This window comes from Inquilinus limosus, from assembly GCF_051487185.1.
GTDB lineage: Bacteria > Pseudomonadota > Alphaproteobacteria > DSM-16000 > Inquilinaceae > Inquilinus > Inquilinus limosus_F.
Map to the genome: position 1 here is coordinate 1 of NZ_JAHVDK010000040.1, position 57,671 is coordinate 57,671.

Consider the following 57,671-nt stretch of genomic DNA (forward strand, 5'->3'; position numbering starts at 1 on the left):
CCCCATTTCCGCGAACAGGGCCACGGCGTCCTCATCAACAACGCGTCGATGGTCGCCTATGCGGGACAGTCCTATACCAGCGCCTATGTGCTGAGCAAGTTCGCCATTCGAGGGCTTGGCGAATGCTTGCGGCAGGAGCTGTTCGACGCGCCCGGCATCCACGTCTGCACCCTGCTTCCCGCCTCGATCGACACGCCGATCTTCCAGCATGCGGCCAACTATACCGGCCGCGCGATCCGGCCGATCCCCCCGGTCTACAGCGCCGCCCGAGTGGCCGCCGCCATCGCTGGCCTGGCCCGACATCCGCAACGGGAGATCTTCGTCGGCAATTCCGGCCGTCTGATCGCGTTCGAAAAGACGGTCGCGCCCGGGCTCACCGAGCGGATGCTGGCCTCAATGGTGGAAAGAAGCCATCTCGGGGATCGTCCCACCGAAGCTACCCCGGGCAACCTGTTCGAACCGATGCATGACGGACGCTCCGTGAGCGGCGGCTGGCGGACGGCCTCGACCACGGCGTCCTGGCGGCCCCTGCTCGCCGCCGGATTGGGATTGGTCGCCATTCCGGTCGGCATGGCCGTCTCGCGTCGATGGCGATCCTAGACATCTGCGGAGCCACGGGCTTCGGTGCGGCGGCATGCGCTCCGCGGCCGGATCGATGCACAGCCGCCGGCGCTCGATGCGCACGGCGGTCGCGCTCGGAACGATGAAGCTCTACGGCATCGCCAACTTCGATTCCGCGAGCGCCATGCTGCGCGCCACGGCGCGGTTTCTCGGGCGCAAGGACTTTCCGGCGCTCGGCCAGCCCCGGTTTCTGGAGGCCATCGTGCCCCTGTCCGAACGGCTGCCGCGGAATCTGCGCACCAGCGTGTTCGCCGCCAGCGCCGGCGGTGAAGGCATCGCCCGACGCTTGATCGGACGGGTGAGCACGGCGGCGATCGCCCAGTGGACGACCAGGCTCTACCCGCCGCGCCCGTACCCGGCCGTGATGATCGGGTCTTCCAGCGGCGCGCTCGTGCATCTCTGTGCAGCTCTTGGCGTACCCTGGCTGCCGCAGACCTTCATGACACCAGTGCGCCAGAGCGAGGCCGATCCGGACGATCCGCGGCATGGGTTGGAGACGGCACGGGAGGCGGCGCTGCGGCTGCTGGCGGGGAACCCGGACGTGCAGCTGCACCAGATGCACGATCCCAACCAGGACCGACTGCCGCTTCGGTTCATCACCTATTTCCGATGGAAGTACCGCCGGCTGCCGCCGGCCTATCGCGATTTCCTGGAGCGCCGGTTGGAACCGGGCGGGACGATCTTCGTCGTCGAGTGCCAGAGACGCTGGCCGACGACGCGGGTCGACGATCGCTATGTCATTCAATTCGGGGCGCTCGGCGGGGCCACGCCGGAGGATTACTTCCAGGGGAGCGAGCGGACAGAGGATTACCTCCGCCGATATGGCTCGCCGCTCCGGCGCTGGGATCCGCCATCGCCTGACGGCGAGAGCCCTGAGGCGGAATGGGGCTTCGAGCCCGCGCTGCGCGAGGAGATCGAACAGCTGGCGCATCGGCACCGACTCCGCGTCGTCCGCGTCCTCTTTGAGGAACCGGAACACCTGAGCCCGCTGGTGTCCGACCTCTACCGCTGGTGGTACCGTCGGCGTGGCCTCCCGGCCAATCGGCTGCTGGGGGAGTCCTTCATCCTGCTGGAGCCGCACTGGGCCCTGCGCACGGGCTCGGTGCCGTTCTGGATGAAGTTCAACATGGAGCCGTCGGCGGACTGGCTGCGACGCTATCTCGACCATTCGGAAAAATTCGACCACCTGCATCTGATGCTGTTCTCGCATGGGCTCGAGAGCATCGGCCTGGTGCCGATCGAAGGGTGGCGAGAGATCCTGCGGCAGGCCCGGCGAAGCGCCTCCTTCATCGGCACCAATGAGGCCCTGTTCCCGAGCGATTTCGGTACCCTGACGCGCTACAATAGGGAGATGCGATCGATCCCGTCGCGCTACCCACTGCCCGGCCCGCTCACGCTCAAGCAGTTCCAGGACATTCTCGGGGAGATCGGAACCGAGCACCTCGTGCGCTTCACCGAGTTGGCGGCGTGAGGCGATGGCGTGCGGACCTCCGTCCAGCCGGCAGTTTCCCCATCAGCGATCGTGCGAGGCGCCCCCTGCAATAGGTCTCAGCGCCCGCGCGAGGCGGTCGGCCACCAGTCCGAGTGTCGCCCCCCACACGACATGTGCCGCGATCATGAGCGCGTTCCGGCGGGCCGGATGCTTCGTGGCGGGCCGCAGCCATCCCAGCGCCGGCACCCAACCGAGATAGCTCGCCGTCCAAACGAAGAGGCCGTAGGCAGTGCCGCCGACCATGGGCAGCGGATGTGCTCGGAGGAGGAACCAGCCATAGAGCGCGCCGACGGCGGCTCCGAATCCGAAATGGCTCGCGAGTGTCGCCGCCTGCAGGTTCGGCTCGTCCAGACGATCCCGGACACCGGCCATGGCGGCGACCTGCTCGGTCAGCTCTCGCGGCGGCAACGGGTAGCGCTCCGCCTCCGGCAATCGCCGAAACAAGGCGTCCGCAGCCAGCGTCATGGCCGTCGTGGCGACCACGCCGGCGATCGCGCCGATGAGCGCCTCGGCCGGATCTGATTGACTCCGGCCCCGTATCGACGATTGGCCAGAGTATTGGAGCCGCGGATCGACAGGTTCTCCCAATGGTGCTCCTCCGTTCTGCACGGGGCGGCTGGTTGCATCCTCTCGGCCGGAAGGTCTCCGGGATCGAACGGCTAGTGTTCCTCGGTCACGCCGATCCGGTGGCGATAGGAGAGTTCCCCACCCGCCCAACCGGTGACGCCGAGGGTCGCGGCCACGACGGCGGAGAGGACAAGACCCCAGGGCAGGACGGCGGCCGCCGCATCGCCGAGCCGGAACAGCCAGCTCACCAATGAGAGCCCGAGGGCGGCCACATTGCCGAGGAAGTGAAGCCAGCCCAGCGCATGCTGTCGAGCCCGGGCGATGGTGAGGAAGTCGGTCAGGCCGAAGACGGCGGCGGCCAGGCCCGTCACCATGCCGGCCCCCACCAGCCACAACGAGGCCCGCGCCCAAAACAGATCACCTGTGCCCCAGAAGGCGAGGTCGGTGGCGAGTGCGCTGACCAGAAGAGCAAGGGGAAAGGGAATCAGCATGGGATGGATCGGATGTCCGAACACCGCGGCCGTGCTTGGCGCCGCGTCGGCATGCGGTCTTCCGCTCGGTGTCTCTCTCGCCATCTGACACGTCCCGTGCCTGGGCTCCGGGCCCTCGTAGAACAATATGACGCCGGCCGTATAGTTCCCGGCCCTGGCTCAGCCCGAGTGCTTGTGCGGCACATCAATCAGGCGCGTCCTGCCTTTTGCTGGAAACGATCCTCGGTCCAGCCATGTTCTCCACATGAGGCGACGGCATTGGCTGCGCCTGCGCCAGCAGGCAAAGTGGGGAAAGCGAGTGAGGCGACCGATGCGCACGCGAACCGCCTTGACGCTCGTTTCGGCGGCATCGCTCGCCCTCTGTGGGCTTGCCCTCCTGAAGGCTCGGGGACCGCGAGTCGGAACCGAAAGGCGCCAACACCCGGCGCTTCGAGACGAGCGCTTCGGGCCAGACCCGGCCATTCCCGCCGGCACCACCGACCAGCGGCCCGCCGGCCCGGAATCCATGCGCGACCCGCCGGCCGGATGGGACAAGGTGGACGAGGCGTCCGACGAGTCCTTCCCGGCGAGCGACCCTCCCGGATTCTACTCCATCCGTTCATGAGGCTTAGCCGAGCCGTCGAAGGGACCTGATGATCATCGGATGATTGGGTCTCGGCGCCGTTTCCTGCCGCGCGAGGTGATCAGACCCGTCATCGCCCCTGATGCTCAGCGGCTGGAGAATATCGTCTCGCACGGATCACCGGCAGGAGTACGCCAATGCCGGCAAAGGCGACGAGACTTGAGTCTCCTAACAATTATCGTTCAACGCCGGCTCGGAACATCTACTCTGGCGGGATCGGGTCTTTGCCAATTCCTCGTACGATTGTTCTTCCGTGAAGTTTTTGCGCTGCACTCCGTTTGTTCCTCTTGTGAGCTACTCTGCAAGCTGAGATGCTTTTCGTAGGGGGAGGACGAAATCATCACCTCTGGGGGTGAGGAGATCGCGCGTGAACGGCATCACCCGTATCGAACCTGCCATAGCATTTCGACGCATCGATGGTGGTACAGCGGTGCTGGAAAGTGCCGACGCGCTCGCTGATTGGCTCGACCACATTTACGATGCCATCCTGGATCCCAGGCGTGGAGAAGGAGCGGTGACACAGGAACAACGCTCCATACAGTTGCTTGAGATCGAACGGCTTTTACTCGCATTGGCCGAGGAATCAAGCGACGATGCGGACAGCATCAGCTATGAGCTGCGATCGGCTTGCCTTGCAGTGATTGCTCGGTATCGGGATCTGATTCCGAGCTGGATGTGCCGGGCGATGCACGCCTGATCGGCTCATTCCGTTCATGGAGTCCGCACAGGGCGAGCGTGGACCACGACGCCGGACGACACTCGGCATGGCACGGGCCGTTCTCAGCTTAGCCATTCAGGATTGAGCCGCAGTAGCTGGGAAGAGGTTGCACGGCCTGGCGCAGCAGAACATTGGTCTGATTTACATCCTCGCGGTCGAGGAGGGCAAGTAATGAGAGCGCGGTATTTGGTTTCTGCTTCCCCTGCGGACGCGCGATCGCAGTCGAGTCGCGGGCGAGAGGCGACTGAGATCGGATTTACATTACGAATCGGTGGACCGGCATGAACCGGCGTCTGACGACCGAAACTCGGGTGCTCAACGCGTATTTGCGAAGCCGGAATGGCCGTGCCGACGAGTGGAGCGCTTGCGATGCCGCGTTGCAGGAGTTTCGGCGTCTGCACCCCGATGCTTCGGTCGAGCTCGCAAATACGTCGATTTCGGAGATTCTATCGGCAATCCGCCCAAGCGCGTCCGAGTGGGACAGACTCGCAGTCGGAAGCGGAACGGGGACTTAGGCGTTCAGAAGTTCACGGGGAGCTCCTGAACAAGGCCAACTTCCGGCTGGGCGATCGTATTGCTGCGCACCTGGATGTGGACGAGAACGCGCGCCGTAACAGAAGCGGCGGGCGGCCTGGCGCAGGTTCAGTTCCGGCACGGCTGCCGACGGTAGCAGGATCGCGGGAGGTACAGCTCGATGGCGCCAGCGACCGCTTGGTCCCTTGTTCCTTCAGAGGTCTGTGCGGCACTGTCCGGATCAGGTCCGTTTGACGGACCGTGACCCGAACAACCGCTGTTGCCTCTCAGCGACCTGCATTTTGGTCGTGGCGGGCAGCCGAATTGGACGGGAAGCAGTTGCTTGCGTTCGACGAGTGGACGTCCGGACCCTCGGGACAAGCGGACATACTGGAAAACATCTAGGAGCGGGCGAACCGCCGGACCCCTGCCTCAATTGCAGGGAATCACTCAGCCGGTACCGAGCATTGGACGAACTTGCCTACGTGCCTGGCCGGACCGCGGGTCTGTCGGTCCCGCGATCCGGCCATCACTGATGCCCTCGCCGTCAGAAGTGATAGGCGGCCCGGGCGCTGGCGGACTGGCTCAGGAACGAGCCGCCGATATCGGCGGTGTACTCGCCCTTCAGCTCGAAGCCGCCGGCCCGGAACAGCTGCAGCCCGACATCGATCCGGCCCAGCACCTCCGGCGAGTCGATGTGGTCGCTGAAGGTGCCGTTCGCCGAGGACGCCCCGACGAAGCTGGAATGGATCGTCCGGGTGTTGTCCGGCAGGTAGCTCATGCCGAACGCGGCATAGGCCCGCAGGGTCGACTGCGCATCCAGGTCCAGCCGGCCGCCGAACTCCACCATCGGCGACAGCGCCACGCCGGCCTTGCTGCTGCCGCGCACATCCAGCGCATAGAGGTCATCCCCCTTCTCCGTGAAGCCGGGCAGGTCGGTGTAGACCACGTCGAGATCGCCATAGGGCCGGATGTACCAGTCATCGAAGGCGAACTCATAGGCGGCGCGCAGCCGGCCGCCGGCCAGGAAGATGCCGGGGTCGCTCTTCAGCGTCTCGCTGGCGATGCCGGGGATGTCGACCCGCCGGTTGGCCTCGAACGAGCCACCGGCGAAGGCGACCGACCCGGCGAACTGCCACGGCCCCATGACGCGTTTCACTGTGACCGAGCCGTCATAGGTGTCGCCGTCGCCGGAGGAGCCGCCCTCCATGGTCGCCCAGCTCTGGCCGAAGCCGAAGGAGGCGCCGAGATACCAGTCGGGGGCGATCTCGTGCTGGGCGCCGATCCGGTAGGTCGTGCCCGAGACGTAGTAGCCCTGGGTGTCGCGGGTGGAGGACTGGTCGGTCCAGCGCCCGGTCACCTTGGCCCAGACGCAGTTGTCCTCGCCCAGCAGCACGGTGTCGTCGACGAAGACCGGGCAGCTCATCGCCGCGCCCAGGATGGTGCCGGCCGAATTGGCCAGCGCGATCGACTGGGCATGCGTCGCCTTGCTCGACCAGGCGTCGAGCGCCGCCTTGTAGTCGCTGCCGTCACTGATCCGCGACAGCTCGGCGAAGCGGGTGGCGAAGGCCTTGTCCGCGTTGTCCCAGGCCCGGCCGTAATAGCCGGCCAGCGAGGCCTGGCTGTCGTTCAGGGCCACGCCGCCGGGCTTGAAGTTCGAGCGCGGCGCGATCGACAGGGTGTTGCCGGACTGCGCCGTGTCCCAGTGGAACAGCAGCGGATTCGCCCCATCGGCCGTGGAGACGAGATGTCCCGCGGTGACCACCGGCAGCGCACCGGGCAAGAGCGTCAGCGCCGTCGGCACGATCTTGCCGTCGAGCGTCGCGTTGCCATCGACCTGCAGGTGGCCGGCGGTCTTGTTGAGCGAGTCGACGGTCACGCCCAGCCGGCCTTCCCCGGTCTGGACGAAATTCCCCGTCACCCTGGTGGCCCGCAGCTCTCCCGGCATACCGAGATTGAAGGTGCCGCTGGTGACGACGTTCGCGGCCTCCATCATCGGACCGGCATTGAAGGTGCCGTTGCCGTCGACCTGACCGCCATTGGTGTAGATGGAGCCGGTAATGGTGCCGTTCATGGTGGTGCCGTCGATGGTGCCGGAATTGTTGGCGACGGCGATCTGTCCGCCGCCGGTCACCGTGATCGCCGTGCCGCTGGTTCCGTCGGCTGTGGTGATCGTCGCCCAATCGTTGGTGACATAGGCCACCGGACCGTTCGCCGGAGTGTCGATCCAGACACCCGCGCTGCCTGATCCCGTACCGCCAGATATGGTGGTGCCCTGATTGTCGTAGTTGTTGATCAGCACATCCACCTGCCCGGTCGGAGTTCCGTAGCCCGCTGTCTGGGCAAAGATCCCGATCCCGTTTTGGCCCGTGGCCGAGACCGAATCGTTCACCGTCACCGAGACGGGGCCACCCTTGGCTGAACCACTGACCTGACCGGCCAGCGGCGCGCCCGCAAAGCTTCCGGTGCCGTTGGCGATCAGCCCGCCGCCGCCGCCGACGCTCTGCGCGAAAATCCCGATCGAGCCCGAGCCGGAGACGGAGATGGAAGCGCCCTGGTTGATCGTGACATTCACGTCGCCGCCATTGCCGGTAGAGGGGTTGAACTGTGGTGTGTGGCTCTGGTCGTTGATGTAACGTGTCGCCAGCACCTGGGCACCGCTCGGATCACCGAGAACCCGGAGGGCGCCGCCGCCGCCGCCCACCGATTGGGCGAAGATGCCGTAAGCGCCGGTGCCAGAGGTGTTGATCTGGCTGCCGTTGCCGAGGGTTATATTGACCGCGCCGCCGTCGCCGGTGCCCAGTCCGCCAACCTCAGTGTACTGGGTTGGGGTGCTGGAATTCTGGGTTGAGTTGGTGGAATTGGCGCTGACGAGGCCACCGCCGCCGCCGATGCTCTGCGCCAGGACGCCGAAGCTGTTGTAGCCCGACGTGGAGATCGAGACGGGGCCGTTGCTGGAATCGAAGGTGACCGTGCCGCCGCTGCCGTTGGCTTTGCCGCCGCCGCCGGCATTGAGCTTCAGCGGAGATCCGCCTGGCAGCTGCGGCCGGTTGTTCTGCGACCAGAACGAAGAGCCGGCGCCGCCGATGCCGCCGCCGCCGCCGATCGACTGCAGCACCACGCCATCCGCGGCATCGCCGCTGGTGCTGATCCAGGCGACGCTGGCATTCGAGCTGTCGAACGTCGCGGTGCCGCCGCTGCCGCTGCCGCCGGCGCTGTCGTTGTTGCTGCTGCCCTGGACGGCGCCGCCCACCGTGATGGTGCCGGTGGCGACGTCGCTTCCGTCGCCGCCGATGCCGCCGCCAGCGCCGATGCTTTGGACGATCACGCCCGTTGCGCCGAAACCCTGTGTGCCGATCGAGGGATTGCCCGGCCCCGGAGTGACAGTTGCCGCACCTCCCTCTCCACCTGTGCCTCCCCCGCCGCCCAGGGCAATATCGAGATTGATCGTCACCTCGGGAACGCCGCCCGTGCCGGTCGCGACCGACGTGCCGCCTTTGCCGCCGCCGCCGCCAATCGACTGGACGATCACGCCGTTCGCCCAGTCCCCGCTTCTCGTGATGGTGGAAGCGATATTCGCCGTTGCTTGGCCGCCAACATTGCCGGAGCCACCGGTGCCGCCGATGGAAAGGGCGAGCGTGGGGTCGATGGTGGTCGAGCCGTTACCGAGATAGTCGTGGATGTTGTTGAACAGGCTTTCCTGCCCGTTGAGAGCGGCAATGATCGGGTTGTCCGCCGAGGCGTCGGCCCCCGCCGAGCCGCCAAGCCCGCCGCCGCCGCCGATCGATTGCACCAGCACACCGGTCGCGTCACCGCCATGGGTCGTGATGGGCGCACCGACATCGACAGTCACAGTGCCGCCGCCGCCGCCGTTGGCGGGTGTGCTTCCCAAGGTGCCGAGATTGATTTTCATCCCCGGCTTGTAGGTCGTGCCCTGGATTTCCTTGCCCCCGGTCACATTGATGGAACCGCCCTGAGATGCACCGCCGCCCCCGCCAATCGATTGCGCGACGATACCGATGGATCCCGAACCGTAGGTCGTGATGCCGTTTCCGGGATAGAGGCCGACCGTGACAGCGCCGCCGGTCGCGCCAGTCCCGCCGGAGGAGCCCATGGTCAAGCTGAGCGAGGCTGTATTTCCGGTGCCGAAATCCTGCGTGTTGCCGCTGCCGAATCCCGCGTCGCCGCCACCTCCGCCGATGGATTGCGCCTTAATGCCGTCGGCGAAGTCATTGTACGTCGTGATGGAGGTCGGCGCGCTGCCGGACGGGTCGGCGGTGAACGTCGCGGGGTTGCCGTTGCCGTTGGACGTGATCGTCCCGCCGATCGCGACGTTCACATTGCCGCCCGCGCTGCCTGAGCCGCCATTGCCGCCCTGCGAGTAACTTATCTCCACGCCCGTCGACGAGGCGCCCGCGGGCACCGAGTCGGTGCCATATCCGAGGACCGTGGACGTCGCGCTGGAATCGCCTCCCGCGCCGCCGCCCCCGCCGATGCTCTGGACCAGCACGGCAGTGGAACCCTGGCCGCTCGTCTTGATCTTGCCGCCATTCGACAGGGAGAAGTCCGCTTCCCCGCCCAGCCCGCCACTGCCACCTTTGCCGCCGAGCCCCACAGACACCGCCATGCCGAACTGAGTGCCTGCCTCTGTGACCGGAACGGCAATGGCGACAGACTGCGCCAGCGCCGACCCGCCCAACCCACCGCCCCCGCCGATGCTCTGGACCACGGCACCATAAGCGTCGATCGGGAACTGGTTGCAGGTAAACGACGCCCCAGTTGAGGTTGTGCACAAGCCCCCGCTCATGGTGCCACCGTTGACCAGAAATGGATTCTGCCCTGTCGCGATCAGGCCACCCACCACCGTGGCTTGCGCCACACCGCCGTTTGAGCCGGAGCCGCCGGAGCCGCCGACCGTGGTCGTGGAGGAAAATCCGGCGCCGACCGAGCCGGCGAGGGCCGCACCACCGGTGCCGCCGCCGCCGCCGATCGACTGGGCCACGAGGCCGAGCGCCTTCGAGCCGGTGGTCGTGATCGTCGCCCCGGTCGAGTTGATGGTGACGTCGCCGCCATTGCTGCCGCTGCCACCACTCCCGCCAATCGAGAGCTCGAGGAAGAGCCCCACGCCTCCGGCATTGCCGGCGTTGCCGCCGCCGCCGCCGATCGACTGCATGACCACGCCCGCGGCGTTATCGCCGAGTGTCGTCACCGAGAGGGAATTCAAGTTGGCGGTGACCTCGCCGCCGCTTCCGCCAGCACCGCCGGATCCGCCGATGGCAACTTCCAAACCCGCCGCGACGCCGCCATCGCCGCCGCCTCCCCCGATCGACTGCCCCAGCACTCCGGTTGCGGAAACGCCGGCGGTCGAAATGCTGGCCGCGGTGTCGCCACCACCCCCCGTGAACGTCACCGCGTTGCCGTCAGCCGCAAAGCCGCCGCTGCCGCCAACCTGCCAAATCGAGTCACCCGCGATGCCACCGACGCCGCCGCCGCCGCCGACGGATTGAAGCAGAATGCCGAACGCATTCGCTCCACCGGTCGCGACCGACCCGGTTTCGGTAACGGCGACGGCGCCGGATGTTCCGCCCGCGGCCCCCGAGCCGCCGCCGCTGTGGAACAGGGAGAAGGAAGCCCCGCCGGCCCCACCGCCTCCAGCCAGCGACTGCACGACGATACCATGGGCGGACTGGCCGGCGGTGCTGACCGTGCCGCCGTTCGTCACCGTCACCGTGCTCGAATCGCCGCCCGTGCCGCCCCTGCCGCCGCTGCTGCCCGCTCCGGCTGCGCCAGCGCTGCCGCCGAGACTCTGCGCCAGGATGCCGACGGAATTGTCTCCCGCGGTCTGGATCGTCGAGCTCGCATCGACGGTTACGCCGACCGTGCCGGCTGCGCCACCGTTCCCGCCGTCGCCGCCCGCTACGTGAGCGCCGCCACCGGTTCCGTTTCCTCCACCGCCGCCCTCGGACTGGGCGACGATTCCGGGAGCGGACGTGCCCTGCGTGCTGATGGACGCGGAGGCCAGCGAGACTGAAACGGAAAACGGGTTCCCGCCCGACGGGTCGCCCAGCGCCGCGCCGCCGGCGCCGCCAGAGCCACCGATGCCCTGCCCAAGAGCGCCGTCGTTCACCATGCCGCCGTCGTTGCCCTGGCCGCCGAGGCCGATGGCATAGACACCGGGCGAGCCGTCACCCGTTGTGGTCACAGTGGTGGAATTTACAGACGTTCCGATGAGAATGATGCTGACGTTGCCAATGAGCCCACCGCCCCAACCGCCCCAACCGGCGTTGCCTCCAAAATCGCCGTCGACATCTGCGCCAAAGCCCCCGTCCCCCCCTTGCGCCAAGGCCATGAGACCGGGCATGTTGGCCCGGATACAACACTGACAGTCGCGTCCGTGATCGAGATCGTCGCCGCGCCGGCTGTTCCTCCTCCGCCGCCCTCTTGGCCGCCCCCGCCCCAGACTCCTCCCCCGCCCTGGCCGCCGATGACAGTCGCAACGACGCCGCCAGTCGAACCAAGGGAGCTCGGCGGCGTGCCGCTGACCTGGAGGGCGACGTCGCTGCCTTGGGTGAGGGTGACCGATGCAGGTCCGGCGGCACCACCGTCGCCCTTGTTAACGTAGTTATAGCCGTCCCCGCCCGCCGACTGTGCGAGGATGCCGGCAAAGCCGGAATAGGTGCTCACATCGGCGGTGATCGCGCCGCTGTTCGTGATCGACACACCGGAGGATGGCCCGCCCGCCCCTCCGTTTTGGCCATTTCCGCTTCCTCCGGCATCAGACCCCCAGACGGCCGCGCCTCCACCGACCGATATGTCGGACAGGTTGAGGTCGATCGTTCCGGAGTTGTTGATGGTCACGCCCGCAGGCACGCTACCGTTCGCGCCAATGCTCGAGCCGCCGCCACTGCCGCCATCCCCGGCGGCCTGCGTCGCCTGCAAGCCGGCGACGTCATCACCCGTCGATGACCCGGCGTTGAGCGTGATGGATCCAGAATTGGTCAACAGAAGCCCCTGGACGTTACCGCCGGTTTGGAAATCGGAGAGGGTCTGTCCGTAGGAACCGAAATTCAGCCCGTTCCCCTGATTGGTCATCACGTCCATCGTGATGTTGCCGGTCGATGCCACCGACATCGGCGGTGCATCCGGAGAGCCGGTCTGAAAGCCCCATGTGGATGAGCTGCCGGAATAGGTGCAGGTGTTGACGCCCCCCGCCATGACCATGTTGCAGGCTTGTGCGGCGACCGGGTCCGGCATGGCGAGCCAGGCCGTGCTGCCGAGCAGCCCGGCGATCAGGCCGGCCCGGGTCGGCCGGGCGGGCATCGCGATCCGGGAACGGATGTCGGAAATCAGCCCTGCGGTCATCACGGCCCCCCAATGGCTTGCTCAAAAACGCGCCCCGCTGTTCGGCCGCCGCAGACAGGCCCCACGTCGAGGCGCCGGCGAACATTTCGGATAAGCAATAGATCCTACGGGCATACCCGACTATTCCCATAGGTCCAGATGGGATCGATCGATGAGTCCAGATTCCGTCAAGGCGAGAGAAGACGGTGAACAGCCGCGCCGGCCGGCGTTGCCCCGATCGCAGTCGGCGAGGCAGAGCGGTACTCCGTCAGCAGCCGGTCGGCGGTGTTACGAAAGTCAGGCGTGGGCGCCCGGAATCCATGAAAAGAGTGAGACCGAGGTGAGCCCGGCAAAGGGCCGTCTGGCGGCCGGACCGCAATCTGCCCGTCAACCCACGCTGGCAATGGCTTTCCGGACAGGTAGTTTGTTGGACCGGTTCTCGGACAGAGGCCGCTGCGGGATGCCGAAGATCGCCTACGCGCTGGTTCCGCGTCGGTTCTCACGAACCGGACAATCTGATCACTTTCGCGGCGTGGCCCCAACAAGGACGTGGTCTACGACCTGCAACTCAAGGCCGCCGCCGAGACGCTCCAAAACGCCGCCGCCGGTCCCAGCATTTGGGGGCGCGCATCGGCCTGATTGCGGTGCTGCACGGCTGGGGCTCCGCACTCACCATCCCCATGTCGACTGCATCGTCCCCACGGCGGGCTTCCGCCCGACGGCGAACGCTGATCGCCTGCCGGCCCGGCTATTTCCTGCCGGTCCGGGTGACCAAACCGGCAACTGCCGCACCCACCGACCGGCCGGGCCTAGCGGGGGCGTGCAAACTGTACACGGTGCTTGCATCTCGATTTCGGTCACTCTCGGCGAATGGCGTAAGGGGACCGTGTCAGCACGATGAACTTTTCCCGCTTCGATGCGCACCGCATGTTGCGAGCATGAGGAAAAAGGTGGAATCCTTCGTCCTTGGGGGTGAGGAGATGCCGCCATGCACGTCATCACCCATATCGAGCCACCCATCGCGTTCCAGCGCCGGAACGGCCGCACGGTTGTCTTGCGCGATGCTGACGCGCTCGCCGACTGGCTGGATCGGATCTACGATGCGATTCTCGATCCGCAGCGCCCCGAGGGCGAGGCAGATTCGGCCGCACGATCCCTGCAACTGCATGAGATTGAGCAGGTTCTGTTCAGCTTGGCCGAGGAGACTGGCAGCGACGCGCTCGCGATCAGTTCCGAGCTCCGAGCCACGTGCCTAGCATTGATCGCACGATATCGTGAACTCATCCCGGTGAAGGCCAAGTCTTGAAAAAGAGGACCAGAAGAGAGACGGCGACCGGGGCGCGCCATTCAGTAGGCTCACGGTTGACGGCCGCCCCTCGATCTTGCTCGCAAGCTCCGCCGAACCGGGCGATCGGCGTCTCGGCCCAGACGGGTCACCAATCGCGCACGGCTCGATCGCGCCATAACCGGACGTTCCGGCGAGCCCTCCGAACCGGACATCGCCTACCGGCCACGATCATCTCGCAGCCGGTTTATGGTATGTTTCTCGGCGCCCGCCGTAACATGAACCCAGGCGACCCCCTTCTGCTAGGGCGGCACGGCTCGGGTGCGCCAGGAACGGACCAAGCGCAACTCACGGTCGGAAAGGGCGCGCGGCCTCAACGACTGTTGGCACTGCTATCGGCACCAAGCGCGACCTGTAAGGCCTTGGACAAGAGCTAGGCGCGTCTCACGGTTACCAAGTGCAACGGGATCTGAGCAAATGGCCGCGGATCTGCTTGGATCGCTGACCGGATCGCGGCTTCCAGCGTATCTATGGTCGACTGGCGCTCCGAAGTCGAATTGAATGGCTCCAGGCTATATAGCAGTGACGGCAGAAAGGTCGCCTGGACGAACCCGAGATACGCCTCCGCCAATGCGGCCAAGTCGCCGTCCTGCCGATAACGCTCCCATGCCAAATCGGGGAAGTCGGGCCAATCCTCCTGTTCCTCCAGTGTCAGTCCGGCCCACGCGCCTTCGGCAAACGGTGCCCGGAGCTCCGTACCCAGACGGGGCAATGTCGGGATGAATGCGCGCTTGCAGGCGGCCTCGGAGAGCCGCCCGTCAGCCACAAGCTGTCGCAGTGTCGTGGCGAGCGTCCGCATCAATGGCCCGGTGCTCGCACGTCCCTGTTCCGCCGGCCCAGCTGCAAGCACGACAAGGCGGCCGCCGGGGTGCAGTTCACTCGCCCGAGCCGCGAGGAAGCGCCGCCAATCTGCGGCCCCCTGCGCCCGCAGGCGGGAGAGCACGTCCGGGGGCGCCAGCGCGGCGGACACATGGCCCAAGGCCTCCGGTGGCGTGCTGGTCAGCCACATGACGGCGAACGAACTCCATCCCAGCGTGACGCTGGCCGGCGGCAGCACAGGCTCGAAGAACGAGCGGCCGACCGCCGCCGCATACGTCGCGGAGTGGATCTGCAGATAGCTGTCCGGACTGCTGTTCAATAGCGTGAAAAGGGACGAGAAGTCGTTCCCGGGCTGATCGACATGGATCACTGTGATGGGCACATTCATTGCACGGGCACGAACCCCTTCGATTGCTATCTGCATCGGACGAAGCGAATTGCGCCCCTGCGATGATCCGTAGTCGACTATTGTTATCGGTGAGTTGATGGGAACCGCAGCGGCTGCCCGCGCGAGCGCCGGAAGGGCTGCCGTGATTCCCGCCGCTTGCATCCAGCCGTGGCGATTGTAGAACCCGCCACCCTGCATGAGACCGGCCGCCGATGTGACCGATTGCGACGGCTCTGGCATTGGCGCCTCCATTCCCGAGCGCGGCAGTGCGAGCAAGGCGGCAACACGTCTCGAGATGCGATGCTCGGATCACCTAATCCTAAGCTCGAACCAATCTCACCGCGAGTCTGGGTTGGGTCGGCTTCCCTTCATTTATCGGCGTCGCCCTGCCGGCCGAAGCGCGCCAAAAGCGGACGGTTCGTCGGCATCTCGAAAGCGGTCATTCGCCAGCTGCCCACACTCCTTCGGGTGCCTCATGGTTGCCTGGCCTCCATCGTGATTTGGGCTCACGTGGACGGGATCAGCGGCCCCGGCGGTGGTTTGGCCCTGCGGCCTTCCGTGACTAGCCAGCGGGCCAACCGGTCGGCCGCCGGGTGGCTCACGAGCGATGGTCGCAGGCAGGTGAAGCGCGTGGCGAGGGGGAGGAATCCCCAGGGCGCGATCAGCCGCCCGGCCTCGATGTCGGACTGCGCGAAGGCCCAGGCGGTGACTGCGATGCCCAGACCAGCGGCCGCAGCCTCCAGCATGTAGGAATTGTGCTCGAACGACCGCTCCGCCGATGGCCGAGGAAGGTCGACGCCGGCATCCGCTGCCCATCGGGCCCAGCTTTCGGCAAAGGTCTCGCTATGCAGGCGTGGCAGAAGGAGGGCCTGCGCCGCCGCACGGCCCGCCCTGTCGAATAGGCCGGGGGAGAGCACCGGGCCGAAGGAATGGGTCAGAAAGGGCGTCGTCGTCATGCCGGGCGGCACCGCGCCGCGATGCAGCCGGATCGCGGCCTGGACGCCGCCGCGGCCGAACTCCACCGCGCCACCATCCTCGATGATCCGGACCTGGATGCCGGGGTTAGCCTCGATGAAGCCGGCGAGACGGGGGATCAGCCACTTCATGGCGAAGGTACCCGGTGACGAGACGACCAGCTCCTCGCCGGCCTCGGCCCCGGGCAGCCCTGCCGCAATCTGGTCGAAGGCCGTCGCGAGGCAGGCGGCCAATTCCTGTCCCGCGGGGGTGAAGGTCAGGCCGTGCCGCGGGCCGGTCAGCAGCTTCGCGCCGAGCTGCCGTTCCAGCGCCTTGATCTGGCGGCTGACGGCCCCATGGGTGACGCAGAGCTCGTCGGCCGCGCGCACCATCGAGCCCACGCGGGCAAAGGCCTCGAAGGCCTGCAAACTCTTCAGCGATGGCAGCCGCCGCCTGACCATGTGATCCCAGCTCACATCCCAGATCGGCTTAATCGATTGCCGCGGAAAGGCCAATGCCCGATTACATCCGGGTCATCCCCAGCAGGAGCCGCACCGATGGCGAGTTTCGCTGAGCGTTTCGCCGACCTCTCGATGCACCGATCGCCGCTCTGCCTCGGCCTCGACCCGTCGCAGGAGCTGCTTCGGCACTGGGGACTCATTGATGATCTGGACGGGCTGCGCACTTTCTGCGGACGGGTGCTGGAGGCGGCGGACGGGCTTGTTGCCGTCATCAAGCCGCAGTCCGGCTTCTTCGAACGCTTCGGTCCGTCGGGCATGGTCGAATTGGCCGACGTGAACGCCCAGATCCGGAGCCAGGAGGCGCTGTGCCTGATCGACGCCAAGCGCGGCGACCTCGCCGGAGCCATGGCGGGCTATGCGGCCGCCATGCTTGGGGCCAGCAGCGGCTTCGGCGGCGATGCCGTGACCGTCAGCGCCTATCTTGGCTTCGACGCACTGCGGCCCGTCTTCGACCGCGCCGCGGCGACCGGGACCGGCGTGTTCGTCGTGGTCCAGTCGTCGAACCCAGAAGGCCACGCGCTTCAGGCGGCTCGCCATCCCGACGGCCGCACGGTGTCCGAGACCCTGGCCGACGAGATCAGCGCCTGGAACGCGGCCCGGGGACAGGGCATCGGCCCGCTTGGGGCTGTGGTTGGCGCTACGATCGATCCGGCCGGAACCGCCCTCATCAACCGCCTGCCGCAGTCCCTCATCCTGGCGCCCGGCATCGGCCCGCAAGGCGCGGGGATGGGCGATGTGGCAGCGAAGTTCCGGTCCTCGCGCGGACGGGTCCTGCCGATCGTCTCGCGCGCCGTTCTCCGTAAGGGGCCGAGCCCCGTGGCCCTGCGCGACGCGATCAAGCGTTACCAGGAGGCCGCATGGTCTCTATAGGAGTAGCGGTCTGTCAAAGTGGCCGAAGCGTCTCCAACGCAGCTGCGGTCTGGCCGCACAGGCCGATCGGCTATTGGGTTCTGTGCATATATTGCAAACGCGAACACAGTGTCCTCTACTGCCCTCCCCGGTCACCTGGCTCTGGCCGCGGCGCGCCATTTGCGGCCACCACACTGCCGCCCCGACACCGGACGTAGCCCAAACCGAACGGATCCGGCCACTTACGGTTAGCCGGCGCAGGCTTGGCTGCGCCAGAAAGTGGCCATCGAAGCGGTATCCCCATTGCGGACACAGCGGCTCTCGGCCAGGAGCATCCTCGCCCGCCATCACTGATGGCGACCGGGATCTTCGTTGATGGCTTTGCTCCTGATCCCGTCAATCGTCTCGGCCACTTGATCCTCGATCGCGGCCCCAAGCATCGGCATCCGAGCGCTCAGGCTCTCCTTCGGAAGGAACGGAAACCGAGGCATGTCGACGACATCGCCCCGAGCGGAGAACGGCGCGCGAAGCGACCTGACCACACTGGCCCGGGTCATGCCCTTTCTGTGGCAGGGCGAAGGCTGGGGGCCCCGGCTGCGCATCGTGGCCTGCCTCGGGCTGACATTCCTGTCCTCCTTCGCCGTGGCGTTCGTGCCCCTTCTGTTTTCGCTGGCGATCGATACCTATGCCGGCCATGGCAACCCCTGGACGATCGGAGCGCTGGGCATCATCTCGGCCTATGCCGCCGCCTCCTGGGCCGCACGCCTGCTGAGCATGCTGCAGATGCGGTTGTACGTGCCGATCGAACATCGGCTGGAGAGGAGGCTGAGCCGCACCTTCTTCAGGCATCTGCACGGGCTGTCGCTGCGGTTTCACCTCACCCGCCATACCGGTGCGATCAGCGACGACCTGGCACGCGGCCTGACCGGCACCCGCGAGCTGATCTACAGCGCCGCCTTCAGCATCCTGCCCCTGGCATTCGAGATTGCCGTCACCTGCATCATCCTGTTGGCGCATCTGCCGCCCTTCTACGCCCTGGTCACCGCCGCCACCCTAGCCGCCTTCGTGTGGGCGATGAGAATAGGCGCCGAAAGCCTGCGCACCGCCCTGAAGGCAATGCAACAGGAGCGCCGCGGCGCCCAAGCGGTCGCCATCGACAGCCTGCTCAACTACGAGACGGTGAAGTATTTCGGCGCCGAACAGGCGATCGGCCGCCGCCACGACCAGCGGCTGGAGGCGGCGGAGCGGCTGGCGGCGCGCAGCCTGGCGCTGTATAGCCTGAACGCCGCCGTCCAGGGGACGGTGCTGAGCCTGGGCCTCGCCATCCTGCTGATCCTCGGCGGCCGGGAGGTCGAAGCCGGCACCATGACGGTCGGCGACCTGGTGCTGCTGAACACCTACTTCCTCCGCCTGGCCCGACCTCTGGAGCAGCTGAGTCGGCTGTACCGGACGATCCGCAACTCACTCACTTCGGTCGAGCAGATGCTGGCCATGCTCGACGAAAGACCGGACGTCACCGATGCGCCGAACGCGGTGCCGCTGCCGCCGGGAAGCGGCGACCTGATGTTCGAGCATGTCTCCTTCGCCTATGACCCGCGCCGGCCGATCCTGCGCGACGTTTCGTTCACCTTGCCGGCCGGGCGGACGGTGGCGGTGGTCGGCGCGTCCGGCGCCGGCAAGTCGACCATCGCCCGGCTGCTGTTCCGCTTCTACGATCCGGCCGCCGGCCGGATCCTGATCGACGGCCACGACCTGCGCGACGTCACCCAGGCCTCCCTGCGCGCCGCCATCGCCGTGGTGCCGCAGGACACAGTGCTGCTGAACGAGACGCTGTTCGACAACCTGGTCTTCGGCCGGCCCGACGCAACGCGCGAGGAGGTCGAGGCGGCGGCGCGGATCGCCCAGCTGGACCGCTTCGTCGCCGGGCTGCCGGACGGCTGGGACACGCGGGTCGGCGAGCGCGGGCTGAAGCTGTCGGGCGGCGAGAAGCAGCGCGTCGCCATCGCCCGCGCCGTGCTGAAGCGGCCGCGGCTGTTCATCTTCGACGAGGCGACATCATCGCTGGACAGCGCCACCGAACAGGCGATCCAGGGCCGCCTGGCCGAGGCCTCGCGCGGCACCTCGACCCTGATCATCGCCCACCGGCTGTCGACCGTGGTCAATGCCGACGAGATCCTGGTGCTGGACCACGGCCGGGTGGCCGAGCGCGGCAGCCATGCCACGTTGCTAGCCCGCGACGGGCTCTACGCCGCCCTGTGGCAGCGCCAGCACAGAGCGGCCGAGCCGGCAGCAGAGTAGCTTCGCTGGGCCTCCGGATCGATCCTGGCCCACTGAGCGCCGGCCCGTCGGCGCCATATCCGGCCATGACCAGAGCACCTCTAAACCGGACGCAGGCAAAGCTGGCCGGGATCGGTCCTTTCTCGCCAACTTGGCGCCCTAGAAGGGCCCTGGAACCGGACACCGGTCGGCCTGTTCGGACCGGACGTGACCGACCACGGCTCTCGCGGACGATCGCCAGCCCTCCTGCCTTCTCTGAAGCGGACACTCCCGATGATCCACCCTTGAAGGCCGAAACCACCACAGCGGCGACTGTTTTCCGCAGATCAGTCTCCATATCTAACCGGAAGGCAGCAGCGCAAAGTCCTTTCGGCGTGCCCCAAAAACCAGTTCAAGGATCAAGGCATGATCCGCCTGGCAGATTCACGGGTTGATCTTGTAAGCAGGTCGCTATGCAAAACACGGCCAAATCGCGGGCCGGAGGCGGACAGGGGGAGCGGCCCGATTCGATGATCGCCGCCTCTGCCTCGAAGCTCTCCACCTCCGACCTCAACAGCCTTATGCGGGCGCTTGAGATCGATGTTATTGCGCTCACCGAGATGCTGATCCCATCTGGCCATCGCGCCGAGATGGGAACGATCGACGCGCCGGCGATCCATTACACAGTCAGCGGCAGGGGACGGATCTCGATCGGCAATGGGCCTCCAATGCCGCTCGAGCCCCACCTGCTCATCATCAAGCCTCCGAACACCCCGTTCGCGATCGAAGTCGACGGAGCCGACGGCCCGAAGAGGCTTATCTCCCGTGATTGCTGGAAGCGGCATGACGGCGTATTGCGCATCGCGATGCCGGCCGAGCCGCCCGAGGTCATCCAGATCTGCGGCTTCTTCAACGCATCTTTCGGGCAATCCATCGGGTTGTTTCGCGAATTGCGGGAGCCCGTGGTCGAGAAATTCGAGCCGACGGACAAGATCGACCTGAAGCTTCGCGAAGCGGTCGAGGAGCTTTGCGCGCAGGAAATCGGCATGGGTGCCATGACGGCTTCCCTGCTGAAGCAGGTCATCGTCGCCCTGGTGAGGCGGTCGATGAAGTCTTCTCGCGGCTGGACGGATCGGTTCTCGATCCTCGCGGACCGGCAGATCACGCGTGCCTTCGCCGACATGGTGGCACGTCCGGGGGCCGCCCATACGGTGCGGAGCCTGGCGCAGAGCGCGGGCCTGAGCCGGTCGGCATTCATGGCGCGGTTCTCGGAGATCTTCGGCCGTTCGCCGATGGCCGTCCTTCGGGACCTCAGGATGCGGCAGGCGGCGCGCGACCTCACGACGACGGCGGCCCCGGTCGACGTCGTGGCCTACAACGCCGGCTACGAAAGCCGCTCAAGCTTCGTGCGGGCATTCCGCAAAGCCTACAATGTCGATCCCAGCGAGTACCGGCAGAGCGCGAAGAACGATGAGGCTGACAAGGACGCTTGAGCCAAGCGCCGCGCTGCGACCAACCGAGTTCCTTCCCGTCCTTGAGCAGGGTTCGCGCACGCCTGGCGCACTGATCCTCGGCGCTTGCCAGCTCCGGATTCCAGAATATGTGTCCGCTCGTCCAGGGACGCCGGACGCGGGTTTCATCGCGCCAGAACCGGTGGCAGCGTGGCTTCGGGAGTCGGAAGACGACGTACTACCGCACACAGGCAGGTGGACGATGAAGGCAATCGTTGTGACGGACCAGGCGGCGGGAACAGTCGGGATGACGCTGGCCGAGCGGCCCGAGCCGCAGGCAGCGATCAACGACGTCGTCGTTGAGGTTCACGCGTCGGGCTTCGTCCCGACCGAGCTGGCCTGGCCCTCGACCTGGACCGACCGCCTCGACCGTGACCGGACACCGTCGATCCCCGGGCACGAGCTGGCCGGAGTGGTCACGGCTCTCGGCTACGGCACGACGGGACTGTCGGTGGGACAGCGGGTGTTCGGCCTCGCCGACTGGTATCGCGACGGCACCCTGGCGGAGTATGCAGCGATCGAGGCACGCAACCTCGCTGCGCTGCCGGGCGACGTCGACTTCACGGTGGGCGCGAGCCTGCCGATCTCGGGCCTGACCGCGTGGCAGGGGCTGTTCGACCATGGCCGCCTCCGGGCGGGGCAGAGCGTCCTCGTGCACGGCTCGGCCGGCGCGGTCGGTTCGATGGTGACCCAGCTCGCAAAAGAGGCCGGCGCGCACGTCATCGGCACCGGACGCGCCGCCGACCGTCGGACGGCGCTCGACTTCGGCGCGCAGGAGTTTGTCGACCTCGGCAACGACGTCCTGGAAGACGTCGGCGCGATCGACCTGGTGTTCGATGGTATCGGCGGCGACATCGGGAAGCGGTCCGCAGGCCTGATCCGAACAGGGGGAACACTGGTGTCCATCGTCGGGCCAGCCGAGGCACGGCCCACCGACGGCCGGGCGGTCGATTTCGTTGTCGAGGCCGATCGCGCCCAGCTGAGTGAAATCGTCCAGCGGGTGCGGGACGGGCGACTGCGAACGCATATCGGCACCGTCTCGACCCTCGACGATGCCGTCGCCGCCTTCAACCCGACCGAGCGACGCCCGGGGAAGACGATCATCCGCGTTCGTCCCTAAGCAACACGCGCCTTAAGCGACACGCGTCTATCGATGCATGCGGCCGGCCGACGCTGCCGGAACGGCCGGCTGCGCCCTATCGGACGCGCCCAGGGCAACCTGGGTCTCTGCCCACGGCTCCTGGGATGAGATGTCGAACAGACTCCATCCCAGCAGAGAGAGCGAAACCGCTCTTGTACGTCAACCTGCCCCTTCAACCTGGAAATCACCAAGACCAACGGGATCGCCATGACCAACGCCGTCATCGACTGTATTTTGAGTCGCAGCGCCGCCAAGTACTACGACCCCTCCGCCACCTTGAGCGACGACCAGATCCGCGAGCTGGTGCGGATCGGCACCACCGCGCCGACATCCTTCCACCTGCAGAACTGGCGCTTCATCGCCGTGCGCACGCCCGAAGCGAAGGCCCGGCTGAAGCCGATCGCCTGGAATCAGCCGCCCATCACCGAAGCGGCCGTGACCTTCATCATCTGCGGCCAGCTGGCCGATTCCAGCGTGATACCAGAGCGCCTGGCACCGCTGGTGGAAGCGGGAATCATGCCGGCAACGATGGTGCCGGACTGGGAAATCCCTGCACGCGGTCTGTACTTGAACTACCCGCAACGCCAGCGGGACGAGGCCGTACGCTCCGGCGCCATCGGCGCGACGGCGATAATCTATGCGGCCCGCTCGCTGGGGCTGGGTTCGACGCCGATGATCGGTTTCGATGCCGAAGCGGTGGCCCGCGAGTTCGGACTGGCCGAGGACGAGGTGCCGGTCATGCTGCTGTCCGTCGGGGCGGAGCGTCTGGGAAACTGGCCGCAGAAGCCGCGCCGTCCGGTGGACGAAGTGCTGGATCTCGTATAATTTCCTGTAAAATCAGCAACTTGCGGAGAATATGATGGCAAGAGCCGCGGCTCTCAAGCCGGAACAGGTGCCGGCCGATTCGAAGCCGACTCTCGATGCGTTCACCAGGAACATCGGTTTCACCCCGAATATGATAGCGACCTTTGCGCAGAGCCCGATCGCGTTCAATTCATGGGCCAACCTGCTCGGCTCCTTGAGCAAGGCGCTCGACGTGAAGACGCGTGACAGCATCGGCCTCGCTGTCTCCGAGGTGAATGGCTGCAACTACTGCCTGACGGTTCACAGCTTCACGGCCGAGCATATGGCCAAGCTGTCGGCCGATGACATCATCCTCGCCCGGAAGGGCCATGCCCGCGACCTGAAGCGGAACGCCGCCGTCCAGTTTGCGCGCAAGGTCATCGAGACTCGAGGCCATGTCGGTGACGCCGATCTGAAAGCCATCCGCGATGCCGGCCACACGGATGCGAATGTCATGGAGATCGTCGCGCTGGTTGCCATGTACTCCCTGACGAACTTCTTCAATAACGTGTTCGATCCCGAGAAGGACTTTCCCGCCGTTACGCCGGCTGGCTCGGTCTGATCTCCATCCGGTCGCATCGACCATCTCCGAGGAGCCTCGGAGGCTTCATGTGAAGCGAGTGCGACGCCAAAGCCCAGATGCACCCGGGAGAGCTTCCTGGGAGAGCGTCCGGGCTTTTCGCGTGTGCGACGCGCGACATCCCCTCCGGCGCGCGATATCCGTCACATATCTGGCGTCGGCACCGCGACCGAAACGCCCGCTTTCCTTGGAAGCGGCCATCCGGCAGCCTCGGTCGCGACTTCCGCTTCTCACCCTTCCCTGCCGCCCTGGCACGGCCTGGATGCGCCAATACCGATGATAGCGTCGGCATCTCCAGACTGGACATCCACCGGATCGGCGGCACCCGGCGTGTCCAGCAACCGGGCGTTCTGTTTCATCGGCAGCCGGCTCGACACCCAATCACGCTAGCGAACTGCGCTTCGCCTATAGCGGCTCGGACACGGTGATCGCCCGCGCCGTCGACGGCGTGTTCGACGTCCATATATTGCCCGCCGGGCACGTCGCGCTGGTGGCCGGGGAGTTCGTGCTGTAGCCAGCCCACTTGGCCGCCGGTCGACGCTGACCGGCGGGCCAGGTGCAAATATCCTCTTCAGCGAGATGCCATCCGCGTGTCGGTCGCGATCCAGTTCTCTTCCCAGGTCCTGCCGCCGTCTGCGGAGAAGGACTGTACGAAGCGGTAGACATCGCGCGTCACGGGCAGGATCTCGAACCGGACTAACACGGTGCGGCCGTCGTCGAGGGAATCCTGGCCGTAGAACATGCCGCGGCCATTCGTGAACCGGCCATACACCGGCGGCGTCAGTGTGCCAACCCGCGCGTTGGAGAAATGAAGGCTCCATTGCCGCGATTTCGGGTTGTACAGGCGCAGGCTCAGGCCTTCGATGTGGTGCCCGGTGGGACTGTCGGCCTCCAGCTCCAGCAGATTCGCACGACCGTCCCAGACTTTGCGGACCGTCGAGGTGCCGTCGAATTCGAGCCACTCGTTAGGAGACTCGCTGAGGGGCTCCGCGAGCACTTTCATCTGTGTCTTCCAGGTGCCGATCTCGAAGTCGAAATCGTGCTGGCCATCGGCTGACGCAGTGTCGGGCGCTGCGGCCGCATTCTGCGCCGACGCCACCGGTGGGAGCAGAAGCGCGCCGGCCAGCAGCCCGGCCGGCAGCAGGAGGTGAAGGCCCGTGAACCGCGGATGGGACATCGCCGGCATGAAGCTCTCCCGGATCTGAATGGTGAGCCACGCTAGGCAGGGAGTGGTAATCTGGAAATCACCACTTTGCCCACAAATGCCATGACCACCCTGCACTTGCCCCTCGACCGGTCCGGCGGACTGCCGCTGCACCGGCAGATCTATGACGGCATCCGCGCGGCGATCCTCGCGGGCGCGTTGCGGCCGGGCCAGCGCATCCCGTCCACACGCGGCCTGGCCGCCGAGCTGGGCGTCTCGCGCCTGCCGGTGCTGGCCGCCTACGAACAGCTGCTGCACGAGTGCTATCTCGAGGGGCGGACGGGGTCGGGCACTTATGTCAGCCAGGCGCTGCCGGACGAGCTCCTGGAATCGCAGCCGGCGTCCGATGTGGCGCGATCCGCGCCCCGGGTCCCGCCGGAACGCGACTATGGTGGGCTCGCCCCGTTCCGCACCAGCCTGCCGGCGCTGGACCGGTTTCCGCACGCGGCCTGGGCGCGGCTGGTGGCGCGGCATGCGCAGCGGCTGCCGCTGGCGCATATGGCCTATGGCGATCCGGCAGGGTTGCCGGTGTTGCGCGCGGCGATCGCCGACCATCTGCGCGCCGCGCGCGGGGTCGGCTGCAGCGCCGGGCAGGTCCTGGTCGTGTCCGGCTCGCAGGCGGCGCTGCGCATCGCCGCCGCGATGCTCCTCGCGCCCGGCGACGGCGTGGCGATGGAGGAGCCGGGCTACTCGGGGGCGCGGGCCGCGCTGGCGGCCGGCGGGGCGCTGCTGCTGCCGGTCCCGGTGGACGAGGCGGGCATCGACATCGACGCACTGCGGCGTGCTGACCGGGTGCGCGCCGCCTATGTCACGCCCTCGCATCAGTATCCGCTCGGCATGTCGATGACAGCGGCGCGGCGGCTGGCGCTGCTGGACTGGGCCCGGCGCGAGGACGCCTGGGTGCTGGAAGACGACTACGACAGCGAATACCGCTACGTCAGCCGTCCGCTCGGCGCGCTGCAGGGCATGGATGCGCATGGGCGGGTGATCTATATCGGCACCTTCAGCAAGGTGCTGTTTCCGGCTCTGCGTATCGGATACCTGGTGGTGCCGCCATCGCTGGTGCAGGACGCCGTGAGGGCGCGGCTGGCCTTCGACCTGTTCCCGCCCACGCTGTACCAGTCCGCGCTTGCCGAGTTCCTGGCCGAGGGGCATTTCGCGCGGCATCTGCGCCGCATGCGCGGCGTGTACCAGGCGCGGCGCGCGGCCCTGCTGGATGGTTTGGTGCGGTATTGCGGCGACCGTCTGGTCGTTCACAACGCCGACGCCGGGCTGCATGTCGCGGTGCTGCTGCCAGACGGGCTCGATGACACCGACCTAGTCCAGCGCATGGGCGAGCGTGGCCTGACGGCGACGGCGCTGTCCACCTGCTACGCGGGCGCGGTGCGCCGCTCCGGCCTGCTGCTCGGCTTCGGCGGCTCGGACGAGCGCCGGCTGCTGGAGGCGACGCGGGTGTTGGGCGAGGTCCTGCGCGCGGCCGATTAGGCCGTGCGCGGGAGAGGGGCGGGTGACCAAGCGGATGCCGAGCGCGATCGGCACCACGCCGAGCAGGTCGAGCGGCGGCATATGCTCGCCCAGCACCGCCCAGTCGAGCCGGCTGAGGCGCGCCATATGCGGTCATCGACGCGGCTTCGCTAATCCGGACACGAACCGAGTTGGCTGCGAACGGCCCTTTCTTGCCGGCCTATCGCCCTGGACGGCGCCCGAAACCGGTCATTGAATTGGACTCCCCGAAGCAAGACGTGACCGCCTTCGGCTCTCTGCGGCCTCTTCTCGACAAGACCCTAGATTGTCCGCTCCATAGCCCTGAGCGGCCACCGAACAACAGCAGCCGTGGGCCTGTGACGGTATCGGTTCAGTGCTTGCTGGTGATTTCTCTTACCTGCATTTGCTCAGAATCTCGTCGACGACGCGCGGGATCGGTGCGGTGGCGTCAATAATGACGCCACTCTTCGGGACGTCTTCCTTCGTGGCATGCAATCGCGCAACAAGGTCCCGTTCGATCGGGCGTCCGCCCCACTCGTCTTCCGGTCTCGAGGCAAGCCGCCGGTTCAACGTATCGATATCGACCTCGAGCACAAAGACCCCGTCGAACAGATGGATAAAACGGGGAAAATTTCTGGACCCGCCACAGAAGAAGGACATCGCATTGGTCTCGTCGGCAACCAAGGCTTTGACCTTGTCGACGTCCCAAATGTGATGCTCGTGCGCAAAGCCATCCACCGGTTCACCGGTTTCTGGATCGCCTTGATACGACAATTCCCTGTCACCATGGATCGCATGGTAGCCGCGCCGTCGCAGCTCCTCGCAGACTGAGGTCTTGCCTGTACCGGAAACGCCTTCGACTAGATAGTTCCTGACACCCATTTCCGCTCCGGCTAGATCCTGCGTCGCACGGTGAGCTTAAGCCGCTCGCCGCAAAGTCAGCAATGGCCGCGACCGCCTCACGGCGTCCGCTTCTGGCGCTCCCGGGACGCATTTGCCGCTTCCCCACCGGGCTCCGTGGTCCGCTTCCCACCCTTCCCGGCCGGTTCAGCCAGGCGGGGAAGCGCCATGAGCGGCCGCGACGCTAGCGTCTCAAGACCGGACGTCGCTAGGACTCGCCGAATCCGGGCCCTTGTCGGTCAGCTTGGGTTCAGAGCGCGCCTGAAACCGGCCGCCGCGGCGGCTCTACGGAGCGGACACGACCAGATGCGACCCTACTCGCCCCTTGACGATGGGCCTGCAAGAGGTACGAAAATCACAGCGGCCGACGCCGTCACAAGAACCGCGCCAATGCGCTGCCACGTGCCAAGTGAGAATCTGTCCGGGATCATGGGGCTGTGCGGATGGAGACGAGGAGCCCCGCCAAAGTTTCAGCCATTTCTGCGGATCGCCATGCAGCTCTATTCGGGCACTGTCTCGCCGGACCCTCCCACTTCGCTGGGGAAGTCCTTCAGCTTGGGAAGCCCATCCTTCATGGGCAGCACGGTTTCGGCGTAGTTCAGGTGGACACTCGGCTTGAAGGTCACCATCGGGAGCATGGCAGCATGCACGTCCGTGATGCCGTGGCTCGGGTGTTCGACCAGAACATGGCCGCCACATTTCGTGCAGAACCGCCTGTCACTGAAGCTGGTCTTGCTGAATCGCCCGAGCGACTCGGCTCCCCGGATGACCTTCACGTTTCTCGCCTTCCATAGGGTGAAGGCGGTCACTGGTGCCCCAGAGTAAGATCGGCAGGAACTGCAATGACAGTATCCCATCTGCTCGGGTGCGCCTGTCACTTCGATCGCCACGGCCCCGCAGAAGCAGGTTCCTGTGTGCCTCTCGATCATGGATCTCTCCTCGTCCGCGAGCGCCGGCTCTCCAAGCGTTGGCGCGGGGAACCTCATGGGTCCAACGAGATGCGACAAGCCCGACCCGGAGCGTGGTGGGGAGATCCGGACCGGGCTGCGCGCCGATGTCACGGCGCCCGCGGATAGTGGCGCTCTATTGTAAGTAGAAGAACAGTGGTGTTTGTCCCTTTTGAATCCAGAGCCTTACCACTATAGGGAACAGCCCCACCGGAGTGGGATCGAGTCACGCGAACTCAGCCCGGCCCGGGGCAGTAGCGGAGGAGGAAGCCGCCCCGAGCCGGGCGAGCGCTGCTGTTGGCCCACGGGAGCGCTCGTGATCAGTAGGCGCTTGCTCCGGCGCGGCGGAAAGGGGCGGCAGCACCCCGCCTGCATACCTCATTAGGAGGAACAAGAAGCCCCTAAGCTCCGTTGCGCGAGAGCGGCATCGGAGCCGTTCTCGGCGGATGAGATTACTCGAAGGTTTCTCTGGACTTGGGGCTACAGCCCTCCGCCCCGCCGCCGCACGGATCATGTTCGCGACAGTACCAGGCCGTCCGAGCGCCGACCTCATGCCCAAAGCTGCCCCAAGCCGTGCAGCTGGGGTGCTCGCAGTAGTGCGTCCAGTGAACGTCGTCGATCTTACGGCTGGTAGGGACTTCGGTCATAGCCGATCGATACCGCGGCGCCGGCTGCGACGCCAAGTCGCTCGGCTCGCGGCTGATTGCTGCCTCGATCGCCTCCTGGGCTGCGCACTCGATCTCGCCGGAGCTCCAGACCGGCCCCGGAGACCAAGCGATTCGAATCACGCAATTCCGGTCCACATGGAAGCGCCCAAGGTACTCGGCGCAGGCCACAATGCCCTCATTGCCTGTGTGTTCGACGGTCCAATCGGATACTACGAGGCCCTTCGCCATACTCGAAAAACTGCGGGCACTGGCCACCGGTTCCATGCTTGGGTGGCTAGCCCCTGCCGAGCGCGCGATAGCAAGCCTCCCTGGCCGCGTTCTGGACCTTCGAATGGTCCGGTCCCGGCTCTGGTCCGTCAACCCAGATCAGTTGCAGGACGCCGCCGCTGCGGAACCGGAACCGTGCGCGGTACCTGCCGCATGAGACGACACCCTCGTCGTCCGCGAACTCGACTTTCCAATCTGCCGGATCGTGGCACTTCGCCATGCAGCCACCAACGGGTGCGGTTCCCGGCGCGTTCCGGTCAGTGCAGCGCCGCGATCCGGACCAGCCGATGGACCCGGCCAGACCGCGCCGATCGTGTTGAAAAAATCGTCGTTGCTGGCGGAGTGAAGTCCTGATTCAGTCCTCCTGGGCAGAGGAGGACGCAGCGATGCTGGGCGAGCGGACGGTGATGCAGGAGGCGCTGTTCGACGCGTTCAACCTCGAGCGGCACGTCCCGGCCGATCACCTGCTCCGCTCGATCGACCGGTTCGTCGACCTGGCCGGCATCCGCGCGCATCTGCGGCCGTTCTACAGCGAGATCGGGCGGCCCTCGGTCGATCCGGAGCTGATGATCCGGATGCACCTCCTCGCACAGCCGGCGCTCCGAGCGGATGCCGAAGCGCAGCAGCGCCAAGTCCTGCCGCGCTGCATCATTTGCGGAAATCGCATGCGGCTTTCGGAAACGGCCCGGCAGCAACCGTCCCATGATCGGGTCGACGAGCCACAGCACCCCCGTATATCGTCTGCTGGGCCAGATCGGATTGCGGCTTCGGGAGCGATCGATCGAAGTTGCTGATGGCCCTGCCTTGACGGTGCACCAGCCCGCTTTCGATTCTGGTGCTCCAGGACGGCACGGCTCCAGCCATGCTCGACGGCCTGGCGGGCGTACCAGATCCGTTCGTCCGGGTTCTGCACGGTCTCGAGGAGGCGGACGTTGTGACCCCAGGGCAATTCTGCAACAAGCTGTTGCAAGATTTCGGGGTCGGTATAGGCCTCGGCGAAGGCCTTCATATAGCCGAGGTTCCGGGCCGAAAGGCCCTTCATTTCGGGGAAGTCCCGACGGAGATCCGCGGAGAGCCGCTCGATCACCCGGGTCCCCCACCCTTCTGTGGTCTGCCTGGCCAGGATCTCCCTGCCGATTGACCAGTAGAGCATCACCAGGCTCTGGTTGACGGCGGCAGCCGTGCGCAGGCGCGCGGACCGGATCCGCTCCTTCAGATCGCGCAGCACGGACGCGTAATCGTCGCCGTCAGGAATGGTTTCGACGGGCTTATGGGCCGAGAGTAGCAGGCCGCCCGCGCCTATGGCAGTTTTCGGCGAACGCTTGGGCCCAATGGAAAAGCCTCGGCGCGAGGCCTGGGCCGATACGGCGAGCGGACGGTGTCAGACGACGGCGACGTCGGTTCGCAAGAACCCGCTTTCTGTCGCGAGCGGCGGCAGCCGGTAGGACTGGGCGCACGCATAGGCCAGGCAGTCACCTACATTCAGCGCCGCTGCGTGGCCGGCGGCCTTCCCATATTGCCGACCAGCTTCGAGGGCTCGACGCCCGACATCCATCGAGATCACCATCTCTCTGGCGCCGATCGCGCTGATGCTCCGACACGCTAGGAGTAGCGGCTTGCGCCGATCCAGGCTCGTGCTCGCACATGCCGTGTCCGGAGAGTGTTTAGCCCCGTCCGGGGCCACCACGCTAACGCGGTCCGCGAATATCCCTGCTCGTTCTATGTCGTCACCCCAAGGGCGCAGAGGGAAATTCCTGTCGAACCCGCACTCGGGTGAAGTTAAATGCCTTCAAGCATGATCAAGCGGCACTGGGATGCGCCCTGTCGGATGGCTTTGACGGGCGCGTATTCGGCTGAGTCATACCAAGCTGTGAGTGACGCCATGTCGGGAAACTCCAGCACAACGAGACGATATGGCTCCCAATCGCCTTCAAGCACTTCATGCTTTCCACCACGAGCAAGATAGCGCCCCCCGAACCGCTCAATGAGTGGCGCTACGTGGCGTTTGTAGTCTTCGTATTGGTCCGAGTTCGTCACATGGGTATCGGCAATCAGATACGCTGGCATGGCCTGATCTCCCCTGATACCGAGGCTTAGGAGCGTATCACGCGTTGCTAGATGCATGTGGGCGATTCTGGGCAGTGTCAGCCCCCCCGATGCGCTTCTCGAACACGCTCTTGAACCTCCGCGCAGGGGACGACCCGGGGTCGGGCCCATCGTCGCCGCCGGTTGGCCGGCGTCCACATTGGCCGGTGCGGCCGCCGGCGCCGTGGCCGGCGGCGCCACGGGCGGACTGATCGGAGCGATGACGGATTCGGGCGTCGAGGAGGACACGGCCAATGTCTATGCCGAAGGCATGCGCCGCGGCGGCAAGCTCCTGACCGTCCAAGTCGAACAGGACCAGGCCAGCGAGATCCAGGAGATCATGCTGGAGAAGGGTGCGGTCGATGCCGCGGCCAGGCTTACCGCTCGTCCGGGTGGAGCGGATATGACCCGAGCGCGCCGGCATACCCGCCGGAGGAGATCGCCCGCGAGCGCGACCTGTATAGCCGTGGCGAGACGCGGGTATGATCCGGCCGCTGTGATTTTGGGTGGTAACAGGCCAGCTGGCGAGACGTCGGCGAGCAAGGCCGGACCGCAGCCACGGCGGTCCGGCCAACCAGCTCGACAGTTATGCCTTCGCGGCCTCGACCATTCGCACGCGAGGCGCCCGGGCGGGCTTCGGCGCAGGCTGGGCAGGCTCGGCCGGCGCGTTGGAGCGGCGTCCAAGGCCGATCGTCTTGGCGAGGGCGCTGCGCTGCTGGGCGTAGATCGGCGCCACCATCGGGTAGTCGGCCGGCAGCCCCCAGCGCTCCCGGTACTGGTCCGGGGTCATGTTGTAGGCCGACGCCAGATGCCGCTTCAGCATCTTCAGCTTCTTGCCGTCCTCGAGGCAGATAAGGTAGTCGCGTGTCACCGACTTGCGGATCGGAACCGCTGGCTCCGGACGGGTGATCACCGGCTCGACCGGCTTGCTCAACTTCTCGAGCGCGCCGTAGACCTGGACGATCAACCCCGGCAGGTCCGCGACCGCGACGTTGTTGTTGCTGACGTGCGCCGAGACGATTTGAGCCGCCAGACGGCGCGTTTTCTCAGCGGCTGCCGATGCGTTTGTGGCGCCAGTTTCGCTCATCAATTCACTCCAATGATAGATACAGATCGATGTAATTCACCAAATCAATCGATGCAACTTTAATGCCGTTAACGCGAGATCACCGCAGCGGCCGTACTCTCCACATCTCGACTGTATGAAATCTATCCTGCTACTGCTGTTCGCCTGCGAGCAAGCTTGCCGGTTAAAATTCCTCTGCCAGAGCTCGAGTGTCGCCGGTAACCGCGGGCGGTGTGCGTATCCATCCAGCGACCGCGCCGCCTCGCGTCCTTCAGCGTGATCCCCTTGCGGTCGGCCGCCGTCATCATGCCGCGCGCAGGCTGTGCGCCGAAACCTCCCCCTCCACCAACCCAGTCCCCTTGACCACCCGCTTGACCAGGCGGGCGACGGGATTGGTGTCGATCGGCTGCAGCCGGCCGTCGGAGCCGGTGGTCAAATGGCCGCCGCGGTCGATCCGGCAGAACATCGGCCCGGGCGTGTCGCCCCGGGCGGCGAGCCAGGCCGAGAGCGCGGTCACGGGGCCGAGCGGCGACGTCGGGACGGCCTGGATGCCGACCTCGTCCCCTCGCCGCTCCTGATCGGTCTTCGAGCCGGCGACGAACAGCATCACGCCTTCGGCGATCCAAAGGGATCAAGGACTTACCGATAATTTCCTCCGCGGTGTAGCCGAAGGGTCTACAGCAGGGACTGCCATTGGTACCAGGAGCATGGAAAACGACAGGCCGGCCGGGGCAAAGACAGGGAGGAGATTGCCGATCTGCCGGATCCTGGTTCGGCTGGTGACGAGGCTCGAATGCATAATCCGGGTCACGCCATACGTTCAGCCGGTCGCGGGCCTGGATTGTTGGACGAGTTCCTCCAGTACTCTTACGATCTCGGCGTCCTCGAACGGCTTCCGGATCAGCGGGCACGTCGCGTAGGTGCCGTCGATCTGTTCCGGTGCTCGCGCGCTGACAAAAGCGAATGGAATGTCGCGGGCCTGAAGCAGCTTTGCCACCGGATAGGTGTCCACGCCAGGTCCGAGTTCTATGTCAAGCAATGCGGCAGCGATCGCCCCAGAAGTCGCCAATCCGAGCGCGGTGTCCAGATCACCGGCTGGACCGGCAACCTCATAGCCGGCCCCCCTGACGATGGCCTCAATCACGGAAGCAAGCGTCCACTCGTCTTCAACGATTAGGATGCGGCCAGGCAGAGCGGAATCCATGGACATCTCCCGACCGGACAACAGACCGGCATGGGTGCGGGTTCGATGGGCAAGTAGCTCACCTGCCGCTTATTTGTGGATACCTCCGCTTTGCTCGACGCCTTCGTTGCCTTCAGCATCGCCGAGAGCGGCATCGAGGGCGGCCACACCCAGAATGTCATCGACGACCCACCAATCAGAGGACGGCGGAGGCGTGGCAGCCTGCCAGACTTCGGCCATGCGAACGCAGAGTTTGGCGCCGGCCACCTCCACCATGGGCCGTTGGCGATCAGGGGTACCACCAGTTGCGTTCGTGTGCAAAGCTCGGAAGAGTTATCGTCCGCGAGACCGCTCCCGCTCTTTGTAGATCTCGGCATACGGCTGACAAGATCGGCGCCGCTGATCGGCACCCATTGATTGGCCAGAGGGCCGCCGCTCTCTGCCTATCGCAGGAGTGCAAGCCGATTACGGCCATTCGCCTGGAGACAAAGGCTGGTATCGGCACTGTAACACGCCGAAACGGAAGCCGGCGATCGCCAGCTGATCTGAATTGTCGGGGCCGATGACCGCCTGACGCCGGTCCGCGGTCACAGCACCGCAGGATGTCGCGACCGCGGTGACGGCCATTCGGGAGTCTTAGCCGGGAGCCTCGCCAGCGCCTGTGAGATGAAGGCATTCGCATACTCGACCGAGGCTTCGGGATCCCGGCTTCTGAACTCAACCAGTGCCGCTTCGCAGGCGGTCCAGCCGTCCAGCCCCGCCCATCGGCTCTGCCGAGACGCCTCGATCACCAGCATCTCGGTCATTCCTCGTCGAAACCGCAGCATGGGCTCCCCTTGAAAGATGCATAGCTCACTACGCGAGAATGCTCTTCAACTGGCTGCGGGCACGACCCAGACGCGACCGGATGGTTCCGACCGGGACGTTGAAGTGCTCCGCAGCCTCTTCGTAGGGCGTCTCGTTGACAGCCACGACCCGGATCATCTGCTGATGGCCCCGTGACAGCTTGCCGATGCCGCGTACGACGTCCTGGACCTCGACCACCAGAACCTGGTCCGGCTCCGCCGCCCCGTCCCATTCCTCGATCGGCGCTGTCTCCGCACGTGCCCGGAGGCTGACTACGCTCGAAAGGAAGATCCGACGCATCATGACGACCAGCCAAGCCATCAGATTCGTACCGGGCTGCCACAAATGGAATTTGCGGTATGCCCGCAGCAAGGTCTCCTGAAGCAGATCATCGGCATCTGTCGGGTTCCGCGTCAGGCTCCGCGCGTATCGACGTAGATCGCTGAGCAATGGGGCGACGTGATCCTCGAAGGCCTGCCTTGGGCGCCTGCTATCCTGCAGCATCGATCGCTCCGTTCGATGAACTTGCTACCAAAACAACTCGCCGCCACCCATGTTCCGACACAAATTCACCAGCATTCAGTATCCGTGGTCCACGTTGTTTCTAGAATCCAGAAATATTTCAATTTCCTGCCGGCGATCCTAACAAAAGTTAAGTCGCCAATTTTGCCGCTAGAGATGAAATCCGCAGACCAATTCTATGGTTTGATGTATGTGCGCCTCAGAACCGGGCTTCGTGTCCCTGGCCAATCACTGAGCGCCGGGCGGGCGGCGTCGCTCCTCGCGTGATTAGGCATGGTTCGGTCCCGCCTTGAAATCGCAACTGGATCCGTCGCGCGTTATGCCAGCGCGGTCGAGTTCGATCACACGGTCGAACCGGCGAGCGAGTCCAGTTCGCGGGCGATCGCGATGATGGTTCGCCGGCGCATGACTTCGGTCAGGGCAAGCCGCACAGCGGTCTCGGATTGGTGGTCGAGCGCGATGCAGGGCTGCCGCAGGATGGGCCGCGCGATCGCCACCTGCTGGGGCTGTTCGCCCGAAAGGGCGACGCCGCGGTCCCCGACCGGCGTGGCATATCCTTCCGGAAATGCCGCGACGAAGCCCTCGCCATTCGCCAGACGGGCGGCTTCGGCCACCTCCCGGTCGGTCGCGTCCGGACAGCCATAGCGGATGTTCTCACCGATTGCCCGATGGAACAGCGCGACGTCCTGCGGCACCACCGTAATCAGATGGCGTAAGCTGTGGAGGGTCCTATCGCGGATGTCCCGGCCGTCAATCAGGATCCGTCCGGGACTGCGCCTCCTCGAAGCGCAGGAGCAGCTTGATGAGCGTCGACGTTTCCGCGCCGGACGGACCGATCACGCCCAGCCGCTGTCCCGCCGGAATACGCAAGGAGAGGTCGCGGGACACGACAGACCATTCAGGTAGGCGAATGAGAGGCGATCAATGACGATCCCCCCCGCCCGGGCGATGCTTCAGCGACGTGCCGCGCCTCGGTGATCGCGTGATCGCGGCCGATCACTCGCAGCGTCTCCGCGATCTGGGCAAGGTCCTGGGCCGTACCGACCAGGGCGAAGGCGACATCGCGGGAACCGTGCGGGATGCGGAAGGTCAGCGCGCTGACCACGACCACGTCGCCGGGCGTCACCGCCCCCCGGCTCCAGAGCAGGATGATCCAGGCCAGCATCGCGCCCGCGAGGAGACAGAGCGCCCCGTCATCCAGGGCCCTCGTCTTCTCCAGATAGAGCCAGTTCCGCTTCTGCGTGCCGGCTTCGCTGCGGAAACGCAGTTCAAGCCGCCGAAGCTCGCGGTTGCACGCGGAAAACGCCATCACCGCCCAGACATTGGCTATGGTGTTGATCAGGTCGCCGCCGACGTGGTTCGCCTCCTCCGCATAGGCCATGTGGCGCGGCTTTCCCCGTCCTCCGAACCGTCCGACCGCCAGTGCCGCCAGGCCGGCGGCAGCAACCAGGGCCGCGGCAATTGCGCCATCGATGGTCGCGAAGATCACGACCGCGCCGGCGAAGTCGACCACCGGCGGCGCGATTTTCCACATCAGGGCTGTTGCGATGCCGCCGAAGGCGCCGGCGGTGACGGTGAGCCGGCCGCCGAGCGTCCCTGCGAGATTGCGGGTGAAGTACTGTGCCGCGTGGCCGCAGAGATGGTCCAGCAGGTCGAGCCGGATCCGCACCCCGGTGTCCACGATGACGTGGCAGGCCACCCATCCACCGACGCGCCAGAGCACGTTTTCGCCGGCGATCAGAGCCAAGAACGCGCCCAATGACCACCACACCACGGAATGGTCGCCGGCCACCATGGCATCGACGACCAGCTTCATCGCGTATTGCACGGCGAACGCACAGCCGGCGGCAGCGAGCCGCATGACGGCCGCCGCGAGACAACCGGCTGGCCGCGCCGTCACGTAATGCCAAACAAAGGCGAGCGGACCGCGCGCCAGTGGCGGTCGCGCCCGGGTCGCGGCCCCCCGGACGGCATCAGCCCGAGAGCCCCAAGACGGGCGGGTGCGCAGCGGCGGATGCCCGGCCGCCGCGGCCGGCAAAGGCCAGTTGCTGCCGTGCCAGCGCCCCGGCCAGCGGCCCGCAGAGCAGCCGTCGGCCCATCTGATCCGCCGGGCCGAACAGACCTACCTCGCAGGTCCGCTCGTTCTCCCAGCCCGGATAATCGAGGATCGGGTAGAGGCAAACCCCTTCGACCGGCGTGCCGGCTGAGCGCGCTGCCGCCACCTCGCCGCAGATATAGTCAAGCCACGCAGGGCGCGCCGTGGATTCGGCGCCCGTCTCGCTGATCACCATCGGCCGCGCATAGCGAGCGCAGATCTCGTTCAGGATTTCTCGGAACGGCCGGTAGCAGTGGTGGCCCAGCCCGATCATGCCCCCGGTCAGGAACCACTGATTGTCGGGATAGTAGTTGATCCCGAGGATATCAAGGGTGGATAGGTCCCCGCCGAGCTCCGGCTCCATTCGGCCGCAGATCAGGTCCCAGGCCTCGAACTGGGACTGCCGGTACCGCTCGGCCCGATCCGCGTCCCTCAGCCGGTCGGGCGCGGCACGGACATGGATCGCCGGCTCGGAATGGACGAAGCGCGCCCGCGGATCGACCTCCCGGATCGCACGGATCGCCGCCAACGCCGCCCGCACCAGCTGGCGCTTGAGCGCGTTGCCGCGGCCGGTCGCGAAGGGATTGATCCGTGCAGTGGTGCCGCCGGCCCAGGCCCAATAAGAGATCTCGTTGACCGGACAGTAATACGGAATTCCCTCCTGCTCGTCCCGGATCAGAACGGCGGCCGCCCTAGCAAAGGCCGCAAAGCGGTCGACGAAGGCAGGACTCCAGATGTCGAGCCCGTCGGGATAGCCGTAGTGGCATACGTCCCAGATCACTTGCACTCCGAGATCACGTGCAGCCCGGATCATCGGCAGGGCGCTCGCCCAGTCGTACCAGCCCGGCATCCGCTCGATCCGATGCCATCTCAGGCCGTCGCGCACAGTGGAGATGCCGTGGTCGAGCACGGCCCTGTAGTCCTGTCGGCAAAACCGGTCGTGCCCGGTCGCCGCGATCAGGTCGAGCCGCCGGCGGTCGCCGCGCCGCCTATGGCTGGCGCATTCGAAACCCGCTTGGAAGAAGCTGGCGAAGTGCGGGGGCTCCGCCCCGGAAGCCCAAGTCACGGTACGTGGCTCTGCAGCAGTGACAGCATCTCGCCCGCCGTGCGGTCCCAGGAGGTGCCGGCCAGCGCCTCGTCGACCTGCCGCAGCCAGGCTTCGCCGTGCGGCCGGTCCAGCTCGCGCACGATCGCCCGGACGAACAGCTCTGGCGTCGCGGCGACGCTCACCAAGCCGGTCTCGCCATAGCTGCGGACCACGTCCCGGATATCGGTGGAGACGACCCGCTTGCCCGCGGCCAAGTATTCCGGGGTCTTGGTCGGGCTGATGAAACGCGTGGCGGCGTTGCGGGCAAACGGCATGATCGCCAGATCCCAGCCGGAGAGATAGGCTGGCAGGGCCTCGTACCGCTTCGGGCCGAGATAATGGATGTTGGGCCGCCGAGGCAGCGTCGCCGGATCGATCTTGACCACCGGACCGACCAGGATCAGCTGCCAGGCGGGCTGCGCGTCGGCGATATAGGCAAGGAGCTCGATGTCCAGCCTCTCGTCGAGGACGGCATAGTGCCCCAGGCGCGGCCGCGGGATCGGCGCCTGGTCGGCCGGCTCGGGCAGTAGCTGCCGGGCGCGGGCGAAATGGGCGACGTCGATGCTGCTCGGGAATAGATGGATGCTCCGATGCCGTCCCTTCTTCGCTTCGTAGAGGCTGGCGCCGCCGGTGAAGACGACGTCTGCCGCCTCCAGGAGCTCGGCCTCGCGCTGGATCAGCTCTGGGGGGGCGCCCAGGAAAGCGGACAACTCGTCCATGCAATCGTAGACGATTCGCGCCGCCGGCAGGTGATCAGAGAAAGCCCGCATCATGGGCGTATAGTACCAGAGGATCGGCGCAGTCAGATTGCGCTCAGCCAGGAAGCGGTCGAGCAGCTGCCGCTGCGCCGTGACCTGCTCGCCCGGGCTCAGCCGTTCGGGCAACATCGGCACCATCACGGTCACCCCAACCCCGTGCGTCACCACGGCGAGATTGGGCTGGTCGAGATCGCGTAGCACCGGTTCCTCCACATAGAAGACTGGAAACCGCTGTGCGAAGCGGGTCACCAGGTGCTGCGGCCGCTGATAGACGAAGTCCCAGCGCAGATGCGAGAAGCAGATCAGACAATCCGGCTGCGCGGGGGCCGTCTGCAGCAGGGCCGATCCTGGGACCATTTCCTCGAGGATGGGCGCTGGCGGGGGCTGGGGTGCGTTGGCGTCCATGGGATCCTTGGTTGTGTCGGAGGTGAGGCGGTCGCGATGCCTCATGCAAGCTCGAGCTGCTGCGGATCGGGTGAGCTCGAACTATCGAGGAGGCGGGGCCTGACCTGGCGTTCGAACGCCTTGAGGGCCGCACCGATGGCCTGGTGCATGTCGATGTAGCGATATGTCCCGAGCCGTCCGCCGAAGACGACGTTCGTCTCCCGGGCCGCCATGGCCCTGTATTCTTCGTAGAGATCCTTGTCCTTCTCGGCGTTCACCGGATAGTAGGGTTCGTCATCGGGGCCCAGGGACCACAGCGAATATTCGCGCATGATCAAGGTCTTCCCGGGTTCATATTTCCGCTCCGGGTGGAAATGGCGGAACTCATGGATGCGAGTATAGGGCACGCCCTCGTCGGCATAGTTCATTACCGACGTACCCTGGAAGTCGTCGATGTCGAGTACCTCGCGCTCGAACCGTAGCGTCCGCCAGCCAAGCCGACCCGCCCGGTAGCCGAAGTAGCGGTCGATCGGCCCGGTGTAGACCACGATCTTGCCAGCCGGAATGCGGTCGCGGATGTCGAAGAAGTCGACCCCCAGACGGATATCTATCGGCAACGCCCCGATCATTCGCCGGAACATCGCCGTATAGCCTTCGGCGGGAAGCCCTTCAAACGTATCGCTGAAATAGCGGTTGTCGAAGGTGTAGCGCACCGGCAGCCGGGTGATGATGCCTTCGGGCAAGTCCTTCGGATCGGTCTGCCACTGCTTCAGTGTGTAGCCCCGGATGAAGGCCTCGTAGAGCGGCCGGCCGATCAGGGAGATCGCCTTCTCCTCCAGGTTCCTCGGCGTCTCCACCCCGTCCTGCCGCACCTGCCGTGCGATCATCGCCCGCGCCTCGGCCGGAGTGAAGGCCCGGCCGAAGAATTGGCAGATCGTCGCCAGGTTGATCGGCATCGGGAAGATCTGGCCGCAATGTCGGGTGAACACTCGGTGCTGGTAGCCGGTAAAGTCGGCGAAGCGGTTGACATAGGTCCAGACCTCCTCGATCGAGGTGTGGAACAGATGTGCGCCGTAACGGTGAAACTCGATACCGGTCTCGGGGTCGATCTCCGAATAGGCGTTGCCTCCGATGTGGCCGCGCCGCTCCACGATGCAGACCCGGGCGCCGAGCTGGGAGGCGCAGCGCTCGGCCAGGGTGAGGCCGAAAAGGCCGGCGCCGGCGATCACGATGTCACAGTCGTGGAAATCCATCGCGCTCCTCCGCCGTGTTGCGGCCTGCCACCGTCACGAACCGCCGAGTAGACGACGCGGCATAAGGATCATTAGTTCCGGCAGCCGAAAAATTCTTCGGCAGGAAAATAATCGTCTTCGTTTTGCCTGGTTTAAAGTCTTCCGCTTCGCCCACTTCTATCAAATGATATTACGAATAAGAGCATCAGAGCGCGGAACTTCGGGCGGCAATCGCCACTTCGCGCCCTGTGCTGCGTCCTTCCGGTCCGACGCCGTATCCCCGGCGGCGCGGCGGTCTTCATTGTGGCCGGATGCCGCTCAACCGGAAGAGAACGCGCATGGCGCCGAACGTCCTGGTCACGCGCGGCTCGCCCGTGCCTCCCTTCAGCGGCCGCGTTCCGCCTGTATCTCGCCGACCGACACCGAACGGATGAGTGGCACCACTTGCCAAACGGCCGAGATCCCCACCAGGAGGTAAACCAGACGAGCAAGCGCTGCGTCCACGCCTCCGAAAATCGCAGCCACCAGATCAACTTGGAACAGGCCGACGAGCAGCCAGTTGAGACCACCGATGATGATCAGCAGCAGTGTGACGATGTTGAGAGTCTTCATGACCGTCTCCGATGTTGTTGCGAGAGAACGGGGCCAGTTGAAAATAAGTTCAGCCGCGGGGCTCAGATGCGGACCTAGCTGTGTCTCTGCGTCACCACCATCCCTGGACGCCGGAACGTCCGTTCTTCCTAGTTGTCGGTGAGTTCCGCCTTCTCAGCGGGTCAGCAAGCGCCGGCGAATATCCGCCGTATCCTCCACCCGCTTCAGCCCGGGGGCGTGTTCCGGGCACTCGTTACGGCCAAAATGCGAGTGGGCCGCGCCCATCGCGATGGCCAGGACCTCGCAGAGATAGGTGCGGTGTCGGCAACAACACGTTGCTGGTGGCGTCCACGCGGGTCACCGGCGCCATGAGGACCATCGTGTCCTTCTCGCGCCCGACAACGCCGCGCACCGGCCAAGTGACATCCGCAGACGTAAGCGCGGCGGTGGCCACCTAGTAGAGGAGCGGCGAAAGCAGAGATGGGGTCTGCTGGTCGATCGTCGTGAGTTCAACAGGCTCGGGGGCCAAGCCTCTGGCCACCTCCATCCGCCGAATCCCGCTCCGATCATGACCACGCGCAGCTACGGCGCCGAGTCCATGCCGTCCCACAGATTGCCTGACGGGTGCAGCCCGGGCCTTGATGCGTTTCAGGGCCTGGAGGACACGGGCAGTGCTCAAAGTTCCTGCCGCAAGCCCTCCGACCTCATTGCTGGTGCTCCTCGAAAGCTTCGAGAGCGACCGCCTGGCGAACGACCATCCGGCCCGGAACTAACCGGCGACTGATCCTATACAACAGCCAACAGCAACTGGATAAGGCACTCTGAGAGGCGGCCGACCGATCAGTTGCTGGTTGATCAACAGCCGCGTCCGAGCCGTCGTGGCACCAGCTGGGATGGAGACAATGGATACGAGCTTGGAAGATCGGATCAGAGCGCGCGCTCACGAGATTTGGGAAAGCGAGGGCCGGCCGTCCGGCCGCGACCGGGAACACTGGGAGCGCGCGCTGCGGGAGGTTCAAGCCGGCGAGACATCCGAGAGCGCCGATATCGCTCCGCCTGAGGGCACCACGGGCGCTGGCATCGCCAGCGGACTAGCACCTGACGGAACGACGCCTGGTAGGGGCCCGGCTGCCGGCTTGGGAAGCATCGGCACGGGCGGGGCAAGCACTGCCAGCACGTCGTCGGGATCGATCGGGAAGCGCGACTGACCTGCCTTCGTCACTGTACATGCGTGCCGGCTCGGGCGTGGACTCATAAACCCTGAACCAGAGACGGGTTGAGGCGAGCAGCACAGCGGCCAGGACGTTTCGGGCCAGCTTGTCGAAGCGGGTGGCACCGCGGCGGAACTGCTTGAGCTTGCAGAAGAAGCGCTCGATGAGGTTGCGCTGACGGTAGATCGCCGGCTCGATCGAGTGCCTTATCACGCGGCGGGCGCAGCTGGGGATGGCTGGTCGGGCGCCGGGCCGAACGATAATCTCGAGCACGGCGTTGGAGCTGTCGATCAACTGCATCGACCGCGGTGACTTCGCCGCGAGCGTCTCGAAGACCGTCAGCCACACCCCGCCTTCACCCAGCTGTTGAAGCGGTTGCAGACCGTCGTGCACGGCCCGTAGCGCTCCGGCAGGTCGCGCCAGAGCTGGCCCTGCGTCCTCGCCGGCTTGGCAATCGTCGTGGCGCTCAGCGACCAGCGCGGTCGTATCGAGCAGGCCGCTCCCCCTCGGCCGGGGACGAAATCACGCGTCGGCAGCATCTCAGGATGCCATCGCGGAACCCGACATCCGCATCCCATATCGGCACCGCGTGTTTGCTCCCGTGAGCTTCACGGCACAGGCGGTCGCAATCGACATGGGCCGCCTGCATCTGGAACCGTCACGGCCGGGTCACAGCTACCGCGCTGCAGAAGCCCGTTCGACGCCGCCACAGTCTTCGTCGCCGACGGACGGCGATCGGGCGAGCGACCTCAGCCGCGCGGCGGCGGCTCGATCTGACAGCATCGCCTCGGTCGGCCTGGGCAGTCTTCGGCGCCAATTGGGGTGCTGGTCGGTCGTGCCAGGCAGATTGGGTTGTTCTTCGATCCCAAGGATGTCCTCGAACGGGATGATGGTGAGGACAGACGGCGCCGCACTGACATAGGCCAGCGCCGCATCGACAGCCGCCTCAGGCTGCTCAGGTGCCGACATCGGCGCTTCGGCGACACCAGCCAGCACGAAGGCTGCCCAGAGCCTTTCCCGGTCGGCAGCACGTTTCTCTTTTTCAACCCCAGGCCCGCTCGTCCGACCGAGCTTCAATGCCCAATCGATGTCGCATCCACGCCACCACCCGGCGACCGTCGGGAGATCGTGCGTGCTGGTCATCGCGGCGGCATCGGCTCGCCAGCGCCGAGGCTGCATAAACTCTCCATTCTCATCCCGCTCGAACCAGAGCACCTGCATCCCGAGCACGCCCCGATCGCTCATCTCCGAGCGAAGGCCATCGGGCACCGTTCCGAGATCCTCGCCGATTATGATCGCGCGAGCTCGCTGCGACTCGATGGCTGCGATACGCAACATATCGGTGAGCGGCATCGTCAGATAGACGCCGTTGACCGGTCCGGCACCATCCGGAATGACCCAGAGCCGACGCAGCCCCAGAATGTGGTCGATGCGCATGCCTCCCGCATGGCGCAGATTAGCACGCAGCGTCTCGATATAGGTTCCGAACCCACCTCGCCGGAGAGCACGCGGAGCGAAGCCCGCGAGGCCCCAGTTCTGGCCCTCGGGTCCGAGCTCGTCCGGAGGCGCGCCGATGGACAATCCAGCGAGCAGATCCTCGGGCCTGCTCCAGGCCTGACTGCCGCCCGGGTCTAGGCCCACCGCAAGATCGGTGATCAACCCGACGGCCATTCCCCCCTCTCTGGCCGCTCTCTGCACCGCCTCGATGCTGCGCTCCGCGAGCCATTGCAGAAAGAGGTGGAATTCGATCTCTTCGGCGTTCTCGCCGGCGAACTGAGCGACCGCGTCTCCTTCCGCATCCTGGAACGGCTTGGGCCAAGCCCGCCACCCGTGGGCACCGCTCTCGAAGAAGTGCCCGTGCAACGCGTCGAAGGTGGCATGGCGAACGAGGCTCTGGCCGTGGGCCCCGGCGAAGGCGGCGACTTGGTCACGCACATGATCCGGGCGCTCCTCGAAGGCGCGCCTCAGCGCCTGCATGCGCCCAGGGATTGCCATTTCCCAGTCAATGAGGCTGCCCCCGCCTTCGGGACCGAGGTCCGCCTCGACGAGCCGAGGGTCGCCGAAAAGCACATTGAGGAACAGGCGGCTCGATGGGGCGTATGGGCTGTACCGCGTCGGATCCGCAGGAAACAGGGCGTGCAAGGGGCTGACCGAGATCGCATCGGCGCCGCGAGACGCAAAGGCGGCCGCAGACTCGCGAAGGGCAGCGAAGTCGCCGAACGCGGACTCCCGATCGCCGCGGAGTGCAGGAACCTGCACCGCCGGTGCCCAAATGCGTCGGCCCGGTGCTGCGTCCTGCACGCGGAAGCAGCGGCGCGGTGCGATCGCAAGCCGAATGAGTCGGCCGCCGATCTGCAGGTCGTAATAGCCTGGTTCCCCAATGCCGGAAAGGCGGGAGCCCTCGATCCTGACTGGGCGGGTGCTGCCATCCTCGCGCCGAAGCTCGGCTTCGGCGTCGACGGGTTCTCCGGGCAAGCGGATCGGATCTTCGACATCCGCGGATAGGAAGCGACAGTCGAGAGACTCGGCTGCCAGCAGCCGGCGGCTCTCGTCGATCGCGGCGCTGTTGCCGGCGGGAAAGCCGAGGCGGCCCAGCACCGTCACCAGCACCTCGTCGGAAACGATCTGCGGCGCGCCGTCGGCGTTCTCCCAAAGGCGCTGCAGACCCGCATCGCTGGCCAGCGCGTGAAGCGGCTTCATGGCGACGCCAGCCACGCTACGACGCTGTCGGGCGATCCGGCCAGGCTCTCCGCGTAGATGACAGTGCCATGGACCGGCGGAAACGTCACCGGGTCGTCCCCGAAATTCACGGCAATGCTCAAGACTGTGCCGTTGCCCAGCTGCCAGCGCGCGAGGACGGCGGCGTCTCCCACCGCATCCGTACCTTTCGATCGCGCGCCAACCAAGTGCGGAGTGATCTTGGTCCGCCGAATGGCGAGCAGCCGGCGGTAGAGGTCCAACCATGATGCCGCATTGGGACCGGGCAGAGGTTTTGAGCGATCAAACGTTGACTTGGCGTTCGGATCGGGGATGCGCATTCTCGTCTCGGGGTTGGCAAATGCGGGAAAGCTTACGAACTCTCTTCTCCGGCCCTCGCACACGGCCTCGGCGAGCTCGCCTCGATAGTCTGTGAAGAAGAGGAACGGTGATTCCGAGCCGCTCTCGTCGCCCATGAAGATCAGCGGCACCTGAGGGCTGAGCAGCAAAAGGGCCGTGGCTGCGCGCAACTTCGTCTCGCTAGTCAGGAGGGTGAGGCGTTCGCCCAACGCGCGGTTGCCAACCTGGTCGTGATTTTGAAGGAAGGAGACGAAGGCGGTTGGCGGGAGGTGGTCGCTTGGCTTCCCGCGAGGCCGGCCGCCGCGGTTGAGCGAACCGTGCCCTTGATAGACAAAGCCCTCCGCCAGGCTACGCGCCAGCTTGGGGGCCGGTCTGTCCGCAAAATCCCGGTAGTACGCGTCGGTCTCGCCGGTCAGCAGAACATGCATCGTATTGTGGAAATCGTCGTTCCACTGGGCATCGTACCGTCCGGGCCCGATCCTGTCGGAGTCGTTATTTTCGTTCTCCAATATCAAATGTATGTGGCGCTCCGGCCCGAGCGTCTGGCGAACTTCGTGAGCTAATGCATCGAGAAACTCATCGTTCTCGATCGCGTGTACGGCGTCGAAACGCAATCCGTCTACGCGGTAGTCCCGAAGCCACATCAGAGCATTGTCAAAGAAGAATCGACGGACCGGTTCTCTGTCGACCGCCACCGCACCGCCCCAGGGCGTTTCCGCGTCCTTGCGAAAAAAGGAGCTTGCGTACTGACCGATATAGTTCCCTTCCGGTCCGAAATGGTTGTAGACGACATCGAGGAACACCATCAGCGAAAGCTGGTGCGCCCGGTCGATCAACGCCTTCAATTCGTCAGGCGAGCCGTAGCTCTCTTCCGGTGCGTAGGGCAGCACGCCGTCATACCCCCAGTTGCGAGCCCCGGGAAAGGCGTGGATCGGCATCAACTCAATAGCCGTGATACCAAGCGCAGCAATCGAGTCGAGCCTCTTGGCCACCCCGGCGAAGCCGCCGAGCAATCCGACATGCAGTTCCTGAATTACCGACTCGTGCCAAGGGCGGCCACGCCAGTCGGCCGTCCGCCAGGCATAGCTCTCCTCATCCACCACGACGCTCCAGCCACTCACGCCGCCGGTTACAGCTCGCGATGCCGGATCGGGGACGGCTAGATCGTCCTCGAGCCTGAAACGATAGACAGTGCCCGGCCCTGCATCAGCCTCGACCACGAACCATCCGTCGTCTTCGGCCGCCATTTCGATCAAAGGGCCATCGCGAGTTTCGAGAGACACGGCCCTGCGGTCCGGCGCCCACAGCGCGAAGCGAGCCCGACCGAGAGCGACCGGCGTTGGTCCCCAGGTTTTGTTCATGGATGCACCCCGGCTCGTCCTAAAGTCACATCGCGTTAGGCCTTGGGACGCGCATCCTCCAGGTTCAGGGCCACGGCCGTCGCCGGAATCTTGATGTGGCCGCGCTCCTCGGTCGCGGTGTTCAGCAGCATATTGCAATACTTGACGGGACCGCGCGCACCGAAGGCCTGGAACTTGTACTGCATCGCGACGCGGATCTCGCCCTCGACCCCGCCGATCGCCTGCTGGAGCGCGCGGGCGAACACCGGGTTCGGCGTGACCACCCGAACCGGGAACTGCAGCTTTCCGTCGCTGTAGGACATGGCCGTTCTCCTGGTATGTCATTGGAAATGGACCGTCGGTCCAGAGACTCAGTACGGGAAGAGGTTCGGCGCCAGCCGGGTGATGAAACTCGAGAACGCGGAGCGCCCGGGCCGCTGGCGTTGGCGAGCAGCCAATCGCGGCTGTCACCTCACCGTGGGTTATGCAGAAGGCGGCCGGGACGACAATCGGGCGGCGCTGCAGGATTGGTCATCGGCCTGCCCGTTGCACAGCGTCCAGGGCAACGACGTCGGGGCTCGGGTCGGACGCCAGTGCCGCGAAGTTTCGCGCTTGGCCGACGGCTCGGGCTGCGCGGCGAACGAGGCCGCACACCGATCGATGTCTAGCTCATGAGCCCCTGGCCGCGTTCGCGAAGCCGGGGTTCCGAACGGATCGCCGCAAATCACGGTCATCGGGTCGCAGTCGCTAGCTCCGGCCGACAACTTTGCCCGGAAATGGGGGATCGACACATGATTCTGCGCCCGCAATCGCTGGTGCAGCTCAGCAGGAACAGGCAGATTATCGCTGCCGGCTGGTGCGTGTCGCATGGACTGGCCTCGCGGAGGTTTTCGATCGTTGATTGCCGAGAGCGGTTTGCGAGCCAATACCGGCTCACCCCTCCGAAGTTCCCCCCGCCATCCCTTGACAACGAAAATATCGGATCCGCTTTGAGACGGGACCAGACGAATGCCGGGCGTTCTGTTCGGTGGATGCACGCGATCCAACGATCCGGGTAACGGAGGCTCGAACTAGCTAATCACGCCAGCGCCGCCGCAGTCGGCGGACCGCCAGGACATCTCGGGTCGGGCGCGACATTTCCCGAGGCGCTGCGGATCTAGGTAGCAACAGAGGCGACCGTTCCCCATCGAGGCGCGAGCCGAGGCCCAGCATGGGCCGGAGCGCTCGGCGCGCCGGTCCGTGCGGCGCGCATTCCTCAAGCCCCAATCCGAATCGGTGGCCGATCGACAGACTGGACGACTACGCATCTCGCCAGGTGAATTGCAGGTGGCGCAGGTGTCCTATAAATCGCCGGCCGAACCCGTGGGCCACGCCCAGCGACAGGCCGAAGACTTGGCACCCGGATGACAATTTCACTTAGATCTGGGACGAGATTTCATATATCTACGGAATTTAACATTTCTATAATACAAATAATATAGTCAAAAATCGTGATGGGTCAAGACCACCACGAGCCATTCTGATTTTTTATCATCCGCCTTTGCCATTACGGAACGCACGCTGCCCTGCGCCCCGTTGCCCTTCGTGTATGAATGGAGGGTAAGATGGCAGAGATTTCGCCGACGACGAGGCAGACTTTCATCGCGGAGGTCCTGCCACACATAGCCGAACTGCGCCGCTATGCCTACGCGCTGACCCGGAACTGCGCGGATGCCGACGATCTGCTTCAGGACACTATGGCGCGGGCCTTGGTCAAGCTTCACCTCTGGGAAGCAGGAACGCGCATGGTGCCCTGGCTGACCGTGATGATGCGGAACATCTGCCGATCGGCCTACGGCCGGGCGTGGAGCAAAGTCCAATGGTGTGAGCTCGCAGAGTTCGACTCGGTCGCGCCCGCCCCGCAGCTCGACACGATCGAGCTGAAGGAAGCGGGCGAGCTCTGGTCCAGGATGCCGGACCATCATCGCGAGGTGCTCGAAATCGTCGCCCTCGACGGCCTGTCTTACGAAGATGCGGCGGACCGCCTGAAGATCCCGGTCGGCACGGTCCGGTCGCGCCTGTCCCGGGCGCGGGACTCACTGAGGGCCGCTGTCATAAGAGACGAGGTGAGCGGCAGGACGCTCGCGCAAATTCCTGGCCTGGAACGGCGGAGGCCTCCAGCTCTCGGGCGGACCAACCGCCAGGCGTTCGAGCCGGCCGATCGGCTGAGGGACCGAAAGGACCTATTACCTCGTGTCAGCCAGCGTGTGATGCTCGTTGAAGACGACTTCTGGCTGGCGGGGGTGCTCGAAAAATTCGTTCGGGAGGTTGGGCTCGAAGTCGTCGGGCCCGTGGGCCGGTTGCAGGACGCGATCGACCTGGCGACCTCGGAGCCGATCGACGCGGCCGTGCTGGACATCCGGCTCGATCGTGACACGGTCTATCCCGTCGCGGATATCCTCGAAGGCAAGGAAATTCCCTTCGCCTTCGTGACCGCCTTGGCCGTGTCGGACACACAGGGGGTCCACCAAGGCAGGCCAATCTGGAACAAGCCGATCGACCGACGCCAGTTCCAGCGAGACCTCAGAGTTCTCCTCGAAGGTCCCGCGATCCACCCCGTCAATGGACGAGGTCTTCACTGCGAAGAACCCATTTAAGCGCAGTCGACGGCCACACCGGCGGTCCCGGCAGCACAATGAACGGCCAGCGTATGCTTGATTGGAAGACGTACTCGAAGGGCGATCGATCCGAGCAGGAGGACACGGCACTGCGGTTTGTGAATTATGCGAGCGGGAGAAGCGTGGGAGTCTGTGCTCTGACGAGATCGTTCGATGCCACTCCTCACCACTCGTCGCTTGAATAGCCAGCCAAGGCGGAGCCCCTCCGCGAGGTGAGCCTGACGCTTTGTAGGAACGGGTGGCTTCTGGCCTTTTCGGGAAGTCGAGCGGATGAGTTCCCAGGCCACTTCCGAGACGGCGTCTCATGGCCCATTCGGCCGCGTCAAGGTCCTTGGCGACGATGGCTTCGAAGACAGCGGCGCGCGGCATTTCGCACCAGTGCCGGATCAGCAATTCCATGTAGGCCTTGTGCAGCACCGGGTAGATAGGGCTGCGCGGGAACCGATAGAGCAAAGCGTGGAAGGCAACTTCTGTATCGTAGAAGTCTCGGTATCGCCGATCGCCGCGCGAAGGTTCCGCTCGAGGGCCGCGCCTAACTCTCCGATGTCCTCCCTCCTCACGTCCCCGCGGCGACGCGCGCGAGCCCGCTCTCGATGAAGATGCGCGTTTCGAATTAGTTGCCGACGCCCTCTTCATCATGAAGGGGATGTCTGACGAACTGGCCGACCGTGTCGAGGGCACGGTCGCGGTTAGGTGCAACGCGCCGCGGGGCTTTCGTCCGGACCTTCCCTGCCTTCCCCCACTAGTGGGTTCGGAAGCGGGTCGATGAAGATCATAATAGACTCGAGGGCTAGGGACCGGCCTGGATGCAGTCCAGTCCCCGGACTGCACCTACACCGATCGCGGCGCCCTCGCCTGAGGACGCCGGGGCCCGCGATCCAATAATTCGCCGCCGAAGTCCTATCCCAAGATCATCGCAGACGAGTCACGACGTCTGTGCGGCGGTACTCGTTTCCGTGCCTCGAAACTGCCGCAGTTCATTGTGAATGTCGGTCGCCGCCAAAGCCGCGTGCCCAAACCCAACTGCGATCTGATTGAGAGCCCTGACCAAGTCTCCGATAGCGTAGACCCCATCCACCGACGTCTCCTGGTGCTCATTGACCAGCACATAACCCTCCCGGTCCTGTTGCGCATCGAGGGCCGACGCCAGTTCCGAGCGCACCGTGCACCCCAGGGCGGCATATAGCACGTCAATCTGGCGTGACTGAGCATTGAGGGTCACGGTGAATCCGCGCTTGCCAGCGGCGAGACCCTCGACCGAGTCGGAAATCTCGATACCCTTCGCCAATGCCTGCAGGCGCAGAGCGGACATACCACCGCTCGGAGGGCTGCACAGGACGAGCAAGTGCGGCGTGTAATGCCGCAGAAACAATGCCTCGCGCAAGGCCTTTGCTTCCGGACCGAGCACGGCCACCTTCCGTCCAATCACCTCATATCCGTCACATACCGGGCAGAGCCGAACGGTTCCGACCGCAATCAACTTGTTCAAATCGGGAATGTCAGGTACGGCATCCACAATTCCGGTGGCGAGAATGATGCGACGGCAGACCGTCACCCCCGCGGTGGACCGAACCTCGAACGCGTCACCGGCACGCCCGATACTTTGCACGTGCCCGTCGATAATTGCCGCACCGAATTTGAGCGCCTGCCGGCGTATGCGTTGCAGCAATGCGGGCCCGCTTATTCCGGCGGGATAGCCCGGACAGTTGTGGCTTTTGGCGATCAATTTCGACCGGGAGTCGCCGGCATCAAAGACGGTCACCCGGCGTCGGAACCGGCTGAGGTACACGGCGGCGGCCAGCCCGGCCGGACCGCCTCCGACGATAACCACCTCAGAACAATCTTTCATATGATCGCGCACGAGGCTTCAGGGTGGCAAAGAGACCGTCCAAGGGTGATCGAGGGTCGTCGGGAAGGTCATCCGTGTGAGAGGTTCGGAATAGCTCAACCAGCCGCTTCAATCTGCAGTGACCCCAGTAAACGCCCGGCCAAACCTGGACGTTCCGTGGTTGCGCAAATAATCCGGCGTTCGATCGCGATCGGGCTTTTACCTCGTGCCGCACAATCTTGTGCCGGCAGAGGTTCCTTTCCTGTTCGTCTTGATTGCCCTCGGAGTTGCAGCGTCGCTAGCGCTGGTCGGGTTGCTCATGGGCGCGGTTCTGGCCGCGCGTGACCCAGAGGGCGGACAGGTTGCGTTACTGCCGAGATCAAGCGCATCCCCAGGGGAACTGGCTGCTGGGACGCGGACGTTGACACCGGAAGCGGGTCGTACCGGGAGCTTCCGACGCTATGCCACCCCGTATCCGCAGGACAGCATCCGCCGCGCGGCGCAGATGATGGCGAGCTAAACGTGGGCTCCTTGCCGGTGTGTGACGGCCAGCGGCTGGTCGGCATGATCACCGACCGTGACATCACCGTCCGCGCCGTCGCCGCGGGCCTCGACCCCGAGAACGCGAAGGTCTCGGACGGCATGTCCGAGGACGTGCGCCGGTGCTGGACGGATGACGACGTGGAGGAGGTCTCGGTCTAATGGGCGAGACCCAGATCCGGCGCATTCCGGTGATCAACGCCGACAAGCAGCTGGTCGGTATGGTTTCGCTCGGCGACCTGTCGACCAAGCACGCTCCTGGCGCGGCGGAGACGCTGGAGGAGGTCTCAACCCCGTCCGCGCCCGACAACAGTGGCAAAAAAGGGTGAGCGGGGCTGTCCTCTCGGGGCTGTCATTAAAATGAGCCCGTAGCCGCCGGTGCCAGTCCCAGCCACGGAGATCTGGGCTCGGGCTCCAGGGGCTGATGAGATCGTGCGCGACGAAGCCGATGAGCGGATCCCGGCGAGCGCCGGGGCCTGCCTGAGAATGATGACCGACCGGCTCGATCTCGCGAGGCGCCAGCCGCTCGCAAGCACGATCTGGACTACGCCTGCACGTACATGGAACGTATCAATCGCCAGACCTCTCGATCTCATCCAGAACTGCATCAGGAGATACATCTCTTTTGATTTCTTCCATCTCTGGGGCGACGCCTGTTTGAGTCCCCAGCTGCTTCGCCATGTCGGAGAGGAGCGTCGCGATCTTTGTGAGTTCGTGCTCGGCCAGAAGACTGATCTGTAAATCGAGATCTGCTCGCTTATCAGCAGCAGCGGCCATGCGATTCTGCGAGATAAGGACAAATGTAGACAGAAAGATCGCCTCGACGGACGCAATCATTGCCAGAACAACAAAGGATTCGTCCCATACCGGAACGCCTTGTATGAAATGTAAATTCGCTGCTATCCAAAACCCAAAGGCAGCGAGATGGATGAACACGAAAGACATACTTCCAGTGAACTTGGTAATCTTATCAGCCACCCGTTCCTGCCACGATGCGGACTGCTCCTCTGCGGTTCTTCGTTGCTGCAGGGCAGCTATATTTCGGTCAAGAACCGGCGCAAGACCATTTAATGGGGGTGGTCGATAGGTTGGCCCCGTGACGTTCTCCTTAATCGGCGTGTTCATCAGCCACCTCGGGTCTGTCGCGAGTGCAAACCGAAGGCCTCGCATTTCAAACGCTGTTGAGCGAAGACGATTGAACTAGTCGCGGCGGAGTGCCGGAACTCAGCAACGAGACGTCYAGAGGGTCGCGGAGGCATTCCCTCCATTGGTCCCTTTGAGTTTCCAGCGAAGCGCCCAGAGGCAACGGCGACACGTCGCTGAGCGTTCCAGGTCATGGCTCAGCCGGGCGCGCTTTCTTCTGCGGCAGTTTCGGCCAGGTGGAGCAGGCGCTGATCTACGACGAGCAGGTCGAGGTCACGCCGAACCATCCGCCCGCGCAAGCAGGTGCTGGACGCAAATGAGCGAAGAAGCTCGAAAAGCGGAAGAAAGGCGGGGCTGAGGCTCAGGCAGCGGCGATGCCCGACGGCGCCGGCAGAGACTCGCTCTCCGTCTCCCCACCGCCGCCGTTTCCGGCCGGTTCCGACGTCCACTGGGTTACAGCCGCGACGACAGCGGTGAGACCCCGGACGAGGATGGTGTGCGCCTCCAGCCCGTCCGGCATCTCCCCGGAGAGCTCTCGCGGCCCGAGCAGGCCGACCACCAGCACCGCATCCGGCCCGATGCGCCGGCGCACCCGCCGGATAAGCCGGATCAGTTGGTGCTCGGTGACGCTGCCGACGTGGGCCATCACTACCACCCGAGTGTCGATCGCCCCGGGCACGGCCCCGCCGCGTTCGCCATAACGGCACGCAATGCCCTTTTCGGCCAGGAGCTGGCCGACCATCAGCGCCGCCGCCTGGTCCAGCTCGTCCCGCGCGCCAAGGCACAGCACAGCGGAGGGCGTCTCCTGTTCGTCTTCGTCGAGATCCGCGACCGCCGCCAGGATGCCGCTCCAGACCGCGGCGCGCTGGGGACCGTCCAGCGCTCCCCGCTGCCGGTCGGCCTGGGCCATGTGAATCGCCGGCAGGATCATGCTCTCGAACAGCGCTTGCCGCGACTGCCCCTGCAGCCCGCTTTCGGCCAGCTCCGACGCCTCCAGCGGATCGCCGGCCAGGATGCGCTGGTAGAAATGCGCCTCGGGCGTCAGCGCCGGCGTACTGCCCAGCAGCACATCCAGGAAGCCGAACTGCGGCACATGCCGGCCCAGCACGGCCAGGCAGACCGTCAGCGGAACCGCCAGCAGCAGCCCTGGAATGCCCCAGAGGGTCAGCCAAAAGATGGTGGCGAACAGAACGGCGAAGGGCGACAGGCCTGTGCTCCCGCCATACAGCAGCGGCTCCCCGACATTGACGGTGATCAGGTCGAGCACCACGAAGAGCGCGATCGTCTCCAGCGGCATCAGCCAGCCGGGATCGACGGCGAAGGCCAGGATGGTCGGCAGCAGCGCGGCGGCGATGGTGCCGACCAACGGAATGAAGCGCAGCACCGCGGACAACAGGCCCCATAACACCGGGTTGGGCACGCCGATGACCCAGAGGCCGATCCCGAAGGCTGCGCCGTAGACGAAGTTCAGCATCGCTTGCGCCAGCAGGAAGCGACTCAGCCGCTGCGCCGCGTCGTCCATGGCCGCGGTGGCACGGGTGAGATCCTTGGATCCGAGCAGCCAGATCAGCCGGTTCCGCAGATCCTCCCGCTCCAGCAGCATGAACACCGAGAAGACCAGGACCACGCCAATGATGGCGAACGGCTCGATCAGCGGGGAGCCGACCTCCCATGCCAGCTGGATCGGCGTCAGGGCCGGCGGCACCAGCTGCACCGGGACCGGCTTTCCCTGCGCGCCCTCCATGCCCATCGGCGCCGCCGCGGCCCGTTCGGCCGCCTCCTCCGACAGCCGGGCCACCATCGTCATCAGGCGGTCGATCAGCCCACCGCCCGGTGCAGCCTCCTTGATCGACTGGATCTTCGCCTCGAGGTTGCTCTGGTATCGCGGCAGGTTGCCGGCCAGGTCGATCGCCTGGCTGGCGACCAGCACGATGAAGACGACCGCCGCGATCGACAGGACGACGATCACCACCAGCACGGCCGGGGTCCGCGGCAGGCCCAGTTTGCGCAGCTGAAACACCACCGGGGCCATGGCGAAGCTGATCAGCATCGCCAGTGCGAACGGGATCAGCACGTCGCGGCCGAAATACAACGCCGCCGTTGCCGCCAGAATCAGCAGAATGCCGCTGGTCGAGGACAGCGCGCCGATCTTGTCGGTCAGCGGAGTGAGGCTACGGGAGGATCGGCCGGGTTCGGGCAGCATCTGGGCATGGACGAAAGCCTGGGGCGGGAAGGGAACGTGACAGCCCGACCGGCGGTTCCCGGCGGATCATTCCCCGCGGACGCCGACCGTCGGTCGCCTGGACTCACCCATGGGCCATGGTCCCTAACGCCAGGGTCAGCGCATTAGGATGCGCGAGTGGCGCCGTTCCCGCCTCAAGACCCGACATCGCGGTGGAGGCCCCCCAAGCGAATGCCCTTCGGGCAACTGGTCCCGACCCTGCCCGACCCCAAACGGCACGGCCACAGTTATGCAAAAGGCCTTTGCACAACTTCGCCCATCATTCCTAAAGGCCACTGCTCAGCGTCCGCCTCACACAGTCGTCGTTGCTGGCGGAGTGAAGTCCTGATTCAGTCCTCCTGGGCAGAGGAGGACGCAGCGATGATGGGCGACGGACGGTGATGCAGGAGGCGCTGTTCTACGGGTTCAACCTCGAGCGGCACGTCCCGGCCGATCACCTGCTCCGCTCGATCGACCGGTTCGTCGACCTGGCCGGCATCCGCGCGCATCTGCGGCCGTTCTACAGCGAGATCGGGCGACCTGATCAAGACGGACGCCAAGAAGCAGCGCTCGGCCGAAGGATCGGAGGCGGTGTGCGTTCAGACGAGGGCATGCTGTTCACCATCAGTGGTGTTATAGCGAGATCCCGTCCCGACACGCGGAAAGCCCCGATCGGCATTCCCCCTTTGGCTGGGCGGCTCGGCCGCACCATCAATTGATAACGTAGGCAGAGCCTTCGGAGAGATTAACCTATGTTGGCTTCTATTTGTATCTAATTGATTATTTGGCCATTTCCGAATGCATTCTCAAAGTATCGGTGTTCTGCCCGTTGGTATGGAAATTTCTCTATGGAACGCAAGAAAATCAGCGCTGTTTATAGCATCACATCGATTTACCCAGGGAGGTAATTGTGGAGCAGGCCGCAAACTCGACCGACCGCTGCTTCGATTCAACTGTTATGCCTCACGTCCCAGATCTCAGGCGCTATGCCCTGTCTCTCACCCGTAACCAGGCTGATGCTGATGATCTTGTCCAAGACACTCTCCTCCGGGCGTACGTAAAACTGCATTTGTGGCAGCCGGGCACCAATATGATTGCTTGGCTGGTTGTGATGATGAGGCGACTATTTCTGTCCAATTTCGTCCAAGGCCTTCGCAATGATATCCAGATTGTAACGATTGAGGATTTCGACCACCCCTGCGATGGCAGTCAGGAACAACGCGTCGAACTGAACGAACTCTATATTCAATGGCGGCGGCTTACAGCAGACCATCGGGAAGTGATCCGGCTGGTTGCTGTCGAGGAGGCCTCGTATGAGGAAGCCGCCATCTGTCTCGGTCTTCCGGTTGGAACGATTCGGTCTCGACTCCACCGTGCCCGCGAGGCGCTTCGGTCTCAAGCGCTCGGCTAAGCACGAGCCGAAGGACCTTGCAGCATTGGCCGGGCTATGTCCCGGGACTGCTGCCCAATGTTGACTGCACCTCTGGCGTGTTTCCTCACCGGTCGAACCAGTCGGGGCCTGCACCTGTTCTCGTGCTAGCTCCGCGATGCTGATCGTGTCGCACCACCGTACCGATCGATTGGATAAGGCCATGCCGGACTCATCACGATTTGCTCTGCACCGGGACGAGATTTCGGAGACCTTGGCACGAGGTGAGCGGAAGATCGCTGCATTGCCCGGTCTTCAGTCGCGCACGCTCCCAGCCGGCACAACACTCATCAGGGAAGGCCTGGCTCACGACTACGTCTATCGGATGCGAAGCGGCTGGGCGGGGCGTGTCCGCAGGACGCCTGATGGCCGCAGCCAATACATCCTGATCTTTCTTCCAGGTGATCTGTTCGCGGTGAAGAGCATGTTCGTCTCCACACACCCCGATGCGGTCGAGATCATGTCGGACGCTGTTGTGGAGCGGATTCCGTACCAGGAGCTGCGCACGGCCTATGAATCGGACGCTGACATCGCCACGCGATGTATTTGGCAGGTCATAGAGGAGGAGCGCCGGCTCCATAATTGGATCGTCGGGCTGGGGCGCGGCAATGCAGAGGAGCGGCTCGCATTCTTCCTGACTGAGATTCGCAGCCGTCTCGTTCTTTCCGGAACGATTGCTCCGGGCACCTTGGCCTTCGATCTGCCGATGACTCAGCTGCAAATGGGTGACTACCTCGGCCTCTCAACGGTGCACATAAACCGGACCTTGAAGTGGTTCCGCGAGACCGGGGTCGCCATCAAGCGCGGTCGAAGGGTCGTCATCAAGGATGAGAAGGCGCTCGCAAGCCTGGCTTTCCCGTTGTCGGATGATCACGAGCGGGCGGCCTTGCGGCTTGTGGCTCGCGCCTGACGTTGCTCTCGACCCGGAGGTCAGCGCTATGGGGCACGGGAAAGCCGAAACGGACCCCTCGTCGGTTCGACTGGAGCATGATGCCGCCGCCCAAGCGGCGTTGATGCTCCTCGAGAGCGTGATTCTTGTCCTTCTGAATAACGGGATCGTGAGTCGACTTCAGATCGTCGAAGCGATCGAGATGGTGATTGAAGCAAAGCGTGACCTCGCCGAAGACGGAGTTCACCCAAAGGTTTCGTTAAGAGCGGCTGGGATGCTCAGCATCATCGCGAACAGCATTGCTGCATCATCGCAGGGTCGGCGGCGGAAGGTGAGGCGGGCCGGCTCGCCGAAATCCTTGTAGCAACGGTATCACGCGGAACTGATGGGGCAGGGTGACCTGTGGCTGCCGGAGAGCCCGTCATTTAAGCGATCCGCCGGCCCAGCCGTGGCTTCCATCCGCC

The 57,671-nt window shown here is 65.2% G+C and carries 49 protein-coding genes and 5 pseudogenes; 21 read left to right on the forward strand and 33 right to left on the reverse strand.

Features of this window, described 5'->3' with window-relative positions:
- Together KXR53_RS32220 and KXR53_RS32225 are read left to right on the forward strand one after the other, a co-directional pair.
- Window positions 1-600: SDR family NAD(P)-dependent oxidoreductase (locus KXR53_RS32220; RefSeq protein ID WP_437379713.1), on the forward strand; the 600-nt coding region annotated here is incomplete at its 5' end.
- 34 nt (window positions 601-634) lie between these two features.
- Window positions 635-2,092, forward strand: coding sequence for a hypothetical protein (locus tag KXR53_RS32225; protein WP_437379714.1), 1,458 nt, complete (start codon window positions 635-637; stop codon window positions 2,090-2,092).
- A 42-nt stretch (window positions 2,093-2,134) separates the two neighbouring features.
- Here KXR53_RS32225 and KXR53_RS32230 read toward each other — a convergent pair whose 3' ends face one another.
- Both KXR53_RS32230 and KXR53_RS32235 read right to left on the reverse strand, forming a co-directional pair.
- Window positions 2,135-2,701 (reverse strand): DUF1440 domain-containing protein, encoded by a 567-nt coding sequence (locus tag KXR53_RS32230; protein WP_437379715.1) that lies wholly within the window; start codon window positions 2,699-2,701, stop codon window positions 2,135-2,137.
- Between the two features lie 71 nt (window positions 2,702-2,772).
- The gene (locus tag KXR53_RS32235) at window positions 2,773-3,255 is read right to left on the reverse strand and encodes a DUF2231 domain-containing protein (RefSeq protein ID WP_437379716.1); all 483 of its coding nucleotides are present in this window, start codon (window positions 3,253-3,255) and stop codon (window positions 2,773-2,775) included.
- A 905-nt stretch (window positions 3,256-4,160) separates the two neighbouring features.
- Between KXR53_RS32235 and KXR53_RS32240 the strand changes: the two genes are divergently transcribed.
- Window positions 4,161-4,490 carry a hypothetical protein gene (locus KXR53_RS32240; protein WP_437379717.1) on the forward strand — a complete coding sequence of 110 codons (330 nt, stop codon included), beginning with the start codon at window positions 4,161-4,163 and terminating at the stop codon, window positions 4,488-4,490.
- 1,081 nt (window positions 4,491-5,571) lie between these two features.
- On the opposite strand, the gene KXR53_RS32245 is transcribed toward KXR53_RS32240, so the two are convergent.
- Complete coding sequence (locus KXR53_RS32245) at window positions 5,572-11,226, reverse strand: hypothetical protein (RefSeq protein WP_437379718.1); 5,655 nt, start codon at window positions 11,224-11,226, stop codon at window positions 5,572-5,574.
- A gap of 11 nt (window positions 11,227-11,237) precedes the next feature.
- The gene (locus tag KXR53_RS32250; RefSeq protein WP_437379719.1) at window positions 11,238-12,386 is read right to left on the reverse strand and encodes a hypothetical protein; all 1,149 of its coding nucleotides are present in this window, start codon (window positions 12,384-12,386) and stop codon (window positions 11,238-11,240) included.
- A gap of 519 nt (window positions 12,387-12,905) precedes the next feature.
- Here KXR53_RS32250 and KXR53_RS32255 point away from each other — a divergent pair.
- Window positions 12,906-13,135 (forward strand): annotated as a pseudogene (locus tag KXR53_RS32255) (transposase); the annotation flags it as partial.
- Window positions 13,136-13,353: 218 nt separating this feature from the next.
- Window positions 13,354-13,671, forward strand: coding sequence for a hypothetical protein (locus tag KXR53_RS32260; protein ID WP_437379720.1), 318 nt, complete (start codon window positions 13,354-13,356; stop codon window positions 13,669-13,671).
- A 412-nt stretch (window positions 13,672-14,083) separates the two neighbouring features.
- On the opposite strand, the gene KXR53_RS32265 is transcribed toward KXR53_RS32260, so the two are convergent.
- Together KXR53_RS32265 and KXR53_RS32270 are read right to left on the reverse strand one after the other, a co-directional pair.
- Window positions 14,084-15,157: a hypothetical protein gene (locus KXR53_RS32265; protein WP_437379721.1), complete on the reverse strand. Its 1,074-nt coding sequence runs from the start codon at window positions 15,155-15,157 to the stop codon at window positions 14,084-14,086.
- 266 nt (window positions 15,158-15,423) lie between these two features.
- Window positions 15,424-16,386: a LysR substrate-binding domain-containing protein gene (locus KXR53_RS32270; protein WP_437379722.1), complete on the reverse strand. Its 963-nt coding sequence runs from the start codon at window positions 16,384-16,386 to the stop codon at window positions 15,424-15,426.
- Between the two features lie 42 nt (window positions 16,387-16,428).
- Here KXR53_RS32270 and pyrF point away from each other — a divergent pair, with 42 nt between their 5' ends.
- The 6 genes from pyrF to KXR53_RS32300 all read left to right on the forward strand — a co-directional run bounded on the left by pyrF (window position 16,429) and on the right by KXR53_RS32300 (window position 23,554).
- The gene (pyrF, locus tag KXR53_RS32275; RefSeq protein ID WP_437379723.1) at window positions 16,429-17,262 is read left to right on the forward strand and encodes an orotidine-5'-phosphate decarboxylase; all 834 of its coding nucleotides are present in this window, start codon (window positions 16,429-16,431) and stop codon (window positions 17,260-17,262) included.
- A 468-nt stretch (window positions 17,263-17,730) separates the two neighbouring features.
- Window positions 17,731-19,539 (forward strand): ABCB family ABC transporter ATP-binding protein/permease, encoded by a 1,809-nt coding sequence (locus tag KXR53_RS32280; protein WP_437379724.1) that lies wholly within the window; start codon window positions 17,731-17,733, stop codon window positions 19,537-19,539.
- A 431-nt stretch (window positions 19,540-19,970) separates the two neighbouring features.
- Window positions 19,971-20,990, forward strand: a complete 1,020-nt coding sequence (locus KXR53_RS32285) for a helix-turn-helix transcriptional regulator (protein WP_437379725.1) — start codon at window positions 19,971-19,973, stop codon at window positions 20,988-20,990.
- Between the two features lie 220 nt (window positions 20,991-21,210).
- Window positions 21,211-22,128 carry an NADP-dependent oxidoreductase gene (locus KXR53_RS32290; RefSeq protein WP_437379726.1) on the forward strand — a complete coding sequence of 306 codons (918 nt, stop codon included), beginning with the start codon at window positions 21,211-21,213 and terminating at the stop codon, window positions 22,126-22,128.
- A 228-nt stretch (window positions 22,129-22,356) separates the two neighbouring features.
- Window positions 22,357-22,974 carry a nitroreductase family protein gene (locus KXR53_RS32295; protein WP_437379727.1) on the forward strand — a complete coding sequence of 206 codons (618 nt, stop codon included), beginning with the start codon at window positions 22,357-22,359 and terminating at the stop codon, window positions 22,972-22,974.
- Between the two features lie 34 nt (window positions 22,975-23,008).
- Window positions 23,009-23,554 carry a carboxymuconolactone decarboxylase family protein gene (locus KXR53_RS32300; RefSeq protein WP_437379728.1) on the forward strand — a complete coding sequence of 182 codons (546 nt, stop codon included), beginning with the start codon at window positions 23,009-23,011 and terminating at the stop codon, window positions 23,552-23,554.
- A gap of 589 nt (window positions 23,555-24,143) precedes the next feature.
- Here the strand turns inward: KXR53_RS32300 and KXR53_RS32305 are convergent.
- Window positions 24,144-24,758, reverse strand: a complete 615-nt coding sequence (locus KXR53_RS32305; RefSeq protein ID WP_437379729.1) for a hypothetical protein — start codon at window positions 24,756-24,758, stop codon at window positions 24,144-24,146.
- Between the two features lie 81 nt (window positions 24,759-24,839).
- Between KXR53_RS32305 and KXR53_RS32310 the strand changes: the two genes are divergently transcribed.
- Window positions 24,840-26,261 (forward strand): PLP-dependent aminotransferase family protein, encoded by a 1,422-nt coding sequence (locus KXR53_RS32310; protein ID WP_437379730.1) that lies wholly within the window; start codon window positions 24,840-24,842, stop codon window positions 26,259-26,261.
- 393 nt (window positions 26,262-26,654) lie between these two features.
- Here KXR53_RS32310 and KXR53_RS32315 read toward each other — a convergent pair whose 3' ends face one another.
- Window positions 26,655-27,143 carry an AAA family ATPase gene (locus KXR53_RS32315; RefSeq protein ID WP_437379731.1) on the reverse strand — a complete coding sequence of 163 codons (489 nt, stop codon included), beginning with the start codon at window positions 27,141-27,143 and terminating at the stop codon, window positions 26,655-26,657.
- A gap of 518 nt (window positions 27,144-27,661) precedes the next feature.
- Window positions 27,662-28,147 (reverse strand): GFA family protein, encoded by a 486-nt coding sequence (locus KXR53_RS32320; protein ID WP_437379732.1) that lies wholly within the window; start codon window positions 28,145-28,147, stop codon window positions 27,662-27,664.
- A 1,282-nt stretch (window positions 28,148-29,429) separates the two neighbouring features.
- Between KXR53_RS32320 and KXR53_RS32325 the strand changes: the two are divergent.
- Window positions 29,430-29,621, forward strand: a pseudogene (locus tag KXR53_RS32325) (IS5/IS1182 family transposase); the annotation flags it as partial.
- Here the strand turns inward: KXR53_RS32325 and KXR53_RS32330 are convergent.
- The 16 genes from KXR53_RS32330 to KXR53_RS32405 form a co-directional block, all read right to left on the reverse strand.
- Entirely contained in the window at window positions 29,570-30,271 is a 702-nt protein-coding gene (locus KXR53_RS32330; RefSeq protein WP_437379778.1) for a DUF1016 N-terminal domain-containing protein, read from the reverse strand. The pseudogene KXR53_RS32325 and the gene KXR53_RS32330 sit on opposite strands and share 52 nt — an antisense overlap.
- Before the next feature lie 153 nt (window positions 30,272-30,424).
- Window positions 30,425-30,610, reverse strand: coding sequence for a hypothetical protein (locus KXR53_RS32335; protein WP_437379733.1), 186 nt, complete (start codon window positions 30,608-30,610; stop codon window positions 30,425-30,427).
- Window positions 30,611-30,822: 212 nt separating this feature from the next.
- Window positions 30,823-31,110 (reverse strand): DUF1330 domain-containing protein, encoded by a 288-nt coding sequence (locus KXR53_RS32340; protein ID WP_437379734.1) that lies wholly within the window; start codon window positions 31,108-31,110, stop codon window positions 30,823-30,825.
- A 604-nt stretch (window positions 31,111-31,714) separates the two neighbouring features.
- Window positions 31,715-32,215 carry a MucR family transcriptional regulator gene (locus KXR53_RS32345; protein WP_437379735.1) on the reverse strand — a complete coding sequence of 167 codons (501 nt, stop codon included), beginning with the start codon at window positions 32,213-32,215 and terminating at the stop codon, window positions 31,715-31,717.
- Between the two features lie 283 nt (window positions 32,216-32,498).
- On the reverse strand, window positions 32,499-32,801 hold the full coding sequence (locus tag KXR53_RS32350; RefSeq protein ID WP_437379736.1) for a hypothetical protein: 303 nt from the start codon (window positions 32,799-32,801) through the stop codon (window positions 32,499-32,501).
- Window positions 32,802-33,014: 213 nt separating this feature from the next.
- On the reverse strand, window positions 33,015-33,398 hold the full coding sequence (locus KXR53_RS32355; protein ID WP_437379737.1) for a response regulator: 384 nt from the start codon (window positions 33,396-33,398) through the stop codon (window positions 33,015-33,017).
- Between the two features lie 69 nt (window positions 33,399-33,467).
- Window positions 33,468-33,653, reverse strand: coding sequence for a hypothetical protein (locus KXR53_RS32360; protein WP_437379738.1), 186 nt, complete (start codon window positions 33,651-33,653; stop codon window positions 33,468-33,470).
- Between the two features lie 311 nt (window positions 33,654-33,964).
- The gene (locus KXR53_RS32365) at window positions 33,965-34,183 is read right to left on the reverse strand and encodes a hypothetical protein (RefSeq protein WP_437379739.1); all 219 of its coding nucleotides are present in this window, start codon (window positions 34,181-34,183) and stop codon (window positions 33,965-33,967) included.
- Between the two features lie 49 nt (window positions 34,184-34,232).
- Entirely contained in the window at window positions 34,233-34,727 is a 495-nt protein-coding gene (locus tag KXR53_RS32370) for an RNA polymerase sigma factor (RefSeq protein WP_437379740.1), read from the reverse strand.
- Window positions 34,728-35,086: 359 nt separating this feature from the next.
- Window positions 35,087-35,506 carry an ATP-binding cassette domain-containing protein gene (locus tag KXR53_RS32375; protein ID WP_437379779.1) on the reverse strand — a complete coding sequence of 140 codons (420 nt, stop codon included), beginning with the start codon at window positions 35,504-35,506 and terminating at the stop codon, window positions 35,087-35,089.
- Complete coding sequence (locus KXR53_RS32380; protein ID WP_437379741.1) at window positions 35,496-35,633, reverse strand: ATP-binding cassette domain-containing protein; 138 nt, start codon at window positions 35,631-35,633, stop codon at window positions 35,496-35,498. The genes KXR53_RS32375 and KXR53_RS32380 overlap by 11 nt, the downstream gene beginning before the upstream one ends.
- Before the next feature lie 10 nt (window positions 35,634-35,643).
- Window positions 35,644-36,606 carry an ABC transporter transmembrane domain-containing protein gene (locus KXR53_RS32385; protein ID WP_437379742.1) on the reverse strand — a complete coding sequence of 321 codons (963 nt, stop codon included), beginning with the start codon at window positions 36,604-36,606 and terminating at the stop codon, window positions 35,644-35,646.
- 112 nt (window positions 36,607-36,718) lie between these two features.
- A complete protein-coding gene (locus KXR53_RS32390; protein ID WP_437379743.1) occupies window positions 36,719-37,906 on the reverse strand; it encodes a beta-glucosidase in 1,188 nt (395 codons plus the stop codon).
- Window positions 37,903-39,042 carry a glycosyltransferase family 1 protein gene (locus KXR53_RS32395; RefSeq protein ID WP_437379744.1) on the reverse strand — a complete coding sequence of 380 codons (1,140 nt, stop codon included), beginning with the start codon at window positions 39,040-39,042 and terminating at the stop codon, window positions 37,903-37,905. The genes KXR53_RS32390 and KXR53_RS32395 overlap by 4 nt, the downstream gene beginning before the upstream one ends.
- A gap of 89 nt (window positions 39,043-39,131) precedes the next feature.
- On the reverse strand, window positions 39,132-40,322 hold the full coding sequence (glf, locus tag KXR53_RS32400) for a UDP-galactopyranose mutase (RefSeq protein WP_437379745.1): 1,191 nt from the start codon (window positions 40,320-40,322) through the stop codon (window positions 39,132-39,134).
- A 363-nt stretch (window positions 40,323-40,685) separates the two neighbouring features.
- A complete protein-coding gene (locus tag KXR53_RS32405) occupies window positions 40,686-40,913 on the reverse strand; it encodes a DUF378 domain-containing protein (RefSeq protein ID WP_437379746.1) in 228 nt (75 codons plus the stop codon).
- Window positions 40,914-41,794: 881 nt separating this feature from the next.
- Between KXR53_RS32405 and KXR53_RS32410 the strand changes: the two genes are divergently transcribed.
- The gene (locus KXR53_RS32410; RefSeq protein ID WP_437379747.1) at window positions 41,795-42,100 is read left to right on the forward strand and encodes a DUF2934 domain-containing protein; all 306 of its coding nucleotides are present in this window, start codon (window positions 41,795-41,797) and stop codon (window positions 42,098-42,100) included.
- Between the two features lie 36 nt (window positions 42,101-42,136).
- Here KXR53_RS32410 and KXR53_RS32415 read toward each other — a convergent pair.
- From KXR53_RS32415 to KXR53_RS32435, 5 genes and pseudogenes are all read right to left on the reverse strand, one after another.
- Window positions 42,137-42,403, reverse strand: a pseudogene (locus KXR53_RS32415) (transposase); the annotation flags it as partial.
- 42 nt (window positions 42,404-42,445) lie between these two features.
- A pseudogene (locus tag KXR53_RS32420) lies at window positions 42,446-42,534 on the reverse strand (transposase); the annotation flags it as partial.
- A gap of 244 nt (window positions 42,535-42,778) precedes the next feature.
- Window positions 42,779-44,803, reverse strand: coding sequence for a 4-alpha-glucanotransferase (gene malQ, locus KXR53_RS32425; protein WP_437379748.1), 2,025 nt, complete (start codon window positions 44,801-44,803; stop codon window positions 42,779-42,781).
- Complete coding sequence (treZ, locus tag KXR53_RS32430; protein WP_437379749.1) at window positions 44,800-46,521, reverse strand: malto-oligosyltrehalose trehalohydrolase; 1,722 nt, start codon at window positions 46,519-46,521, stop codon at window positions 44,800-44,802. The genes malQ and treZ overlap by 4 nt, the downstream gene beginning before the upstream one ends.
- Before the next feature lie 35 nt (window positions 46,522-46,556).
- Window positions 46,557-46,823, reverse strand: a complete 267-nt coding sequence (locus tag KXR53_RS32435; protein ID WP_437379750.1) for a manganese catalase family protein — start codon at window positions 46,821-46,823, stop codon at window positions 46,557-46,559.
- A gap of 1,281 nt (window positions 46,824-48,104) precedes the next feature.
- Here KXR53_RS32435 and KXR53_RS32440 point away from each other — a divergent pair.
- Window positions 48,105-49,136 (forward strand): sigma-70 family RNA polymerase sigma factor, encoded by a 1,032-nt coding sequence (locus KXR53_RS32440; RefSeq protein WP_437379751.1) that lies wholly within the window; start codon window positions 48,105-48,107, stop codon window positions 49,134-49,136.
- Window positions 49,137-50,082: 946 nt separating this feature from the next.
- Here KXR53_RS32440 and KXR53_RS32445 read toward each other — a convergent pair.
- Entirely contained in the window at window positions 50,083-50,988 is a 906-nt protein-coding gene (locus KXR53_RS32445; protein WP_437379752.1) for an NAD(P)/FAD-dependent oxidoreductase, read from the reverse strand.
- Window positions 50,989-51,507: 519 nt separating this feature from the next.
- Between KXR53_RS32445 and KXR53_RS32450 the strand changes: the two genes are divergently transcribed.
- Window positions 51,508-51,687 (forward strand): CBS domain-containing protein, encoded by a 180-nt coding sequence (locus KXR53_RS32450; protein ID WP_437379753.1) that lies wholly within the window; start codon window positions 51,508-51,510, stop codon window positions 51,685-51,687.
- Window positions 51,687-51,854: a CBS domain-containing protein gene (locus KXR53_RS32455; RefSeq protein WP_437379754.1), complete on the forward strand. Its 168-nt coding sequence runs from the start codon at window positions 51,687-51,689 to the stop codon at window positions 51,852-51,854. The genes KXR53_RS32450 and KXR53_RS32455 overlap by 1 nt, the downstream gene beginning before the upstream one ends.
- 241 nt (window positions 51,855-52,095) lie before the next feature.
- On the opposite strand, the gene KXR53_RS32460 is transcribed toward KXR53_RS32455, so the two are convergent.
- Window positions 52,096-52,650: a DUF1003 domain-containing protein gene (locus KXR53_RS32460; RefSeq protein WP_437379755.1), complete on the reverse strand. Its 555-nt coding sequence runs from the start codon at window positions 52,648-52,650 to the stop codon at window positions 52,096-52,098.
- A gap of 379 nt (window positions 52,651-53,029) precedes the next feature.
- Window positions 53,030-54,871, reverse strand: coding sequence for an AI-2E family transporter (locus KXR53_RS32465; RefSeq protein ID WP_437379756.1), 1,842 nt, complete (start codon window positions 54,869-54,871; stop codon window positions 53,030-53,032).
- 419 nt (window positions 54,872-55,290) lie between these two features.
- Between KXR53_RS32465 and KXR53_RS32470 the strand changes: the two are divergent.
- From KXR53_RS32470 to KXR53_RS32485, 4 genes and pseudogenes are all read left to right on the forward strand, one after another.
- Window positions 55,291-55,440, forward strand: a pseudogene (locus KXR53_RS32470) (IS5/IS1182 family transposase); the annotation flags it as partial.
- A 359-nt stretch (window positions 55,441-55,799) separates the two neighbouring features.
- Complete coding sequence (locus KXR53_RS32475; protein ID WP_437379757.1) at window positions 55,800-56,300, forward strand: RNA polymerase sigma factor; 501 nt, start codon at window positions 55,800-55,802, stop codon at window positions 56,298-56,300.
- 136 nt (window positions 56,301-56,436) lie between these two features.
- Window positions 56,437-57,228 (forward strand): Crp/Fnr family transcriptional regulator, encoded by a 792-nt coding sequence (locus KXR53_RS32480; protein WP_437379758.1) that lies wholly within the window; start codon window positions 56,437-56,439, stop codon window positions 57,226-57,228.
- 28 nt (window positions 57,229-57,256) lie between these two features.
- Window positions 57,257-57,571, forward strand: a complete 315-nt coding sequence (locus KXR53_RS32485) for a hypothetical protein (protein ID WP_437379759.1) — start codon at window positions 57,257-57,259, stop codon at window positions 57,569-57,571.
- Window positions 57,572-57,671: the final 100 nt, after the last annotated feature.

Bases quoted from the DNA above. Each gene is read 5' to 3' on its own strand.
- KXR53_RS32465 (WP_437379756.1), bottom strand. From the start codon at position 54,871: ATGCTGCCCGAACCCGGCCGATCCTCCCGTAGCCTCACTCCGCTGACC.
- KXR53_RS32300 (WP_437379728.1), top strand. From the start codon at position 23,009: ATGGCAAGAGCCGCGGCTCTCAAGCCGGAACAGGTGCCGGCCGATTCG.
- KXR53_RS32355 (WP_437379737.1), bottom strand. From the start codon at position 33,398: ATGGATTCCGCTCTGCCTGGCCGCATCCTAATCGTTGAAGACGAGTGG.
- KXR53_RS32365 (WP_437379739.1), bottom strand. From the start codon at position 34,183: ATGACCGAGATGCTGGTGATCGAGGCGTCTCGGCAGAGCCGATGGGCG.
- KXR53_RS32295 (WP_437379727.1), top strand. From the start codon at position 22,357: ATGACCAACGCCGTCATCGACTGTATTTTGAGTCGCAGCGCCGCCAAG.
- KXR53_RS32370 (WP_437379740.1), bottom strand. From the start codon at position 34,727: ATGCTGCAGGATAGCAGGCGCCCAAGGCAGGCCTTCGAGGATCACGTC.
- KXR53_RS32385 (WP_437379742.1), bottom strand. From the start codon at position 36,606: ATGCGGCTCGCTGCCGCCGGCTGTGCGTTCGCCGTGCAATACGCGATG.
- KXR53_RS32285 (WP_437379725.1), top strand. From the start codon at position 19,971: ATGCAAAACACGGCCAAATCGCGGGCCGGAGGCGGACAGGGGGAGCGG.
- treZ (WP_437379749.1), bottom strand. From the start codon at position 46,521: ATGAACAAAACCTGGGGACCAACGCCGGTCGCTCTCGGTCGGGCTCGC.
- KXR53_RS32360 (WP_437379738.1), bottom strand. From the start codon at position 33,653: ATGGTGGAGGTGGCCGGCGCCAAACTCTGCGTTCGCATGGCCGAAGTC.
- glf (WP_437379745.1), bottom strand. From the start codon at position 40,322: ATGGATTTCCACGACTGTGACATCGTGATCGCCGGCGCCGGCCTTTTC.
- KXR53_RS32460 (WP_437379755.1), bottom strand. From the start codon at position 52,650: ATGAACACGCCGATTAAGGAGAACGTCACGGGGCCAACCTATCGACCA.
- KXR53_RS32315 (WP_437379731.1), bottom strand. From the start codon at position 27,143: ATGGGTGTCAGGAACTATCTAGTCGAAGGCGTTTCCGGTACAGGCAAG.
- KXR53_RS32345 (WP_437379735.1), bottom strand. From the start codon at position 32,215: ATGAGCGAAACTGGCGCCACAAACGCATCGGCAGCCGCTGAGAAAACG.
- KXR53_RS32265 (WP_437379721.1), bottom strand. From the start codon at position 15,157: ATGCCAGAGCCGTCGCAATCGGTCACATCGGCGGCCGGTCTCATGCAG.
- KXR53_RS32290 (WP_437379726.1), top strand. From the start codon at position 21,211: ATGAAGGCAATCGTTGTGACGGACCAGGCGGCGGGAACAGTCGGGATG.
- KXR53_RS32435 (WP_437379750.1), bottom strand. From the start codon at position 46,823: ATGTCCTACAGCGACGGAAAGCTGCAGTTCCCGGTTCGGGTGGTCACG.
- KXR53_RS32485 (WP_437379759.1), top strand. From the start codon at position 57,257: ATGGGGCACGGGAAAGCCGAAACGGACCCCTCGTCGGTTCGACTGGAG.
- KXR53_RS32280 (WP_437379724.1), top strand. From the start codon at position 17,731: ATGTCGACGACATCGCCCCGAGCGGAGAACGGCGCGCGAAGCGACCTG.
- KXR53_RS32480 (WP_437379758.1), top strand. From the start codon at position 56,437: ATGCTGATCGTGTCGCACCACCGTACCGATCGATTGGATAAGGCCATG.
- KXR53_RS32235 (WP_437379716.1), bottom strand. From the start codon at position 3,255: ATGGCGAGAGAGACACCGAGCGGAAGACCGCATGCCGACGCGGCGCCA.
- KXR53_RS32225 (WP_437379714.1), top strand. From the start codon at position 635: ATGCGCTCCGCGGCCGGATCGATGCACAGCCGCCGGCGCTCGATGCGC.
- KXR53_RS32310 (WP_437379730.1), top strand. From the start codon at position 24,840: ATGACCACCCTGCACTTGCCCCTCGACCGGTCCGGCGGACTGCCGCTG.
- KXR53_RS32440 (WP_437379751.1), top strand. From the start codon at position 48,105: ATGGCAGAGATTTCGCCGACGACGAGGCAGACTTTCATCGCGGAGGTC.
- KXR53_RS32305 (WP_437379729.1), bottom strand. From the start codon at position 24,758: ATGCCGGCGATGTCCCATCCGCGGTTCACGGGCCTTCACCTCCTGCTG.
- KXR53_RS32410 (WP_437379747.1), top strand. From the start codon at position 41,795: ATGGATACGAGCTTGGAAGATCGGATCAGAGCGCGCGCTCACGAGATT.
- KXR53_RS32455 (WP_437379754.1), top strand. From the start codon at position 51,687: ATGGGCGAGACCCAGATCCGGCGCATTCCGGTGATCAACGCCGACAAG.
- pyrF (WP_437379723.1), top strand. From the start codon at position 16,429: ATGGCGAGTTTCGCTGAGCGTTTCGCCGACCTCTCGATGCACCGATCG.
- malQ (WP_437379748.1), bottom strand. From the start codon at position 44,803: ATGAAGCCGCTTCACGCGCTGGCCAGCGATGCGGGTCTGCAGCGCCTT.
- KXR53_RS32350 (WP_437379736.1), bottom strand. From the start codon at position 32,801: ATGCTGTTCGTCGCCGGCTCGAAGACCGATCAGGAGCGGCGAGGGGAC.
- KXR53_RS32340 (WP_437379734.1), bottom strand. From the start codon at position 31,110: ATGCCAGCGTATCTGATTGCCGATACCCATGTGACGAACTCGGACCAA.
- KXR53_RS32260 (WP_437379720.1), top strand. From the start codon at position 13,354: ATGCACGTCATCACCCATATCGAGCCACCCATCGCGTTCCAGCGCCGG.
- KXR53_RS32250 (WP_437379719.1), bottom strand. From the start codon at position 12,386: ATGACCGCAGGGCTGATTTCCGACATCCGTTCCCGGATCGCGATGCCC.
- KXR53_RS32395 (WP_437379744.1), bottom strand. From the start codon at position 39,042: ATGGTCCCAGGATCGGCCCTGCTGCAGACGGCCCCCGCGCAGCCGGAT.
- KXR53_RS32405 (WP_437379746.1), bottom strand. From the start codon at position 40,913: ATGAAGACTCTCAACATCGTCACACTGCTGCTGATCATCATCGGTGGT.
- KXR53_RS32335 (WP_437379733.1), bottom strand. From the start codon at position 30,610: ATGGTGATCTCGATGGATGTCGGGCGTCGAGCCCTCGAAGCTGGTCGG.
- KXR53_RS32320 (WP_437379732.1), bottom strand. From the start codon at position 28,147: ATGAGGTTCCCCGCGCCAACGCTTGGAGAGCCGGCGCTCGCGGACGAG.